At 42.5% G+C, this 57,671-nt stretch carries 50 protein-coding genes, 1 tRNA gene and 2 pseudogenes; 11 read left to right on the top strand and 42 right to left on the bottom strand.

What is annotated here, in order from left to right:
- Nucleotides 1-622 precede the first annotated feature (622 nt).
- From DXB54_RS03925 to tig, 9 genes and pseudogenes are all read right to left on the bottom strand, one after another.
- A pseudogene (locus DXB54_RS03925) lies at nucleotides 623-901 on the bottom strand (VirB4-like conjugal transfer ATPase, CD1110 family); the annotation flags it as partial.
- Nucleotides 902-1,463: 562 nt separating this feature from the next.
- Nucleotides 1,464-1,763 carry a DUF6462 family protein gene (locus tag DXB54_RS03920; protein WP_022377866.1) on the bottom strand — a complete coding sequence of 100 codons (300 nt, stop codon included), beginning with the start codon at nucleotides 1,761-1,763 and terminating at the stop codon, nucleotides 1,464-1,466.
- Nucleotides 1,756-2,229 (bottom strand): DUF6462 family protein, encoded by a 474-nt coding sequence (locus DXB54_RS03915; RefSeq protein ID WP_022377867.1) that lies wholly within the window; start codon nucleotides 2,227-2,229, stop codon nucleotides 1,756-1,758. The genes DXB54_RS03920 and DXB54_RS03915 overlap by 8 nt, the downstream gene beginning before the upstream one ends.
- Nucleotides 2,230-2,238: 9 nt before the next feature.
- Nucleotides 2,239-2,466 (bottom strand): DUF6462 family protein, encoded by a 228-nt coding sequence (locus DXB54_RS03910; protein WP_022377868.1) that lies wholly within the window; start codon nucleotides 2,464-2,466, stop codon nucleotides 2,239-2,241.
- 249 nt (nucleotides 2,467-2,715) lie between these two features.
- Nucleotides 2,716-4,209 (bottom strand): annotated as a pseudogene (lysS, locus tag DXB54_RS03905) (lysine--tRNA ligase); the annotation flags it as partial.
- Between the two features lie 97 nt (nucleotides 4,210-4,306).
- Entirely contained in the window at nucleotides 4,307-4,792 is a 486-nt protein-coding gene (gene greA / locus DXB54_RS03900) for a transcription elongation factor GreA (RefSeq protein ID WP_021938790.1), read from the bottom strand.
- Between the two features lie 70 nt (nucleotides 4,793-4,862).
- Nucleotides 4,863-4,946: transfer RNA gene (locus DXB54_RS03895), tRNA-Leu, on the bottom strand.
- A 163-nt stretch (nucleotides 4,947-5,109) separates the two neighbouring features.
- Nucleotides 5,110-6,279: a trigger factor gene (locus DXB54_RS03890; RefSeq protein WP_118694312.1), complete on the bottom strand. Its 1,170-nt coding sequence runs from the start codon at nucleotides 6,277-6,279 to the stop codon at nucleotides 5,110-5,112.
- Nucleotides 6,280-6,284: 5 nt separating this feature from the next.
- Nucleotides 6,285-7,550, bottom strand: coding sequence for a trigger factor (gene tig / locus DXB54_RS03885; RefSeq protein WP_118694311.1), 1,266 nt, complete (start codon nucleotides 7,548-7,550; stop codon nucleotides 6,285-6,287).
- Between the two features lie 449 nt (nucleotides 7,551-7,999).
- On the opposite strand from tig, the gene nrdD reads away from it, so the two are divergent.
- From nrdD to dut, 3 genes are all read left to right on the top strand, one after another.
- Nucleotides 8,000-10,126, top strand: coding sequence for an anaerobic ribonucleoside-triphosphate reductase (gene nrdD, locus DXB54_RS03880; RefSeq protein ID WP_021938793.1), 2,127 nt, complete (start codon nucleotides 8,000-8,002; stop codon nucleotides 10,124-10,126).
- A 232-nt stretch (nucleotides 10,127-10,358) separates the two neighbouring features.
- Entirely contained in the window at nucleotides 10,359-10,895 is a 537-nt protein-coding gene (gene nrdG, locus DXB54_RS03875) for an anaerobic ribonucleoside-triphosphate reductase activating protein (RefSeq protein WP_118694310.1), read from the top strand.
- A gap of 100 nt (nucleotides 10,896-10,995) precedes the next feature.
- The gene (dut, locus tag DXB54_RS03870; RefSeq protein WP_021938795.1) at nucleotides 10,996-11,439 is read left to right on the top strand and encodes a dUTP diphosphatase; all 444 of its coding nucleotides are present in this window, start codon (nucleotides 10,996-10,998) and stop codon (nucleotides 11,437-11,439) included.
- Nucleotides 11,440-11,487: 48 nt separating this feature from the next.
- Here dut and DXB54_RS03865 read toward each other — a convergent pair whose 3' ends face one another.
- From DXB54_RS03865 to DXB54_RS03835, 7 genes are all read right to left on the bottom strand, one after another.
- Nucleotides 11,488-12,522, bottom strand: a complete 1,035-nt coding sequence (locus DXB54_RS03865; protein WP_118694309.1) for a peptidylprolyl isomerase — start codon at nucleotides 12,520-12,522, stop codon at nucleotides 11,488-11,490.
- An 11-nt stretch (nucleotides 12,523-12,533) separates the two neighbouring features.
- The gene (mfd, locus tag DXB54_RS03860; protein WP_118694308.1) at nucleotides 12,534-16,055 is read right to left on the bottom strand and encodes a transcription-repair coupling factor; all 3,522 of its coding nucleotides are present in this window, start codon (nucleotides 16,053-16,055) and stop codon (nucleotides 12,534-12,536) included.
- A gap of 8 nt (nucleotides 16,056-16,063) precedes the next feature.
- Nucleotides 16,064-16,624: an aminoacyl-tRNA hydrolase gene (pth, locus tag DXB54_RS03855; RefSeq protein ID WP_118694307.1), complete on the bottom strand. Its 561-nt coding sequence runs from the start codon at nucleotides 16,622-16,624 to the stop codon at nucleotides 16,064-16,066.
- Between the two features lie 16 nt (nucleotides 16,625-16,640).
- Complete coding sequence (locus DXB54_RS03850) at nucleotides 16,641-17,360, bottom strand: sugar phosphate nucleotidyltransferase (RefSeq protein ID WP_021938799.1); 720 nt, start codon at nucleotides 17,358-17,360, stop codon at nucleotides 16,641-16,643.
- Between the two features lie 202 nt (nucleotides 17,361-17,562).
- Nucleotides 17,563-17,826 (bottom strand): septation regulator SpoVG, encoded by a 264-nt coding sequence (gene spoVG, locus DXB54_RS03845; protein ID WP_021938800.1) that lies wholly within the window; start codon nucleotides 17,824-17,826, stop codon nucleotides 17,563-17,565.
- Between the two features lie 118 nt (nucleotides 17,827-17,944).
- Nucleotides 17,945-19,069 carry a glucose-1-phosphate adenylyltransferase subunit GlgD gene (gene glgD / locus DXB54_RS03840; protein WP_021938801.1) on the bottom strand — a complete coding sequence of 375 codons (1,125 nt, stop codon included), beginning with the start codon at nucleotides 19,067-19,069 and terminating at the stop codon, nucleotides 17,945-17,947.
- Between the two features lie 2 nt (nucleotides 19,070-19,071).
- Nucleotides 19,072-20,340, bottom strand: a complete 1,269-nt coding sequence (locus DXB54_RS03835; protein ID WP_118694306.1) for a glucose-1-phosphate adenylyltransferase — start codon at nucleotides 20,338-20,340, stop codon at nucleotides 19,072-19,074.
- A 307-nt stretch (nucleotides 20,341-20,647) separates the two neighbouring features.
- Here DXB54_RS03835 and DXB54_RS03830 point away from each other — a divergent pair, with 307 nt between their 5' ends.
- Nucleotides 20,648-22,303, top strand: coding sequence for an asparaginase (locus DXB54_RS03830; RefSeq protein WP_118694305.1), 1,656 nt, complete (start codon nucleotides 20,648-20,650; stop codon nucleotides 22,301-22,303).
- Between the two features lie 146 nt (nucleotides 22,304-22,449).
- Here DXB54_RS03830 and DXB54_RS03825 read toward each other — a convergent pair whose 3' ends face one another.
- Together DXB54_RS03825 and DXB54_RS03820 are read right to left on the bottom strand one after the other, a co-directional pair.
- A complete protein-coding gene (locus DXB54_RS03825) occupies nucleotides 22,450-23,736 on the bottom strand; it encodes an aminotransferase class I/II-fold pyridoxal phosphate-dependent enzyme (protein ID WP_118694304.1) in 1,287 nt (428 codons plus the stop codon).
- A 216-nt stretch (nucleotides 23,737-23,952) separates the two neighbouring features.
- A complete protein-coding gene (locus DXB54_RS03820; protein ID WP_021938805.1) occupies nucleotides 23,953-24,348 on the bottom strand; it encodes a Fur family transcriptional regulator in 396 nt (131 codons plus the stop codon).
- Between the two features lie 274 nt (nucleotides 24,349-24,622).
- Between DXB54_RS03820 and DXB54_RS03815 the strand changes: the two genes are divergently transcribed.
- Both DXB54_RS03815 and DXB54_RS03810 read left to right on the top strand, forming a co-directional pair.
- Entirely contained in the window at nucleotides 24,623-25,309 is a 687-nt protein-coding gene (locus DXB54_RS03815) for an ABC transporter ATP-binding protein (protein ID WP_021938806.1), read from the top strand.
- Nucleotides 25,310-25,384: 75 nt separating this feature from the next.
- Nucleotides 25,385-26,161 (top strand): ABC transporter permease, encoded by a 777-nt coding sequence (locus DXB54_RS03810; protein WP_118694303.1) that lies wholly within the window; start codon nucleotides 25,385-25,387, stop codon nucleotides 26,159-26,161.
- A 105-nt stretch (nucleotides 26,162-26,266) separates the two neighbouring features.
- On the opposite strand, the gene DXB54_RS03805 is transcribed toward DXB54_RS03810, so the two are convergent.
- The 3 genes from DXB54_RS03805 to DXB54_RS03795 all read right to left on the bottom strand — a co-directional run bounded on the left by DXB54_RS03805 (nucleotide 26,267) and on the right by DXB54_RS03795 (nucleotide 32,097).
- Nucleotides 26,267-27,289: an alpha/beta fold hydrolase gene (locus tag DXB54_RS03805; protein WP_118694302.1), complete on the bottom strand. Its 1,023-nt coding sequence runs from the start codon at nucleotides 27,287-27,289 to the stop codon at nucleotides 26,267-26,269.
- Nucleotides 27,290-27,425: 136 nt separating this feature from the next.
- Nucleotides 27,426-29,552: a HelD family protein gene (locus DXB54_RS03800; protein ID WP_118694301.1), complete on the bottom strand. Its 2,127-nt coding sequence runs from the start codon at nucleotides 29,550-29,552 to the stop codon at nucleotides 27,426-27,428.
- Nucleotides 29,553-29,724: 172 nt separating this feature from the next.
- The gene (locus DXB54_RS03795; protein WP_118694300.1) at nucleotides 29,725-32,097 is read right to left on the bottom strand and encodes a S8 family serine peptidase; all 2,373 of its coding nucleotides are present in this window, start codon (nucleotides 32,095-32,097) and stop codon (nucleotides 29,725-29,727) included.
- Between the two features lie 453 nt (nucleotides 32,098-32,550).
- Between DXB54_RS03795 and DXB54_RS03790 the strand changes: the two genes are divergently transcribed.
- Entirely contained in the window at nucleotides 32,551-33,144 is a 594-nt protein-coding gene (locus DXB54_RS03790; RefSeq protein ID WP_021938811.1) for a rhomboid family intramembrane serine protease, read from the top strand.
- 80 nt (nucleotides 33,145-33,224) lie between these two features.
- Here the strand turns inward: DXB54_RS03790 and DXB54_RS03785 are convergent, their stop codons facing one another.
- Together DXB54_RS03785 and DXB54_RS03780 are read right to left on the bottom strand one after the other, a co-directional pair.
- Nucleotides 33,225-33,776, bottom strand: a complete 552-nt coding sequence (locus DXB54_RS03785; protein WP_118694299.1) for a histidine phosphatase family protein — start codon at nucleotides 33,774-33,776, stop codon at nucleotides 33,225-33,227.
- Between the two features lie 60 nt (nucleotides 33,777-33,836).
- Nucleotides 33,837-35,174 (bottom strand): serpin family protein, encoded by a 1,338-nt coding sequence (locus DXB54_RS03780; RefSeq protein WP_118694298.1) that lies wholly within the window; start codon nucleotides 35,172-35,174, stop codon nucleotides 33,837-33,839.
- 208 nt (nucleotides 35,175-35,382) lie between these two features.
- Here DXB54_RS03780 and DXB54_RS03775 point away from each other — a divergent pair, with 208 nt between their 5' ends.
- A complete protein-coding gene (locus tag DXB54_RS03775; protein WP_118694297.1) occupies nucleotides 35,383-36,234 on the top strand; it encodes a DUF11 domain-containing protein in 852 nt (283 codons plus the stop codon).
- Between the two features lie 170 nt (nucleotides 36,235-36,404).
- On the opposite strand, the gene DXB54_RS03770 is transcribed toward DXB54_RS03775, so the two are convergent.
- Genes DXB54_RS03770 through hisS form a run of 3 tightly spaced genes read right to left on the bottom strand, consistent with a single transcriptional unit; the run spans nucleotide 36,405 to nucleotide 40,416 of the window.
- Nucleotides 36,405-37,556: a GDSL-type esterase/lipase family protein gene (locus DXB54_RS03770; RefSeq protein WP_118694296.1), complete on the bottom strand. Its 1,152-nt coding sequence runs from the start codon at nucleotides 37,554-37,556 to the stop codon at nucleotides 36,405-36,407.
- A gap of 16 nt (nucleotides 37,557-37,572) precedes the next feature.
- Nucleotides 37,573-39,000, bottom strand: a complete 1,428-nt coding sequence (locus DXB54_RS03765) for an MBOAT family O-acyltransferase (RefSeq protein ID WP_021938816.1) — start codon at nucleotides 38,998-39,000, stop codon at nucleotides 37,573-37,575.
- 45 nt (nucleotides 39,001-39,045) lie between these two features.
- Nucleotides 39,046-40,416 carry a histidine--tRNA ligase gene (gene hisS, locus DXB54_RS03760; protein ID WP_021938817.1) on the bottom strand — a complete coding sequence of 457 codons (1,371 nt, stop codon included), beginning with the start codon at nucleotides 40,414-40,416 and terminating at the stop codon, nucleotides 39,046-39,048.
- Nucleotides 40,417-41,155: 739 nt separating this feature from the next.
- Here hisS and DXB54_RS03755 point away from each other — a divergent pair.
- Nucleotides 41,156-42,541 carry a uracil-xanthine permease family protein gene (locus DXB54_RS03755; protein ID WP_021938818.1) on the top strand — a complete coding sequence of 462 codons (1,386 nt, stop codon included), beginning with the start codon at nucleotides 41,156-41,158 and terminating at the stop codon, nucleotides 42,539-42,541.
- 95 nt (nucleotides 42,542-42,636) lie between these two features.
- Nucleotides 42,637-43,266, top strand: a complete 630-nt coding sequence (gene upp / locus DXB54_RS03750; RefSeq protein WP_021938819.1) for a uracil phosphoribosyltransferase — start codon at nucleotides 42,637-42,639, stop codon at nucleotides 43,264-43,266.
- 148 nt (nucleotides 43,267-43,414) lie between these two features.
- On the opposite strand, the gene DXB54_RS03745 is transcribed toward upp, so the two are convergent.
- From DXB54_RS03745 to trxA, 5 genes are all read right to left on the bottom strand, one after another.
- Nucleotides 43,415-44,257: a hypothetical protein gene (locus tag DXB54_RS03745; RefSeq protein ID WP_118694295.1), complete on the bottom strand. Its 843-nt coding sequence runs from the start codon at nucleotides 44,255-44,257 to the stop codon at nucleotides 43,415-43,417.
- Nucleotides 44,258-44,302: 45 nt separating this feature from the next.
- Nucleotides 44,303-45,577: a sensor histidine kinase gene (locus tag DXB54_RS03740; RefSeq protein WP_118694294.1), complete on the bottom strand. Its 1,275-nt coding sequence runs from the start codon at nucleotides 45,575-45,577 to the stop codon at nucleotides 44,303-44,305.
- Between the two features lie 3 nt (nucleotides 45,578-45,580).
- Nucleotides 45,581-46,258, bottom strand: a complete 678-nt coding sequence (locus DXB54_RS03735; RefSeq protein WP_118694293.1) for a response regulator transcription factor — start codon at nucleotides 46,256-46,258, stop codon at nucleotides 45,581-45,583.
- A 142-nt stretch (nucleotides 46,259-46,400) separates the two neighbouring features.
- Nucleotides 46,401-46,943, bottom strand: coding sequence for a DUF4342 domain-containing protein (locus DXB54_RS03730; protein ID WP_118694503.1), 543 nt, complete (start codon nucleotides 46,941-46,943; stop codon nucleotides 46,401-46,403).
- A 180-nt stretch (nucleotides 46,944-47,123) separates the two neighbouring features.
- Entirely contained in the window at nucleotides 47,124-47,444 is a 321-nt protein-coding gene (gene trxA / locus DXB54_RS03725) for a thioredoxin (protein ID WP_118694292.1), read from the bottom strand.
- A 507-nt stretch (nucleotides 47,445-47,951) separates the two neighbouring features.
- On the opposite strand from trxA, the gene DXB54_RS03720 reads away from it, so the two are divergent.
- A complete protein-coding gene (locus DXB54_RS03720; RefSeq protein ID WP_118694291.1) occupies nucleotides 47,952-48,947 on the top strand; it encodes an ion transporter in 996 nt (331 codons plus the stop codon).
- 278 nt (nucleotides 48,948-49,225) lie between these two features.
- Here DXB54_RS03720 and rlmH read toward each other — a convergent pair whose 3' ends face one another.
- The 11 genes from rlmH to DXB54_RS03665 form a co-directional block, all read right to left on the bottom strand.
- Nucleotides 49,226-49,705 (bottom strand): 23S rRNA (pseudouridine(1915)-N(3))-methyltransferase RlmH, encoded by a 480-nt coding sequence (rlmH, locus tag DXB54_RS03715; RefSeq protein ID WP_021938826.1) that lies wholly within the window; start codon nucleotides 49,703-49,705, stop codon nucleotides 49,226-49,228.
- A gap of 50 nt (nucleotides 49,706-49,755) precedes the next feature.
- The gene (locus DXB54_RS03710; protein WP_118694290.1) at nucleotides 49,756-50,742 is read right to left on the bottom strand and encodes an aldo/keto reductase; all 987 of its coding nucleotides are present in this window, start codon (nucleotides 50,740-50,742) and stop codon (nucleotides 49,756-49,758) included.
- Nucleotides 50,743-50,826: 84 nt separating this feature from the next.
- On the bottom strand, nucleotides 50,827-51,210 hold the full coding sequence (locus tag DXB54_RS03705; RefSeq protein WP_118694289.1) for a VOC family protein: 384 nt from the start codon (nucleotides 51,208-51,210) through the stop codon (nucleotides 50,827-50,829).
- Nucleotides 51,211-51,362: 152 nt separating this feature from the next.
- Nucleotides 51,363-52,142 (bottom strand): ZIP family metal transporter, encoded by a 780-nt coding sequence (locus tag DXB54_RS03700; protein WP_118694288.1) that lies wholly within the window; start codon nucleotides 52,140-52,142, stop codon nucleotides 51,363-51,365.
- The gene (locus DXB54_RS03695) at nucleotides 52,130-52,387 is read right to left on the bottom strand and encodes a heavy-metal-associated domain-containing protein (RefSeq protein ID WP_021938830.1); all 258 of its coding nucleotides are present in this window, start codon (nucleotides 52,385-52,387) and stop codon (nucleotides 52,130-52,132) included. The genes DXB54_RS03700 and DXB54_RS03695 overlap by 13 nt, the downstream gene beginning before the upstream one ends.
- A 183-nt stretch (nucleotides 52,388-52,570) precedes the next feature.
- Entirely contained in the window at nucleotides 52,571-53,083 is a 513-nt protein-coding gene (locus DXB54_RS03690; protein WP_021938831.1) for a GNAT family N-acetyltransferase, read from the bottom strand.
- A 221-nt stretch (nucleotides 53,084-53,304) separates the two neighbouring features.
- Nucleotides 53,305-55,404 carry a heavy metal translocating P-type ATPase gene (locus tag DXB54_RS03685; protein ID WP_118694286.1) on the bottom strand — a complete coding sequence of 700 codons (2,100 nt, stop codon included), beginning with the start codon at nucleotides 55,402-55,404 and terminating at the stop codon, nucleotides 53,305-53,307.
- A gap of 115 nt (nucleotides 55,405-55,519) precedes the next feature.
- Nucleotides 55,520-55,834, bottom strand: a complete 315-nt coding sequence (locus tag DXB54_RS03680; protein ID WP_118694285.1) for a DUF6110 family protein — start codon at nucleotides 55,832-55,834, stop codon at nucleotides 55,520-55,522.
- A gap of 212 nt (nucleotides 55,835-56,046) precedes the next feature.
- Nucleotides 56,047-56,436 (bottom strand): metal-dependent transcriptional regulator, encoded by a 390-nt coding sequence (locus DXB54_RS03675; RefSeq protein ID WP_118694284.1) that lies wholly within the window; start codon nucleotides 56,434-56,436, stop codon nucleotides 56,047-56,049.
- 142 nt (nucleotides 56,437-56,578) lie between these two features.
- Nucleotides 56,579-57,010 carry a flavodoxin gene (locus tag DXB54_RS03670; RefSeq protein WP_021938835.1) on the bottom strand — a complete coding sequence of 144 codons (432 nt, stop codon included), beginning with the start codon at nucleotides 57,008-57,010 and terminating at the stop codon, nucleotides 56,579-56,581.
- A gap of 37 nt (nucleotides 57,011-57,047) precedes the next feature.
- The gene (locus tag DXB54_RS03665) at nucleotides 57,048-57,635 is read right to left on the bottom strand and encodes a DUF3793 family protein (protein WP_118694283.1); all 588 of its coding nucleotides are present in this window, start codon (nucleotides 57,633-57,635) and stop codon (nucleotides 57,048-57,050) included.
- Nucleotides 57,636-57,671: the final 36 nt, after the last annotated feature.

The following is a 57,671-nucleotide window of genomic DNA, read 5'->3' as shown; positions in this document are numbered from 1 at the left end:
TATTTTGAACACACAAAAACGAGTCTTTTTTGCATACGCAAAAATAGACTCGCTAAATAGACCCTTATTTCTTTTCCAAAAGGAAAACAAAGGAAATGCCTCTTGCGATAATCCAACTTAAGCGTACACAAAACAAACCTATTCTCTACAGGCTCAATAACTATATGTGTCTTACTTAAATCAAATTATCTATTAATCATTTCCTCACCTTACACAAAATGTGCCTTTCTTTCTTCTAATGGCAATACTATCATACTGTATTTTTTGTGTCAATACATTTCACCTTATGGAAGTGCAAATTCAAATTTTCTTTTCCCTAATAATTACAAATATTCCTTGGAAATTACTTCCACACCATACATTTCCATAAATGCATCCAGGTCCGCTGCATCCCCAATCAACATATTCTCGTCAAAGTGTACGATATGCATATCTTAAAATCCAGCCACATGTTCTCCGGTACAAATGATACATTTTAGAACTGCTTCCTTATTTATTTTTCATATCGAATCTTATATGCTTTTTTCTTTAAAATAGGGAATATCTAATTTATTATCATCAAGGTCGGATATTCATCCGACCTCTTGATTATACTATAGATTCTATAAAAATTCATCTGTTATCACTGCAGCATTGCTTCTTTTTTCTTCTGTTCCGCAATCTTCTCATGAATGTTGGTATTATACAGCCTGTACAAATCTGTATCCTTACTGATCTGATTATCAAAAGGAATCACCACTGAACCGCACTTGATAAGTCCCATTCCCGATGCAGTATTGGTTACAAATCTAAGCTGTGCTTCTGATACTCCGATAACCTCTGCCATCTTGGAACTGTCTGTGTTTGCCTGCTTCAAAAGTGCCACAAACTCTGAGTTTGCAAGCATTGTGGTTCGCAAATAAACCGAATACTGCTCCTTCAAGTGCTTCCTTAGTCTCTGAATCAGTCTTGGTTGCCATATAGACAAAATTTGAATTTGGAAGTGATATAGTCTACATGGCTATGCTTAATGCTAAGCATGTAGGTACACGCCAGTCTTCTAGACTCCTATATCGCCCCGTGTACAAAGAGGTGTTCTCACCTCCGGGAGTTACAGACGAGCCACAAAATGTGTTTCACGACGCCCTTCTGAATTATCAGAAGCACTATCTCCTCTTTTAGCCTTTTGAGGATAAGGACAAACTTCTCGCCCTCTGTGGTTGATTATCCTTACGCAACATGCCGAATCCTTTTTCCAGATTTCCATCCAACTTCTCACCCTTCATCTTTCGATCCATCAGGCTACTAATATGATAGCTGTGACTTTCATCTTCCAGGTACATGCCCCGTAAATTTACTACCTACAGATACTCTGCAGTGCAAACTACTTTGCAAATCTGTAACTGATTATTAAATTGTTCATCCCAAGTTTTTCTTGGAATGTCCATATATTACATTAGTTTCTATAATGCCGAAAGTGACAATCACGGGTCTTTTTTATCAAAACAGGTACTATTGTGGTCTTTTTTATCTTCGCTTGACAATTTATTCCAAATATGTTTGGGCAATGGTCTTGTTGGTTCCTTAAATTTCTCCAAATACATTTCAAAAATATCTGTATTAATCAATGCTGAATTTCCAACCTTATATACTGCCCCTGCTTCTGAAGCCAAAACCATAATCCTTGATTTACTTATGCCATAAATAATGGCTCCCTCAGTAGCATTTACATATTTTTTCATAATGTCTTTTGTATCTGAATAGAACTTATATGAGTTACTCATTCAATTCACCTTCTTCCTGTCCGTATAACGGCTCTTTCAAAGGTCTTACAGGTTGTCTGAATTGCTCCATGTAATTATCAAATATTTCTAAATTAACCAGTACAGTCCCTCCTGTCCCCTCATTTATTTTATATGTAGCACCTGCTGCTCTAGCCAGCTCGATAAACCTATGCCTTCCAATACTGTATATAATTGAAGCTTCTCCAATTCTCGCAAACTTTTTGATTATCTGCTTATTTGTTCCCGGCACTTTATATATGTGTTTCATAAACTCATCAAACCTTTCCTTTTTTACCAAATGAATACGGGTAAGCTTGTATAAAGAACTTGCAGCCTTAGCTATATATTCAGTTTCCTCAACACTAAATCCATATTCATGAGCCACCTCTTCGACCCTTATGTATCTTTTTATTACCTCCCCACCATGAAGATAAGCCCTAACATCCGGCTGTAATTGTGTTACCATCCTTTTCACCTACTTATAAAATTCATCATCAACTATATGGAATGTCTCAATGTACTCATCAAATATTTTTAAATTCACAAGTACTAACTGTCCTAACTTATAGATTGCTTTGGCATCCTTAGCCATTTGCATAAACTTTGATACGCTCATATGATACATTTCTGCTCCTTCGCTATATCTTACAAACTTTGTATTACCATTCTTCTTAAATTCCTGATATGCCTTTGTGTGTTCCATGCTATTCTCCTTTCGGTATTTCAATTGTTCCTATAACGCAAAAAGAGGACATCTTCTAAATTTCTTTAGAAAATGTCCTCTAAGTAATACAATCTTTAATTTTTCAGACTAAGCAATCTGTACTAACCTGTACTAATCTTTTTTTGACTATGCCAAAAATTGGTCAAATCTTGGTCAAAACCCCTTGACCAACTATATATTTTAGTACATCCACGCTCTGAAACCCTTGATTTTCCTGCATTCCTACTTATCAATAGACTTCATCGTCGGGAAGAGCAGTACATCACGGATCGCTGCACTGTCTGTAAGGAGCATTACCAGTCTGTCAATACCGTATCCGATACCGCCTGTAGGTGGCATACCAACCTCAAGAGCATTTAAGAAATCCTCGTCTGTATGGTTTGCTTCCTCATCGCCTGCTGCAAATGCTGCGTCCTGGGCTGCGAAACGCTCTCTCTGATCAATAGGATCATTAAGCTCGGAGTATGCGTTACACATCTCCCATGTATTGATGAAAAGCTCGAAACGTTCAACCTTCTCAGGATCCTCAGGCTTCTTCTTGGTAAGTGGTGAGATAGCAAGCGGATGATCCATAACAAACGTAGGCTGTACCAGCTTCTCCTCACAGAATTCCTCGAAGAAAAGGTTGATGATATCGCCCTTTGTATGACGATCCTCATACTCTACATGGTGCTCGTCTGCCAGCTTCTTAGCTTCCTCATCGCTCTTAACTGTATCAAAATCAATGCCTGTATACTTCTTGATACAGTCATTCATTGTAATTCTCTCAAATGGCTTGCCGAAGTCAAGCTCGATACCGTTGTATGTGATCTTGCTGCTTCCGCATACTGTCTCTGCAAGATGACGTAAGAGATTCTCTGTAAGATCCATCATTCCGTAGTAGTCAGTATATGCCTGATAGAGCTCCATAAGTGTGAACTCAGGATTGTGTCTTGTATCTACGCCTTCGTTTCTGAATACACGACCGATCTCGTATACCTTCTCAAGTCCGCCTACGATAAGTCTCTTAAGGTATAACTCAAGGGAAATACGAAGCTTAACGTCCTCATCAAGAGCATTGTAGTGGGTCTCAAATGGTCTTGCAGCAGCACCGCCGGCATTTGACACAAGCATAGGTGTCTCAACCTCAAGGAAGCCCTGTCCGTCTAACCATCTTCTGATCTCGCTTATGATCCTTGAACGGGTAATGAATGTCTTCTTGGACTCCTCGTTCATAATAAGATCAACATATCTCTGTCTGTATCTCATATCTGTGTCTGTAAGACCATGGAACTTCTCCGGAAGGATCTGGAGACTCTTTGAGAGAAGTGTGATCTCCTTAACATGAATAGAGATCTCTCCCATCTTTGTGGTGAACACAAAGCCCTTTATTCCAACGATATCACCGATATCCATTTTCTTGAAGCCTGCATATGGCTCCTCACCGATCTCATCCCTTGCAACATAGCACTGGATGTTTCCTGATATATCCTGTACGTTACAGAAGGAAGCCTTACCCATTACACGCTTCGCCATGAGACGACCTGCAATGCTTACATTCTTTCCTTCGTACTCGTCATACTTTTCCTTACAGTCATTTGCATGTGTATCTACATCATACTTTGTAATAGCAAATGGATTCTTTCCCTCAGCCTGGAGGTTAGCGAGCTTCTCTCTACGAACCTTTCTGAGCTGATTTAAATCCTGTGCCTTTTCCTGATTGTTGTTATTCTGTCCTGCCATTTCTTCACCTTAAAATCTAATAATCAAAATTCAAAAATATCTTTATATATCTGATGACACGTCAATATCACACATATTCATTGCAAATGGATATGTACTACATCTCCTGTCTCTTAATCTCCAATACTCTGTACTTGAACTCTCCGTCAGGAGCTTCAACTGTCACTTCACTACCAACCTTGGCACCTTTTAATGCCATTCCTACAGGTGACTCGTCGGAAATCTTGTTCTTCATGATATCTGCCTGGGTTGAGCCAACAATATCATATACGATCTCCTCATCGAATTCATAATCAAATACCTTGACTGTACATCCGATACCAACTGTATCTGTGTCAACCTCGTCCTCGTCAACGACTTCAACATTCTTAAGAATTGCCTCTAACTGTTCAATCCTATTCTCTATATCTCTCTGCTCGTCCTTAGCTGCATCATACTCAGCATTCTCAGAAAGGTCACCCTGTTCTCTGGCTTCCTTGATCTTTGCAGCGATCTCTCTACGTTTGTTTACTTTTAAATCCTGTAATTCTCCCTCAATATCCTTGAGACCTTTATAAGTAACTATTGTCTTTTTCTCAGCCATAAAAAATAACCTCCTAAAAATTCTTTACCTTACTCAAAAGAAAAGAGGATGTAGTTATTTACATCCTCTATGCAGTTGATGGGACTTGAACCCACACCCACGTAAGTGGACATGAACCTGAATCATGCGCGTATGCCAATTCCGCCACAACTGCGTTTATGATACAAAAGCCATAGCGTGTGCTACAAGCCTTATGAATTATATCATATGCCTTTTCCCATTTCAACCTATATTTTGCGATTTTTTATACAATGGTTTTGTCTTTTTAGTCCCACTGCCGACTGCAATCATATATCAATCAATATCTCTGTCAAAATCTACTGAACAGTATCTGCCTCTGATGCAGCCTCAGTCTCTGATGCGGTCTCGGTCTCCGATGTTGCTTCATCTGTATCCCCGGTCTCGGTTGCAGCCTCTGAACTCTCCTCGGTACTCTCCACCTGCTTACCTTTGCTTACAAGATAGTCAAGGACCTTCTTTTCTGTTGTATAAAATCTGAGATCGCTGTCTGAATAATATGTTTCTATATCAGAAACCTCTACACTGTAATCATCTGCAAGGCTCTGCTTGTATGCTGCAAGATCATCATCTGTAGCATTAAGTCCTTCCTTTTCTGCAATAATGGTAACAACAATCTTCTCCTGCATTACATTCTCAACAGATGTATAGAGGTAATTAAGGAAATCAGCCTCGTTGTTGTATCCCATATATCCTGCGTATGTCTCAATACCTATTCCGTACTGGCTTGCAGTGCTCTCGAGGTTTGACACAATAGAGTTCATATATGACTTAACCTCGTCCTCAGGATACTTGGTAAATGTTGTATTGGCTATCAATTCTTTAAGCACCGAAGATCTGTCAGCATTGTCTGCCTCTCTGTTCTTCTCATCTGTAGCCTGCTCTGTAAGGTACTGTGTGTACGCTTCTGTAGTTGTATACTCACCGTCTGTTGCCTTATTTACCAGTTCATTTGTGTACTCAGGTATTGTTGTAACTGAAATATAATTAACATCCACTTTAAACTCTGCTGTCTTACCTGCAAGGGTTGTATCTGCATTGTCCTCGGCATATGTAACGGTTACTGTCTTACTCTCTCCCGGCTTAACACCCACAAGCTGATCGTCAAAACCATCTCCAAGTACATTATTTCCTATTGTGAGCTCGTATCCGTCATCAGATTTTTCACTGCTGACTTCTTCTCCGTCAACAGTCTTGACATAGTTGATATTCACCACGTCACCGCTCTTAATGGCACTTTCCTTATCCTCAGACTTCACTGAATTCTGGTTACAGAACTGGTCTATCTTATTCTGCACCGCATCATCAGCTAACTCTCTTGAAGCAGGAACATACTCAAGTCCCTCATAGCTTCCTATAGTGGCACATGCACTGTATCTGTCATAATCACTTACTGTCTTTCCGCAGCCTGCAAGCATTGAGAGACCAAGAACACATGTAAGTGTAACAGCTATAATCCTCTTCTTCATACTTTTTATTCCTCTGTTGTTGTCTCTGTTTCCTCTGTAGAAGCAGCGTCCTCGGCTGTGTCAGCCTCTGTAGTCTCATCTACAGCAGGGGCCTCTGTCTCATCATCAAGAGGATTGATATTGTTTGATGTATTCTTACCGTTCTCAATAAGGAAATTCATAACCTTCTCTGCAAGAGTATAGTATCTGAGGTCAGCTTCCTTATATGTGCTTTTTACTGTACTTGCATCTGTGCTGTAGTCTTCAGCCATCTTGTTTACATATGCGTCCACATCAGCGTCAGTAACTGTGATATTCTCAGCCTTTGCAACTGCACATACAACCATCTTCTCCTTAACAGTCTCCTGACATACGGTTGTTACATACTCATTGAACTTCTCCTCGTCATCATAGCCGTATGCATAATTGATGTAATCTGTAAATTCGATATTGTAGCTTGAAGCCGTCTGCTTAAGCTTTGCGATAATATCATTTGCAGTCTGGGCAACCTCATCCTCAGGAATATTCTCTATGGTTGAGTTATCAATGGCTGTTGTCATAACCTTGTTCTGTACTGCAGCAAGTGCGTTCTCCTTGTTGCTGTTGTACAGATTGTTCTTAAGATCCTGCTTGTAATCGGCTACATTGCTGAAATCAGTATTCTCCGCAACAAGCTCATCTGTAAGCTCAGGGGTGTGGGTAAGCTTTATATAGTTAAGAGTTGTTGTAAATACAGCATCCTTACCATTTAAGTCATCGTTTCCGTAGTCGTCAGGGAATGTAACCGCCACATCGAATGTATCTCCTGCCTTATGTCCCACTATCTGGTCCTCGAAATCGTCTATAAATGAACCGCTTCCAAGAACAAGATCATAATTTGTTCCTGATCCGCCGTCGAACTCAACACCATCGATCTTTCCTGTAAAGTCAATATTCACAGTGTCGCCTGTCTTCGCTTCACTTTCCTTGTCCTCGTCATATGTAGCGTTCTCGCTCAAGAACGAATCCACACTGCTCTGGATATCTGAATCACTTACTGCAGCAACCTCGTAGCTGTACTCGATATTCTTGTAATCTCCGAGAGTTACGTTCTCTGCATAGTATGAAATATACTTGTCAAGATCCATATTATCTGTTGCTAATGTTGTCTCCTCTGTAGAAGCTGACTGGGCGTCTGTTGCTGTTGCGTCAGAGATCGTACCGCCGTCCTTCTTATCTCCACAGCCTGAAAACATTGAAACTGACATTGCAAGAGCAATAGCTACTGCAAATGTTCTCTTAAATTTTCTCATTATCAATATACCTCTTCTTTCATTATATAAAGCTTATCAAACCTGTATCCGGCACAACATGGTATGCCTTCACCTATTTTAGGTTTATATCACATTTCAAATTAAAAGTATAGTGATTACACCATAAATTCATACTTTTTCCACATTTGCAGGGGCTCATTTGTGATTTTCTGCATATTTGCCAAGGAACTTTGTTTATTTTTTCATTCATCACATATTCTAAACTAATACCACATATTGTGTTTACATAATTTATCTTTTCAATATTTTGTGTGATTCTATATAGACAAATAATTTTTCAGGTGCTATAATCCAAACTTGTACGGCAGAGAGATACACTCTGACCGCTGGGACTTAATAACGATTTTTGAGACACAAAATTTTGAAAATCGCTATTTTTTTGCGCAAAACAGGCATTATTTGTTAAAACCAAGGGGAGAAAAACGACCATGCAGGTAATCAAGAGAGATGGCAGAGCGGTCACATACGACCGTAACAAGATTATGGTTGCTATCCGCAAGGCCAACGCAGAGGTTGAGCCGTGTGAGAAGATCAGCGACGAGAAAATTGAAGAAATAGTAGAAGGAATAGAGGCCAAGCACAGAAAGAGAATGTTGGTTGAGGATATCCAGGATATCATCGAGCAGAAGCTTATGGAGGACGGCAAATTTGTCCTTGCCAAGACCTACATAATCTACCGTTACAGCCGTGAGCTCATCAGAAAGGCAAACACCACTGATGACTCTATCTTAAGCCTCATCCAGAACAGAAATAAGGATGTAATGGAGGAGAATTCCAATAAGAACGCAACTGTTGCCTCAACACAGCGTGACCTTATTGCCGGCGAGGTTTCAAAGGATCTTACCAAGAGAATGCTTCTTCCTGAGAAGATATCAAAGGCTCATGAGGAAGGTGCTATCCACTTCCATGATGCGGATTATTTCCTCCAGCCTATATTTAACTGCTGCCTTATAAACATAGGCGACATGTTGGACAACGGAACAGTTATGAACGGCAAGCTTATCGAGAGCCCTAAGAGCTTCCAGGTTGCATGTACCATAGTTACACAGATCATTGCGTCTGTTGCTTCAAGCCAGTACGGCGGACAGAGCGTGGACATCAGACATCTGGGCAAATACCTCAGAAAGAGTCACGACAAGTACCAGAAGAAGATTTCCGCTGCCGTTGGCGACACTATCGATCAGGAAACCATAGACACTCTTGTACGTGAGCGTGTAAATGATGAGCTCCGTTCAGGCGTACAGACTATCCAGTATCAGATAAATACCCTTATGACCACAAACGGTCAGTCTCCTTTTGTCACTCTCTTCCTTAACCTCGATGAGAATGATGAGTACGTAGAAGAAAATGCCATGATAATAGAGGAGATCCTTCGTCAGCGTATCGAAGGAATAAAGAATGAGGTTGGTGTGTATGTAACACCTGCTTTCCCTAAGCTTATCTATGTTCTTGACGAGCATAACTGCTTAAAGGGCGGCAAATACGACTATCTTACCAAGCTTGCCATCAAGTGTTCAGCCAAGAGAATGTATCCTGACTATATCTCAGCAAAGAAAATGCGTGAGAACTACGAGGGAAATGTATTCTCATGTATGGGATGCCGTTCATTCTTATCTCCATGGAAGGATGAAAATGGTAATTACAAGTGGGAAGGACGTTTCAATCAGGGTGTTGTATCCCTTAACCTCCCTCAGATTGCCATCCTTTCAAAGGGCAATGAGGATAAGTTCTGGAGCCTGTTGGACGAGAGACTTCAGCTCTGCTACGATGCACTTATGTGCCGTCACAGAGCCCTTGAGGGTGTAACCTCAGATGTAAGCCCTGTCCACTGGCAGTATGGTGCTATCGCAAGACTTAAGAAGGGTGAGGTCATCGATCCACTCTTACACAACGGATATTCAACAATATCTCTTGGATATATAGGCGTATATGAGATGACTAAGCTCATGACAGGTGTAAGCCATACAGATCCTAAGGGTGAGGAATTTGCCCTTAAGGTCATGAAACATCTTCGTGCAGCCTGCGACAAATGGAAGGCAGATACCGGTCTTGGCTTCGGCTTATACGGAACACCGGCAGAGAGCCTCTGCTACAGATTCGCACGTATCGACAAGGAACGCTTCGGCACTATCAAGGATGTTACAGACAAGGGCTACTACACCAATTCATACCATGTTGATGTCCGTGAGAAGATCGACGCTTTCAGCAAGTTCAGATTTGAAAGCCAGTTCCAGAATATATCAAGCGGTGGTGCTATCTCATATGTAGAAATTCCAAATATGAGAAATAACCTTGACGCCCTTGCTGAAGTTGTAAGATATATCTACGATAATATCCAGTATGCAGAGTTCAACACAAAGTCTGACTACTGCCATGTATGCGGATACGACGGCGAGATAATCATAAACAATGAAGGCGAGTGGGAATGTCCACAGTGCGGCAACAAGGATCATGCCAAGATGAATGTAACCAGAAGAACCTGCGGATACCTTGGAGAGAACTTCTGGAATGTAGGAAAGACTAAGGAGCTTGGAGCCAGAGTACTCCACCTGTAAAATTAGTTTTTAATAAACATTTCAAAAAAACATCTTGCATATTTTACATATATAAGATATATTATTATTTGTGAACAGATTAAATTTCGTATTTTTAATTTTGTGCATTAATAATTTCAATTTTGTATGGTCTGCATGTCGTAGAGGGCAAGCGGGCCATACTTCATTTTACGGAACTTTTTTGATGTCAGCTCCCCCAACGGGAGTTACGAAAGTGAAAGGAATAATCCATATGAATTATGCAGATATCAAATCCTATGATGTGGCAAACGGCACAGGTGTAAGAGTATCACTCTTCGTGTCCGGCTGTACCCACCACTGCAAGAATTGTTTCAATCAGGAAACCTGGGATTTCTCCTACGGAAAGCCCTTTACGGAAAAGGAAATAGATTTTATTATAGAGGCTTGCAAGCCATCATACATATCCGGTCTCTCCCTTTTAGGTGGCGAGCCTATGGAATATGTGAACCAGATGGGACTGCTGCCGCTGGTACGCCGCTTCAAGGAAGCTTACCCAGACAAGACCATCTGGTGTTACACCGGATATGACTTCACTGAATACATTCTTCCTAAGATGTGCAAGGAATGGGAATTCACTCCGGAGCTGCTCTCCTACTTCGATATAATGGTAGATGGGAAGTTCATTGAAGAAGAAAAGGATCTCAACCTGAAATTCCGAGGTTCAAGAAACCAAAGGATCATAGATGTACAGAAATCTCTTGCCACAGGCCAGCTTGTGCTGTGGGATGAAAAGGGAGCTTTCTTTTAAAGCACAAATAAACCACAAACAAGGCACAGCTAATCAAAACAAGATACGACAAAACAAGATAAAACAAGATAAAAAAAATGAAACGAAAGAGGACACTACCATGACATTCAACATTAATGTAAAGAAGCTTAACGAAAATGCCATTCTTCCTACCTACGGCTCAGAGTATGCAGCAGGTGCAGACCTGTATGCCTGCCTTGAGGCACCTGTCACCATCGAACCGGGAGAAACGGTTATGATACACACAGGACTTGCAATGGAGATTCCTGTGGGATATGCAGGTCTCATATATGCCAGAAGCGGACTCGCTTCAAAGAAGGGTCTCGCCCCTGCAAATAAGGTAGGCGTTGTAGACTCTGACTACAGAGGTGAATTCATGGTGGCACTCCACAACCACTCCCTCTCTGCTGCCACAGTTGAACCTGGTGAGCGTATCGCTCAGATGGTCATCACCCCTTATGTCACAGGCGTGTTCCAGGTGGTTGATGAGCTTGAGGAAACCAAGCGTGGTGCAGGCGGCTTCGGTTCAACAGGAAGAAAATAAGATCATTCAAACCCGATCTTTAAACTCGATCTGGTTGTACACCCATGCTCACAGAGTATATAACCAGATCTTGTTGTATACGTCCATATTTACACGCTTACTATAGGTATAACCGGGATCAAGCTTCTCGATCCAGCCGCTTACTATGTTATCGAAATACTCTTGATTTGCTTTGCGGTTCATCTGATCCTTGTTCTGGGCGGTTGCGTCCTCGTCGGTTAATGCTGTCATCTGGAATATATGATATCCGTCATCAAGCTTTATAACCTTGCTCACATCACCGTTCTGCATATCATACAGAGTATTCTTCACATCCTCACCATAAGTATCCTCTATCTCCTGACTGCTCATGGTATGACTTCCGGCATATTTAAGATTATAGTTTGAAGCGAAGAATGCGATGTTCACTCCGTTACGGTTTGAATCCTCCGTAATAGTCTTATATGTGGAATCCGCATTTTCCTTCTGGGTGGCAACCTGGTCATCACTGTAAGGAACAATATTACCAAATTCATCCTCGTAATAGCACTCGAAGAACAGATCGTAGAATGTGGTCATCCTTGCCTGCTCATCCGAAACCTCAGAGGTATTATCCTTCATGATATGGGCATAGACCTTATCTGCCAGAGCATTTTCCTTTAACACCTTTTTAATTGTTTCTCTATCATTGAACCGCATTTCACTCAGCTGATCTTCTGTAAGATTCTGGTAGAATTCTTCAGCCTTGGAATCCGCTTCATTCTCTTCCTCCACGGAAAGACTTATTCCGTAATCAGCAGCGTGGGCTATAAGCACCTTATTTGTAACGATATTGGAGATTACCTCCTTTTTCGCCATTTCCTCAACGTCTGTCTCAATCCCATCATCTGTAACTATGGTCTTTCCCCAGATATTCTCCCCGTATTCCCGCTCGTACTCCTCCTTGGTGGTCATGGCATAGATGAAAACCTCGTCAAGATAGATGTTCTCATCGTTAAACTGGAACACTATCTCCTTTCCCCCTTCACCAACTGTTTCATTTCCGCAGGCGGTACAGAGTACAGCCATGCACAATATGCATATTAAACAAATGATCTTCTTCATTTTATCTCCTTTCAGGCCGTCACAAGCCCTTCTATGTCAGACACCACCTGATCCACCTGGTGCCATATCTCACTCTCCGTTAGAAGTCCTGCCTTAAGGACAAATGCCGGTGTCTTACCAAATACAAATCTCATCTTGCCAAAATATCCGTTTAACATATGGTCTATCTTGTCGGTATCTATCTTTGCATCTCTATACATTCCAAAGGACAGCTCTGCATTATTTAAAACAATACTGGTTATATACGCCTTATTTGCCCTGCTCTTAAGAAGGGACACATCCATAAGGTTCACAACCTCCTTAGGAAGATCTCCGAACCTGTCCGTCATCTCATCCACAAGATCATCGTAATCGCTGCCATCCATTATCTGGGATATACGCTTATAGAGATCCAGCTTGATAAATTCATTTCTAACATATGTAGATGGTATAAATGCGTCGAACGGAAGCTTGACTGTGGTGTCGAAGTGCTCCTCCACCTCTTCGCCACGCTCCTTTTTTATGGCGTCGTTCAACATCTTGCAGTAAAGGTCGTATCCTACAGCCTCCATATGTCCCGACTGGTCGGCACCCAGAAGGTTGCCTGCTCCACGGATCTCAAGATCCTTCATAGATACTTTAATACCTGAGCCCAGATCTGTAAACTCTCTTATTGCCTTAAGCCGTTTTTCTGCAGTTTCTTTTATGAGCTTATCCTTCTTATACATGAGAAAGGCATAGGCAGCCCTGTCGGAACGTCCAACTCTTCCTCTGAGCTGATACAACTGGGACAGTCCATAATTCTCCGCATCATGGATTATCATAGTATTTGCATTAGGAATGTCAAGACCCGTTTCAATAATTGTTGTGGATACCAGAACATCTATCTCACCCTTGATGAACCTGAGCATTATATCCTCAAGCTCACGCTCGCTCATCTGTCCGTGGGCATACTCCACCACTGCCTCAGGCACCAGCCCGCTCACCTGTCTGGTGATCTCATCAATGTTATTTACCCGGTTATACACATAGAATACCTGGCCTTTTCTTGCCAGCTCTCTTCTTATGGCTTCTCTTACAAGCTCCGGATCATATTCAAGCACATAGGTCTGTATGGCTCTTCTGTCCACCGGCGGCTCCTCCAGTATGCTCATATCCCTGACACCTATAAGGCTCATATGGAGAGTTCTCGGTATAGGAGTTGCAGTCAGTGTGAGTACATCCACATTAACCTTCATCTGCTTGATCTTTTCCTTGTGAGTAACGCCAAAACGCTGTTCCTCATCTATGATCAGCAGTCCAAGCTGCTTAAACTCCACGTCCTTGGACAGCAGCCTGTGGGTTCCGATAACAATATCCACTCTGCCTGCCTTAAGATCCTTTATGGTCTCCCTTACCTCCTTCGGAGTGCAGAATCTGCACAGAAGCCTTATCTCTATAGGGAAATCCTTCATCCTCTCCTTAAAAGTATTGTAATGCTGCTCCGCAAGTATGGTGGTAGGCACCAGATATGCCACCTGCCTACTGTCGGAAACCGCCTTAAATGCTGCTCTGATGGCAACCTCAGTCTTGCCGAAGCCCACGTCTCCGCACACAAGTCTGTCCATGATCTTGGTGCTCTCCATATCCTTCTTGGTGTCATTTATGGCATTCTTCTGATCCTCTGTCTCCTCGTAAGGAAACATCTCTTCAAATTCCTTCTGCCATACTGTATCAGCAGGATACACATGACCCTTTCCGTCACGACGCTTGGCATACAGTGTAACAAGCTCCTTGGCAACCTCAGCCACATGGCCCTTTACACGCTTCCTGGTCTTATCCCATTCTCCGCCACCAAGCTTATTTATCTTAGGTCTCCGTCCCTCTTTGTCGCTGTACTTCTGTATCTCGTCAACCTCGGACGCCAGTACATACAACTTACCTCCTGCAGCGTACTCAATGGTTATATAGTCCTTGTAGACATTGTCTACCTCAACCTGCTCTATACCCCGATATATTCCTATACCGTATTTTTCATGTATCACATAATCGCCAACACTTATGTCGGTGTAGCTCTTTATAACCTCACCGCTGTACTGGCTCTTCTTTTTGTTCTTGCTCTTACCTGCTGTGCGGGATGTGAATATATCTCCCTCACTTATGACCGCAAGCTTCATGTCCGGGAACTCAAAACCACTTCTTAATCGTCCTGTGGTTATCATCATTTCCCTGTCCTTAAGAACTCGCTTCTTATCCTCGGAGAAGAAGCATGAAACCTGCACGTTCATAAGATTATCCGCAAGCCTTCGTCCTCTGGTGGCTGATGGTGATATGAGTATGATCCTGTAGTCCTTGCTCTTCCATCTTTCTATGTCGGCAACCAGTGCCTCGAAGCTGTTCTTGTATGATATGACAGTCTTTGCCTCTATCTCAACATGGAACACCTCAGGTATTATCTCATCCTTGTAATAAAGCGCTGAAAATAATACCGTCCTCCTTGCAGCGAACTTCTCTGCAATGCTCTCATATGGATACAGAAGCTCCAGCTGTCCCGGAAGTATATAACCTCCCTCTAAACGGCTCTTCATGGCACTGTTGAAATTCCCCATATACATGTCTGCACATTCCTTTATACGCCTTGGCTCATCAAGGAGTATGCAGGCATCTGCCGGTATGCAGTCAAGCAGGGACATGGTCTTGCTGTAGAAATAATCTACAAATCCATCCACACCTATAGCCCCATTGAACTCTGTAAGCTGCTCCTTAAGGGCATCCACCTCTTTCTTTATACGATGGGCAGCCTCAGTCCTGAAACTCTTGCGAAGCTTCTCCTCATAGGGCTTAAGCTCCGCCTCAATGGCCTTTATACCCTTATTTATCCTGGTCTTGGATAATACCATCTCTGTGGCAGGATAGATATTCACCGACTCCACCCACTCTATAGAACGCTGGCTCTCCACGTCAAAGCTTCTGATGGTATCTATCTCGTCGTCCCACATATCTATTCTGTAGGGTGTCTCCTCTGTAAGAGGGAATATATCTATGATACCGCCTCTTATGGCAAATTCCCCCACACCCTCAACGGTCTCTGTCTTCTCGTAGCCCAGCTCCACAAGCCTGCTCTTGAACTTATCCACGTCAAGGCTATCTCCCTCCTTAAGGGAAATGATCTTGCTCTTGATGTAGGAAAGCTCAGGAATCTTGTCAAGAAGAGCGTCCACAGTAAGCACTATGGTACATCTCTCTCCTTCAATAAGGCTCTTGAAGATCTCCATACGTCTTCGTACTATGGCGTTTCCGTGTATATCTGCACTGAAGAACAGCACGTCCTTTGAAGGATATATGAGAACATTTTTCTCATAAAAGCGAAAGTCCTCATACAATCTGTTGGCACGCTCCTCATCATAGGTCACCACAAGTCTTACATCTGCAGATTCTGCACAGCCATTCATGACAAATACCCTGTCACTGCCCTCTGTGCCGGATATATGAACAGGTCCTTTCCCCTCCTGCAGATATTCCTTCACCTGTATAAAACTATTCAGTTGTTCCAAAGGCTCTGATAATGCTTTCATATATTTCCTTAACCGTTAAATCTGTTCATGGCAGCCGGTGTTCCCTCTGCAAGTGCCACCGCCACTGCCTCACACGCCCTGTCAAATCCTTCATTCATGACAGACTGCTCGTCACTTCCGAACCTTGACAGCACATAGTCTGCCAGATCCATGTTCTTAGGCTTCTGCCCAACTCCAACTCTTATCCTTGTAAATTCCTGGCTTCCAAGGTGCAGGATTATATTCTTCATTCCATTGTGTCCGCCGGCACTGCCCTTCTCTCTTATACGAAGCCTGCCCACTGCCAGGTCAATATCATCATATATTACAATGATGTCTGAGCAGTCACACTTATAGTAGTCCATAAGCTCACGGACACTCTCTCCACTTAAATTCATATATGTCTGAGGCATGGCAAGTATGACCTTCTCGCCTTCAATAATTCCCTTTCCGAATTCAGCCTTATGCTTCTTCTCCGTAAGGCTTATATTATATTTGTCTGCAAGCTTTAATATAACCGAAAATCCCACATTGTGCCTTGTACCTGCGTACTTTGCCCCCGGATTTCCAAGTCCAACTATTATCTTCATTACAGCATTTCCCCTTCTATCTTTCCTTCATGATATCCTCAGCAGCCTTTAACTGCTCAAGAGTATTTACCCCGAGGATCTCATTGGCATTGTCCATAGGAACGGCGTCAACTCTCATTCCCATATTCTTTATTATCTCTATTGTGTCAGGAAGATAATACTCTCCCTGAGCGTTGTCGTTTGATATCATGTCAAGGGCCTTAAGAAGTGCACTGCAGTTGAACACATACATTCCTGAATTGACCTCGCACACCTTCTGTTCCTCTTCATCTGCGTCCTTCTGCTCAACAATCCTTGCCAGTCCATTCTCGTCCCTTATTATCCTTCCGTAGCCAAATGGATCATCCAGGATAGCCGATATGACTGTAACTCCGTTGCCATTCCTTCTGTGACCCCAAAGAGCCTTTTTAAGTGTCTCTCCTGTAACTAACGGCGTGTCTCCGCAGAGGATGATCACATCCCCTTCGTTTCCTATGAAGTCTGCCGCGCACTTAACCGCATGACCGGTTCCAAGCTGTTCCTCCTGAAGGGCATAGCTTACCTCTTCGTCTATAACTGCCTTAACCTCATCTGCCTTGTATCCAACTATAACGCATACCTTGTCTGCTCCTGCGTCCTTTGCTGCCTTTATTGAATAATGAACCATTGGTCTGCCCATTACCCGGTGCACCACCTTAGGTTTGTCTGATTTCATTCTTGTTCCCTTGCCTGCTGCAAGTATAACTGCCTTTATCATTCTATATTCCTCCTAGAATTACTGACTGGTCCACGCCCTGCAAAATACCAGGGCGTCCACTTTCTTCATGTTCAATCTGCCGCATATCTGCAAATGGGCTGTGCACTTAAATATATCATATTTTTGTAGAAAAAAAAACCGGTGTGCATCATAAAAATAATGTACACCGGTTAATATACGCTTCGTGCTTCATGCCTTGAAGCTACTGTGCCGAAACTGTTTCATAATACTTGTCAAGTATCATCTTCTGCAGTTCTTCTCTTGTCTCTGTGTTTATCGGATGTGCTATATCACGATACTCACCATCTGCAGCCTTGCGGCTTGGCATGGCAATAAACATTCCCTTTTCGCCTTCAATGACTTTTATGTCGTGAATCACGAACACGCTGTCAATGGTGATAGAAACAACCGCACGCATCTTACCTTCGCTATCAACAGTTCTTACTCTGATATCTGTAATCTGCATTGTGAAACCCCCTTAATTCTTTATCTTCTGCCACAATACATCAATCCCCATAAGTTCTCACGCACGTCTACCTATCTTGTATTATATGAACAATTGACATTACTAAGAAATGGCTGTCTTATAATGCATATCTGAAATTCTTCTCAGATACTATCTTGATCTCATCCGGAGTGCCCTGATAAACTGTATTGGCACGAAGGGTATCCCTGCTCTCAACAATACAGTTTTCAATAACTGAATTATCTCCGATATGAACATCATTAAGTATGATTGAATTTCTGATTATACAGTTATCTCCCACATAGACCTTCTTAAACAATACTGAGTTCTCAACAGTACCATTTATAATACACCCACTGGCAATAAGACTATTATTGACAACTGCCCCATCGTTATACTTTGCAGGTGGAAGATCCTCTACCTTTGAATAAATATCAGGATGCTGCCTGAAGAAGTAATTTCTCACATCCTTCTTTAAGAAATCCATATTAGCCTTATAGTATGAATCAACTGTTCCGATATTTCTCCAGTATGTATCGATCTTGTAACCATATATCTTCTTAACACTCTTGTATCTTACAAGAATATCTTTTACGAAATCATTTCTGCCTTCATTTGCACAGGTTTCAAGAAGCTCGATAAGCTGTCTTCTTCTGATGACATACACACCTATTGAGGCTGTGCTTGTTCCTGCCACAAGCGGCTTCTCCTCGAAATCTATGATTCTTCCGTCTGCGTCCATCTTAAGAACACCGAAACGGTTAATATCATCTTCTTCCGGAGCAATGTCCTTACATGCGATAGTTATATCTGCCCCCTTACTGATGTGCTCCTCAAGAAGCTTATTGTAATCCATCTTGTATATACCATCACCTGACGCAATAACAACATATGGTTCATGGCTCTCTTTAAGAAAGTTAATGTTCTGATATAAAGCATCTGCTGTGCCCTTATACCAGTAGCTGTTAGCCGCTGTGATGGTTGGAGTGAAGATGTATAATCCTCCCTGCTTTCTACCGAAATCCCACCATTTGCTGGAATTAAGATGTTCATTTAACGATCTTGTATTATACTGTGTGAATACAGCAACCTTCTGGATATGTGAGTTTGTCATATTAGAAAGTGCAAAATCTATTGCTCTGTAGCCACCAGTAATAGGCATTGCAGCAACGGCTCTCTTTGCTGACAAATCACCTAACTTATTGCTGTTTCCGCCTGCTAAAATAATACCTAATGCTCTCATGTCTATTCACCTGCCTTTATTATACTGCCACCGCTCTTAAGTGCCCCATCAGGATAATCCGAAGGTTCTGTCTTACCGTATATTGCAGTATTCTTTCCTATCGAAACTCCGTCAGGAATAACGGAATTCTCACCAATAGTTACAAGGCCAAATGCATAAACCGCAGGCTTCATCTCATTGACTGCCTCTTCACCTACGCCAAGGTGTGCATTCTTGCCTACCTCAACATTCTCTGCGATAATCGCCTTATCTATAACAGCTCCATCACCTATGGTTACACCATTCATTATGATGGAGTTTCTTATAACTGCTCCCTCTCCAATGGTTACACAGGAACCGATAACTGAGTTCTCTACATCTCCGTAGATTTCTGTTCCCTCACCTATGATACATCTTGACACCTTGCCTGAAGCGTCAATGTACTGTGGTGGAATAGCGTCTGACTTGGTATATATCTTCCAGAATTCCTCGTAAAGATTGAACTCAGGGATGATATCAACAAGCTCCATGTTAGCCTCCCAGTATGAACCCAGGGTTCCAACATCCTTCCAGTAACCCTTAAAGTCATACGCACATACCTTCTTGCCATTTCCGTGGCAATATGGGATTACATGCTTACCAAAATCACACTCAGGCTGATCCTTAAGTGCTATAAGCGCCTCTCTAAGGACCTTCCAGCTAAATATGTATATACCCATTGAAGCCTTGTTGCTTCGTGGGTTAGCCGGCTTCTCTTCAAACTCTGATATAACTCCGTCGTCATCAGCGATAACTACACCGAATCTGCTTGCCTCTTCCCAAGGAACCTCGTATGTTGCAAGTGTGATATCTGCATTACAGGACTTGTGATATTCCAGCATATGCTCATAATCCATCTTGTAAATATGATCTCCTGAAAGGATCAGTACATAATCAGGATTATAGTAATCAATAAACTCAAGGTTCTGATAAATGGCATTAGCTGTACCTGTATACCACTCACTGTTATTGCTCTTCTCATATGGTGGAAGTACTGTTACACCACCAATATTTCTGTCAAGATCCCAAGGAATACCGATTCCAATATGCTGGTTAAGCCTCAGTGGTCTGTACTGTGTAAGAACACCGACTGTATCTACTCCTGAATTTATACAGTTACTTAACGGGAAATCGATAATCTTGTATTTTCCTCCAAATGCTACTGCAGGCTTTGCCAGATTTGATGTGAGAACACCAAGACGGCTTCCCTGTCCCCCTGCAAGGAGCATCGCTATCATTTCCTTTTTAATCATAAAGTCACCCCTTCGTGCGTAATTTAACTCCATTATATCATTTTTTTCTAAATAAGCAATTTTTTTTATACATTTTTACTATAAACCTTTGATTTTTGGTTATTTTTTCAACATTTTAACAATAAAGTCACAATTTCAACGGATAAAATGTAAATTATGCATGATATAATTTACACTTTTTCCTAATATACATAATTTATATTTAACAGTCCCATTCTAATCTTTACATTGTTTTTTCATTACAATATCTGTATAATATTTTTAGTCGAATTTCAGAGTATATTTTTGTTATGCAAAGGAGAATAAAATGCCGGAAGTATTAGTTAAAGAATATCGCGGAGATGTGGTTGAAAATGTACACTATGGTTCTGTTGCCATAATCTCCTCAACCGGTGAGACCATCGCCTATACCGGGGATATAGAGCAGCAGACCTACATGCGTTCTGCCAGCAAACCTGTCCAGGTTCTTCCTACACTTGTTAAGGGACTTCACAGGAGGTTTAATCTTACAGATGAGGATGTTGCAATGTTCAACTCTTCCCACTGGGGAAGCAGCCATCACATCTATGTATTAAATGAGATAATGAAGAAAACAGAATTATTTGAAGAGGATATGGTCATGAACCCTATTACTTCAACCTCTGCCGGGCCTCTGGCAGCCAAGCTGAAGGAGGGCGGCAAATTAAGCCCTGTGTCCGGAAGCAGTAAGCTTCAGCACTGCTGTTCAGGAAAGCACTTAAGCCTTATGCTGTTACAAAGAGAGCTTACAGGAAAGCCTTATGACTACGAGAAGCCTGACTCACCTGTACAGAAGAAGATACTGTCATATATATCAATGATCAGCCAGACACCTTTATATAAGATCTCTGTAGGTATTGACGGCTGCGGTGTTCCGGTATTTGCCCTTCCAATGAGGAATATCGCCCACTGCTATGCCAAGCTTGCAGACCCTGTGAACCTGCCTAAGGAGGTACAGGAGGCAATAGAATACAACTTCTCATGTATCAACAGTTATCCCGAGAAGATAAATGACTACTACACTCCATCCTACTACCTGAACAAAAATCCTGATATCATGATGAAGGATGGTTCAAGGGGTATTATCTGCATGTGCATAAAGAGCAGAAAACTGGGTATCGTAGTTAAGCTTGCAGATGGCTGGAGCGATGAATTCCAGGGTATCATAATTGCAAATATCCTTGAGCAGATCAAATATGATGATCCTGTACTCATAGAGCAGTTAAAGAATGCCTACAGCACAAAGATCATAAATGACTGCGGCATTGAGGTAGGTCATGTGGAATGTGATTTCAAACTTAATATAGATGAAATGTATCTTGAGAGAAGTCTCAGAGATCCTCTTCCTGCTGAGAATGATAAGGACAAGGATCGTCCTGCATATGACGCTGCAAGAATCGCAACAGATTACTCATCCGTTCTTGATGCGGATGACGAGGAATCAGGAATTGACGATCTATTAACGAAGCTCGACAGGGATAACATGCCTAACACCATGAAGGGGATAACCGGAGAAGATGTATCAGATCTTGATATATTTGACGAGGATGAGGACGCAGTCCCACCTTCAATGAGTGCCTTTGGTGAAGATGTTGACGATCCTGATGAAGCAGAAGCCGAGACCAATGATGCAACGACAAAGGTCTCAAGAAAGTCCTCAGGCAGTTCAACCGACAAAGAGGATGGCAAGTCCTCTGACAAGTCTTCTGAAGCTGTTGCCGAGTCTCCTGAAGAAGATATCGAGTACGCCGAGGATGACACACCTGAAGAACGCGCAAGAAAGCGTGCCCTCAGAAATAAAAATTCAATCCTTGGAAAGAATGTGGTCATTGCCAGTCCAAGCACCACATTCATTAAAAATCCAATGGCAAGCCAGATAAAGCAGGCAAAGATCCTCTCCACCGTGGAGAACGAAGATGCCGCTACGGAGGACAATCAGAAGTAATACGCATATAAAAAATCCAATCCACAAAAGGACTCCAATCAAAAAACATATGGAGTCCTTTTTATTATAATATTGAAAAAAATCAGGATAGGGCTATATATAGCCCTATCCGTCTCTATATTTACAAATTAAATTTTTATTGCGTCTTACTTCTCTTCCAGATACTTCTCAACGCTGGCAAGCTTTACACAGAGAACAAATATCTTAGATGCTGCTTCCATCTCCTCAACTGATGGGAAAGATGGTGCAATACGGATATTGCTGTCCTGTGGATCCTTACCATATGGGAAGGTTGCACCTGCACCTGTAAGAACAACACCTGCCTCCTTACACAGATCAACTATCCTCTTAGCACATCCCGGAAGTGCATCAAAAGAAATGAAATATCCGCCTACAGGCTTAATCCATGTACCGATCTCAAGTCCATCAAGTTCCTTATCGAACTCATTAAGAACTGCCTCAAACTTAGGTCTTAATATATCTGCATGCTTATCCATATGAGCTTTTAATCCATCTATGTTCTTGAAAAATCTTGTATGACGAAGCTGATTGATCTTATCATGTCCGATAGTCTGGACTGTAAGCTGCTTCTTTATAAATTCCACATTAGTAGTTGATGTTGCAAGAGCAGCCACACCTGAACCCGGGAATGTGATCTTTGATGTTGAAGCGAACATGTAAACCATGTCAGGATTTCCTGCCTTCTCGCACTCCTCAAGGATATTTAAGATCTCTGCATGCTTATCCTTATATAAATGATGGATACAGTATGCATTATCCCAGAAGATCCTGAAATCCTCTGCTGCCGGCTTAAGTGCTGCAAATCTCTTAACCACCTCATCCGAATAAACGATACCTGTTGGGTTTGAGTACTTAGGAACACACCAGATACCCTTTACTGCAGGGTCATTATTTACATATTCCTCAACCATATCCATGTCAGGTCCGTCACTGTTAAGTGGTATATTTATCATTTCAATTCCGAAGAATTCTGTGATCTTAAAATGTCTGTCATATCCCGGTACAGGACAAAGGAACTTAACCTTATCAAGCTTGCACCATGGTGTTGAACCATTTACACCATGTGTCATTGAACGTGATACCGTGTCATACATAACATTAAGGCTTGAGTTACCATATACTATGATATTCTCCTTCTTAACCTCCATCATGTCTGCCATAAGCTGACGACACTCACCAATACCATCCAGATCTCCGTAATTTCTTGTATCATTTCCAAGTAAGGTTCTCATATCTGAAGAACTATTTATCTCATCCAACATCCCCATCGAAAGAGCAAGCTGTGAAAATCCAGGCTTTCCCCTGGCCATATTCAAATTAAGACCTTTTGCCTGTTCTTCCTTATACTTCTCCTGAAGAGCTGCTTTCAATGTCAATAATTCATCTCTAGTCATTTCCTTGTACTTTCTCATTTTAACTACCTGTACCTTTCACATTTATTAGATTCAAACAATTATAATGTAAAAACCTCCTTACCTATTTTAGAGCATTTTCTAAAAAAGGCAACCCTCATATGAAAAGTTATTTCATATTTTTGTTGTTTTTGCTTTCGCATATCAATTTATAGGATATTTTTACTTAATATTCTCCACAATTTTCTTTTTTCTGCTTAAAAATGTATAAAATAACTATTTGACCATTGAGCAGTCCGGACATATACACAGAAATTCCACATGGTGCTCAAGTATGGTAAATCCCGGTTCCGCCAGTTCCCCAAGCTTTGAAAGCTCATGATTATACTGCAAATGGCTGTCGTATATCCTTCCGCACTTCACACACCTTAAGTGGTAATGTCTTCTGGTATCTCCGTCAAAATGCTCATTTCCATCCGTGGAATATACATTTATCATCTTTTTATCATCAACTGCATCTGCCAGTACTCTGTACACTGTGGACTTACCTATCTCATATCCACGCTTCACAAGCTCATCATAAAGCTCACTTGCGGTGGGGTGAGAGGTAAGCTCCTTCATAACGGAGTATATGACCTGCTTCTGCCAGGTATTTCTCTTAGCTGTTGCCATAGGCTCCTCCTTATCAAGAATTATTCTCTGTTATAGTCCCAGTATAGCATACAGATACAGATCAACTCAATACCAAATCTCTGAAATATAGTTCTTTCTTATACTTCTCTTAAACAGTTTTACCTTGACCTGATTCCAAACAGATAGTACTATGGAAGCAAAACATGACATGCGGTGATAAGCAGATATTCAACATACAGTGTCAAATGACACATGAAAATAATGGTGCGGCATCACTTTTTAAGCCGTACTAACAATAACAGGAGGAACAGAAATGATCAGATGCGAACACCTTGTGAAGCGTTATTCCAACGTAGTAGCTGTTAATGATTTAAACCTGGATATCATTCCGGGACAGATATATGCACTCATAGGTCCAAACGGCAGCGGCAAATCAACTTTTATGAAAATGCTCGGCGGTATCACCAAGCCGACCTCTGGTGCAATAACCTTAGACGGCAGACCCATAAGCTACAAGGACAAGGCTCACATTGCCTACATGCCTACAGAAAGTTACTTCTTCAATTACATGAACTGCATACAGTTTGGCAGATACTATCAGGATTTCTTCGAGGACTTCAACATGGATAAATACATGTATCTCCTTCAGCAGATGGAGCTTGATCCCAAGAGGAAATGCCGTGAAATGTCAACCGGTATGGCAGCAAAATTGAAGATTGCCATAACCCTTTCAAGAGACAGCTACCTTATAATGCTTGATGAGCCATTAAACGGTATAGACATAATCGCAAGGGACAAGATCATAAGCACCATAAGAGGCAACATCACAGGAAACACCTCTGTGATAATGTCAAGCCACCTGGTTGATGAGATGGAACAGATTGTCAATCAGGCAATCTTCATCAAGAACGGCTCCTGCGTTCTTACAGGTCCAACAGACCAGTTAAGAAACCAGTACCAGATGAATCTTACCGACATGTACAGACAGATTTATGCTTAAGAGCCAAAGGCAGATCTTAAATGTACCGAAGGCTAATTTCAAACGGGCTGAAGTTCAAAATCGGAGGGAAAATAAATGTTTAAAATGATCAAATACGAATTTAGAAAACACATAACTTCTATAATCATACTGCTTATAGTATACGGATTGCTGGAGGCAGTTTTCCTGTACGGAATGATCGCAGATAACCAAAATGCCGTGGTCATCTCCATGGCATTACTGATAATGCTCACCGTTGTATCATATGTATTTATACTTGTGCTTGGTATATCCACATACAATAACGAGTTAAAAAGCAAATCCGGATATCTTGTATATATGACACCTATATCCTACTACCATATCATAGGGGCCAAGCTCCTATACACATTATTTGCAGGGATCGGCTTCGCTGCCCTTATATTCCTGTTATTGACCGTCAACTACAACATGCTGGCAAATGAATACAGCCTCAATGATTTCACTACCGTATTTAATGTAATGCTCCGTACACTGGGTACTGATTATACTTTAGGCACACTGCTACTGCTGGTGCTGGTACAGATAATATCCATGCTGGTGAACTTTTTTATGATAGTTACCGTTGCATACCTTGCCATCTCCCTGTCAACCACGATACTGCAGAACAGCAAGGCAAAGGGATTCTTAAGTTTCTTTTTGTTTATAGTCATTATAACTGTCGTATTATACCTGGAGGGATTGATCCCTGAGATCTATGACACATCAAAATATGTGCTGACTGTTGGTCAGGCTGCTGTGAATCAGATACCGATCGTCATAGCTTCACTGGTTGTTGCTGTAGGAAGCTTCATCGGTTCCGGCACATTGCTTTCAAAGCATATAAGCTTATAGAACAAAAACCTCAGATGAGATAGGATCATTACTCACCTGAGGTTTTTATTATCAGCCATTAATTCGGTTCTTTATATTTAGGCAATATACCATTGTTCTTTGAGATTAATAATATCTTGTATGGGAAATAAGCCAGCATACAATGTCATCAAAGGTTTCTTTCTTAGATGTTTCAAGAAGTATCTCATGCCTTGCCCCCTCGTACAGGATCATCTCCACATCTGAACTTACATACTCAAGATATTCCTCATACACCTTCTTTATATCCCTGCCCATTCTTCCGTTAGGATCTCTGTCACCTGCTACCATAAGAATAGGAAGCTCCATAGGAATTCTTTCTATATTCTCCGGAGCCTGACAATATTCAATAGTGTCAAACAAAACCTGATATCCCTTGACTGTATAATCAAAGCCACAGCGAGGATTATCGTTGTATTTGTCCACCTCGCGGGTGTCCCTGTTCAGCCAGTCATTGGCAGTTCTGCGCCTCATATACCAGGTATCGCCCTCATGGTATATAATTTTCTTAGGGACGCCAAAATTATATCCCAGAAACGCCAGCTTCTTCAATAGTGGACTTCTGTACTTGTCTCCGTATCTCTTGGACTCAATGGTTGCTATAAGCTTGCCAACAGCCAGCTCTGCCCGGGATCTGCTGCCCGTACCCATACATATAAAGCCATCAATATTTCTCTCGGCTCCGCGTCTGCCCTTAACCTTCGTATATCCGTAATCTTCAATATATCTTCTGCCCAGGAATGAGCCCATGCTGTGCCCAAGCAGGAAGAACGGGACTCTGCCATATGCCTTCTTAAGACAGATGGTAACTCTGTGAAGATCTGCCACCATGGCTCTGCTTCCTGCAAATGCATTGATATATCCATACTCTTCAGGACTCCGCACTGACAACCCATGTCCCAAATGGTCATTTCCGGCAACCACATATCCGTAGCCTGCCACATATCTGGCGAATTCATCATACCTGTCGATCTCCTCCACCATTCCGTGGGATATCTGCAATATTCCCCTTATTTCACACTGTGGCTCCCACACCACAACGTGCAGCATGTTACAGCCATTTGAAGACTGTATATAGGTTTCCTTCTTCTTAATCTTAACCTTCTCCATAAGCATACTCCTTCTCACAACTTTATTTATATATTCGGTTCCACTACTGTTACTTTCACCATTTGCAGCTGATAGTCCCTATATTTTTCCTGCTATTTTACTGCCGGTACTTAGTTTTTTAATCCCCCGGACCGTTTTACAGTTCCCCTGTCATGTTGCATACATACAGCTCGTGCAGTGCTCTGGTACAGGAAATATAGTAGGAATGAGTATTTTCATGACCACAGTTCACAACAAATACTGCATCAAATTCCATTCCCTTCGCAAGGAACTTCGGAAGCACCACCAGGCCACCTGAATATACCGATGACTGATGTGTAAGCAGTGTAACATATAACCCCTCTGCCTCCAGCTCTCTTGACACCCGGAATGCCTGGGCTTCATCATCCACCAGCACTGCCACGTTGTCATAGGCATCAAGATCCTTATCTGTTATATACATGATAAGCTCGTCCATGTCCCCTATATCAGACACCTCCGGAACCTTTCCGCTTCGTGCCACCATCTTCCCCGACTCAGGTCTCACGCAGTCTTCCCCCGCCAGAATCTTATCGCAAAATTCAGTAATCTCCTTAGTTGAACGATACGCAGTATTAAGCTGGCATATCTCACAGCCTTCCCCTGCAAATACCTTCTTTAACACGTCCACCACAGTTTCCCCGGGATCATAGAACAGCACCTGGTATATGTCGCCAAGTATAGTCTTTCTGCACTTAAATACGTGACTTATGACAGCATACTGGAAGATGTTGTAGTCCTGCATTTCATCAATGACCAGGTGTTTTATCTCGTCATAGGAATGACAGCCGTAGAACAATACCTGCATATAGAATATTACCAGTACGTCCTCGTATCTTATCTCGCCATATTCATTTGTATATTGACATACATAGGGATATTTGTCCTTTATTGTATCAAGGAATCCACGGTATATCTCCACCAGATCATATCTTCCGTACTGATGGATCAGCTCACCGGTGATCTGCTTCTCCACCTTGGCTCTCTTGGAGGTGTTGAAGGCTCTGCCCTGCTCATCCTCAAGCTGCTCTGCCACGAAATAGGCAATCTTGCCAAATCTCTCATAGTAAGGATCCCTGGCAAATCTCTCCTTGAACATCTTTGAAAGCTTGGTCTCCGGGAAGGTGGTCTTCTCAAAATGAAAATCCCTAAACCTGAAATCATTAATATATTCCTCAATATATTTGTTAAGCTTGTCAAAGAACCATACAGAGGACTTAAGCTTTATATTAAGTATCCTGCTTACCGAATCTTCCCTGTCCCCGGTATCAGGGTCGTATATAAGCTCTCCTCCGTCATATTTACTGTCGATTATCACATCCGACTGGGCAAGCTTGTTCTCAAAAGGCTCATTTATAAACAGTATCTCTTCCATAAGAGAATCAAATTCCTTCTCGGGAACATTATCCTCGCCTATCTCCGGAAGCACCGAGGATATATAATCCCCAAATATTCCGTTTGGAGACATGATCATCACATTGTCAGCCTTAATGGTCTTTCTGTGGGTGTACATAAGCCATGCCAGTCTGTGCATGGCAACTACTGTCTTACCGCTTCCTGCCTTGCCATCCACTATAAGATTATAGGCACTGTTATTTCTTATTATACCGTTCTGTTCCTTCTGTATGGTGGCAACCACCGACCTCATCCTTGTACCACTGTTCTCAGCCAGCGCATGGATCAGGAGATTGTCCGATACATTGTAGTCCGTATCAGCCACGCTCTTTAATGTGCCGTTCTTAATATCAAACTGCTTCTTCTCGACGATCTCTCCATCTATATGTCCGTCAGGAGCATCGTATCCTGCTGCACCTTTTTCATAATCATAGTACATGGATGCCACAGGACTTCTCCAGTCATATATCAACTGATCGTCTATGTCCTTGGACCAGTAGCCGTTCATTCCCACATACACCGGAATCTGCTCTCCATCCCGAAACCGAAAAACCACCTTGCCAAAGTACGGATTCCTGACATGATGTTTAAGCTTATCCAGCTTCTTCTGGGCATTATCAATGAACATAACATCCGTATTAATGCTGTTCATATTCTGCAGGAACTCATGGTCATCCATATCTCCATGACTGTCCCTCACATATTTCTTCTGTGCCTTGATGGTCTGCTTCCGATACTCAATATTCTCCTCAGTATCGGCAATATCCCGGTTCATCTCACCAACTGCCCTGTCAAAAAACTCATATTCCTTCTTATTGTCTAAATCCTTTGTATTGCTTATATCTGACATGTAATACTTCCTATCTGTGTTTCAATTTATATTACTGAATTTATACTTATTATAGCCTGTTTCTGCTTATAAAACACTTTACACGTTTAAACCCATATATGCAAGAATAACCTGTCACTAATGACAGGTTATTCCTTCTTTATACATCTTTATCTGCAGATATCTTTGCTGATTATTTTGCTGCATAACAGGATACTACGTTACCCCATGCAGAGTAATATGTTACTCCATTTACCTTCTTGTAACATCTTACCTTGGCATACCAGGTCTTGCCCTGACCAACCGAAATGTTCAGACTACCATTTGTATTGCCCTTAAGTGTATTAGTATACGCTCCGGTGAAATTCTTGTTATCGGCATACATAACCTGATATCCGTCACAGGCTGCTGTTCTTGCCCACCCGATAGAAAGCAGGCCTCTCATGCTGTTCTTAAATGATCCCGCATATCTGTATCCAAGCCTGTATATAACACTGGTCTTATTGTTCTCACAGCCACTTGAGTAGCTGCCACTCATTGCCTTAACAAGGTATCTGTAGCTGGTTCCCTCTTTAACATTTGTATCTACAAATCTGCTTGAAGTACTCTTTACTGAACCTACAAGCTTCCATGATGTCTCACTGCCTGCTTTTCTGTAGATCTTGTAATCTGTTACGCCTGCAACCTTACCCCACTCAACGCTGATACCATTTGACCAGTTATATGTTTTTGTTGCAGGCTGCCCTATTCTCTTAATAGAAAGACCTGTCTTGTTGTAGGTTCCCTGTTTTCCATTTACATGGGCTCTTACTGTATATGAGTATACATGCTGTGTTGATGCTGTTGTATCACAAAAACTTGTTGCATTAGCACTTACTGTCTTGAATGTCTTCCATGATCCATTGTCAACCTTTCTGTATACGGTATAAGCGGTAGCTCCGTCTACAGGATACCAGTATGTGTATATACCCTTTGATGTCTGGGTAATATTCTTAAGCTTTGTATATGTAAACGTATCATAGAAGTAATTGGTCAGATCTACATATCCATATCCATAGTCTTCATCCCAACCCTTTGGTCCGAGATCCTTGGCATATGACTTAAGAGTATTGTAAACATAACCGAGATTACCGTTTTTATTTACCATCTTAATATATGCGCAGGCAGCAGAGATGTGTGGTGTTGCCATTGAAGTACCGTTTAAGGACTCCTCACGACCATTAAGAAATGCCGCACGTATATTCTCACCCGGTGCACTGAAGTTTACTGACTTACCATAGTTTGAGAAATATGATGTATTATGATATTCATCTATGGAAGCAACTGTGATAACCTTTCCGTTATTGGCAGGATATGCGTAGCGTACATCTATTGTGCTGTTTCCTGATGCTACACATATAATGGTATTCTGTTTGTATGCTGCATTGATTGCGGTATTAAGATATGTGAAGCTTTCTGCATCGGCGCTCTCCTTACCAAAGCTGCAGTTTATAACGTCAGCCTTCTGGGACACTGCATACTGCATTGCTGCCGCAAGAGATGTGTCTGTTGCATATCCATCAGAATCAAAGGCTCTGCATGCAAGAATATATACATTACTTGGTGTTGCATCACATATAGTACCTGCCACATGGGTTCCATGTCCATTTTCATCTGTATAATTCCAACTGCCATCGGCGAAGTTATAACTGTGGTCCACATCAACACGTCCGTTAAAGATATAGTGGCTGTCATCAAGGCCTGTATCAACAACGGCTACCCTAACGCTGTTTGTGAAATTGTGATTATTGAAGTCACTCTTAAGCACATCCATTCCCATATCCTTTACGCCCCAGGATATCGGAGTGTAGCTGCTGTATGAAACGCCATTCTGGTTAAGCACTGTGTCATTAAGACTGTATGCATTTGTGAACTTAACCTCAACCGACGCTGCGTATGTCTGATCTCCAAAAAGGGAATCAGCGTCAAGAACCTGGTCTATAAATACACTGTCCTTACCATACTTTGCCAAAAGGCTGTTGTATGCCGCCTCTGTATCCTCTTCTGTCTCAAACTGGAGCACGTACTCCTCATAGTCACCAATATGGATTATGTCAGTGGCGTTATATGACTCCTTAAGCTTGTCACTTGTGAACAGCATAAGTCTCTTAAGACTGTACTTTGAGGCTTTGCCCTCTACATATGAATCTATATCATCCTTATGCTCTCCGATAAGCTCGCCTACTGCTCTTGAATCCTTAGCCTCATATAATACGGATTCGATACTTGTGGTGCTCTGCTCCTCTTCGGTTGTAACTTCGGTATCTTCCTCGGTAACCACTTCTGTAGTTTCCTCCGGAGCCTCGGTTGTAACCTCTGTCTCCTCCTCAGTAGTCACCTCGGTGTTATCCTCTGATGTGGCTTCCTCTGTCACATCCTCCACAGGTTCTGCTGACGTTTCCTCTGTTGTCAGTGCATCTGTGCTGTCACCTGCAGGATTTGCCGATACCCTGACATCGGCAGTCATTCCCACAACCATGGCAGACGCTGCCACCAACGAAATTGCCTTTAAAAATTTCTTTCTCATATTATACCTCCCTTACGTTGAACATCAGTCCATTTAAATTTTGCCTGCGCCCCTCGTTTTCTCTCGGCGGCAAGTCGATTGTGCACTTGACACAGACATATTATTTTGCAAATGACAATATGTCCCCGCCTATAGCGAAGACATATATCGTCAATCTTTGATTGAGTCAATTTTATCATATATTCAAGTAACATATCAACCCATTTAGCGCTCTTAATACCAAAACATATAAGCCCACTTGATCACTCTATTTCCTGATGTACAGGTTCTGCCTCCTATAGTCTTGCAGGTCTTTACTCTCACATAGTACCTGGAAAGCTTGTTGCAGTTTGATGTTCCGGGCTCTCTGTATTTAACTTATGTACCGAGTATACGCCCAGGGTTACGTATTGAATTTGCACTTTTTTTAAGTTACAATGTATAAAGATTTTAAGGGGGAGGATTTTTCACTACATGGCTTCAGGAAATACAAAGAAACACTATACTTTAAAGATTTCGTTCAATTCACCTGTAATACTTACATTTACAGCAATATGTCTCGCGGCACTGATACTCGGGCAGCTCACAGGCGGACACACCACCAGAATGTTCTTCTCGGTGTACCGCTCATCACTTTTAAATCCACTTACATATGTGAGATTTATCGGACATGTATTCGGACATTCGGGGGTGTCCCACTTCATGGGAAATATTATGCTGATACTGGTTATCGGACCACTCCTTGAGGAAAAATACGGTTCTGCGGATATGATATTTCTTATCGTATCCACCGCAATAATAACCGGTGTAGTCCACTTTATATTCTTTCCTCATGTGATGCTTTTAGGTGCCAGCGGAGTAGCATTTGCCATGATACTTCTTGCCTCCTTCACCAGCATAAAGGACGGAAGCATACCACTGACCTTCATTCTGGTGTTCGTGTTGTACATCGGCGAGCAGGTATATGACTCAATATTTGTGTCAGACAATATCTCGCACCTGACCCACATAATAGGTGGTATCATAGGTGCATACTTCGGGCGTATCGGCAGCAAGCCGCAGAGGTAGATAAAGCAGGTTCAAGGGCAGACACCAAAAAACGGCGGACATCGATAAAAAAGCATGTGCAAATCGCACATGCTTTTTTCTTACCGGAATTTATATTCCTTCACTTCGCAGTTCTTTATGCCGAAGGCTGCATACTCCTCATTTGTCATATCGTTGAAGTATGAATGTACCACTCTTGATATACCATTGTGGGCAACCAGCATATAGGTCTTCTCCTTATCTGCCGTTACCTCATCAAGAAGGTTGTACACCCTTTGGCACAGGTGCATCATGGTCTCTCCGTCTCCATAGTGGTCAAGAAAATGTGCCTTAGCGTTCTTGAATTCCACACCGTTTCTCGGAGTCCCCTCATATCTGCCAAAACACTGCTCCACAATCCTCGGCTCAGGTCTCATAGGTATGCCTGTAGCTTCAGAAATATGTCTTGCAGTCTCCGCTGCCCTTATAAGCGGCGAGTACAGTATCCAATCAATATGGATCTCACCTGCATCGATTCTTTCCTTAAGCCATCTGCCGGTCTCCTCTGCCTGCTCATGTCCCATCTCTGTAAGGGCTATGTCTGTAGCTCCACAGATTTTATTCTCCACATTCCATATGGTCTGTCCGTGCCTTGTAAAATATAAAGTTCCCATTGCTGCTTCCTCTCACAAAATTTTCAAATAAGCAGATCTGTTTTTATCTGCCACACATTTCTAATCCACCACCAGACTCACATCTGTCATAGCTCCCATGAACAATATAGCTCCGGTACTGCTGTCACTTATAACATATACAAATGGCTGGTCTGCCACGAAATTGTATACTTCCTCAACCGGCATTGCAGTCTCCTTAGTCAGCCCTGCGGTAACCCCTGCCGCCTCGGTTCCTTCCTCATCAACCTTTATATAGGTCTTGTGAAGCACATCCGAAAGCATTGTATTATCACCTATCTTACCAAATTCTGCGTTCTCAGAAAACGCCTTATTAATTCCCATTTTCATAAGCACATCCTTTATGCTTATGGTCTCAGAGGCAAATTCAAACTTAGGCATTGAAAGGGCTGTAAGCTCCTTCACCTCACCGGTAGAAAGTGCATTATACATCTCCTGCTTCTGCTCATCAGTGAGGGAATTGTATATATCCACTGCATTTTCCCCTTCAACCTCCATGCCGTTCTTGTCGGTTATATAGAGATCCATCACCACATTGCTGTCCTCATAAGCAAGACGCACTGCCTTAAGTCCGTTGCCCTCATAGTAAGGGAAGCTGCCGTCGTAGATCGCCATCATATCTGTCTTGATATTGCTGCCGTCTCCTGTGAAAAATCTTCCTTCCATGGTGTTATTCTTTGGGAATGGCTCTGCAAACTTACCATTGAAATACACTGCATTTAATATCACAGCATTTGTACCGCTGTCAAGCCTGTCCACGAGTCTGTTTATCTTGTCATTGGTGGCGTTGCTTACCCACTGGTTTATCTCATCAACTGTTCTCTCATCCGAAAAGTCCACATCCTTAACTTCCGCAGAGTAATAATCCTTAAGATCCTCTGCAAATGTATCCTTCACAGAGCCGTTTCTCCAGAGGGAATTGGCAATATCAACTGTAGCTCCATCCCCCTGAAGTCCTGAGTTCACAGTCTTCATTGCCTGATTAAAGCTGTCAATATCTTCTATTCCAAGAGACTCCATAAGCTCCCTTAATGTATCATTTTCCGCACCGTTGGTTATCATCGCCATGGCTGACTCTATGCTGTATGGAGAGATACAGATATTTCCTCCGTCATACAGGTTCTTAAATATGGCATAACCTGTAGAATTAACGCCATCAGCCACAACCGCCCCGGCGGATTTCAGCTCCTCTGCGCTCACCTTCTCTTCACTCACATCTTTGTCATCCACATTATTGTCGTTTACATCCACATTGCTTCCATTTGCGTCGGTCTGTGTGGCGGTATTGCCCTCCTTATTACCGGTATCTGAACCGCAGCCTGCAAATAATCCCATCATCATTGCTGACACTATGCCAAGCATTACAAATTTCTTTCTCATATCAACACCTGTTCCTTTCTTTTTTTCATCCCTCACATACTATACGCATGAATGCCGGTATTTTTATGGTACTATCCGGTCTTATTCAAAAATTTTTTCTAAAATTTTATGAAGCCCCTTTTGGGCAGTTACCCATCCCCCGCTCCATGCATATATTAAATCAGAGACATATCGGTCTCTTAATTCAAAAGAAAGACGAGGTATTAATATGGCAACTTTTTACAATCAGGCCACGTTGAATTATAACAACACGACCACTACTTCCAATATAACCACAGGTGAGATCGTGGGCTCCCTTACAGCCACCAAGACCGCCCTGGTTCCAACTTATACTTCCGGTGATAATGTAACCTACGTCATAAGTATAGTCAACTCCGGCACAACCGATTATACCGGACTTACTGTAACTGATAACCTTGGTGCATACACATACAACACAAGTACTGTATATCCACTGACATACACTCCTGATTCAATCAGATATTATATAAACGGTGCACTCCAGGCAACATCTACAATAGGTGCCGCAAGACCGCTTACACTTACAGGCATCTCAGTGCCTGCCGGCGGCAACACAACTATTGTATACGAAACCACTGCGAATAATTTTGCACCTCCTGCCGCAGCTTCCACAATAACAAATACTGTGACCATAACAGGCACCGGTCTCACAGAGCCGGTAACAGCCACAGAGACAGTGACAGTACTTGCTGCTCCGATGTTGAACATCAGTAAGTCTCTTTCTCCTACAACCATCAACGGAAATGGTCAGATCACTTACACCTTTATTATCCAGAACATGGGAAATACTGCTGCCGCAGCCACAGACAATGCAACTATCATAGACACATTTACCCCGGCTCTGTCCAATATCACTGTAACCTATAACGGTGATACAATGCCGGTAACAACTTTCTACACCTACGATGAGACAACAGGTCTCTTCCAGACCGTTCCGGGTCAGATCACTGTTCCTGCTGCGACCTTCACTCAGAGCACAACAGGTGAGTACACTGTAACCCCGGGCATCGCAACAGTAACTGTAACAGGTACGATCTAACCGGTGGCGGGAACTCCCGCAGACTTAACTTCGGTCTGATCAATACCACGACATCAAACCCATGCATGTTGCACTACCCTGATGTCGGATTATAAAAAGGGCGTCGTCACGATCTGCCGGGGAGTTTTCCCTCCCTGCAGGTGCAGAGACGGCGCCTGTATTTCTTTTATTTATTCAAACATGTAGCTGTCAAGTCCGTGGGACTTCAGGAAATCAACCCACAGAGAGTAATACTGTGCCTGAAGGTGGACACCATCCCAGGTAAGATCCGGATCCAGATATCCACTGTCATCGGTTATGGCAAGATTCATGTCAAGGTAGAAGATATCCACGCCATTTGCCAGGGCAGCAATATGATTGTTCTTATCTATTATATTATCATTGTTTACTATATCATGAGCCTTAGAATAATCATCACTCACATACATGATACCCTGGATGAATATTACTGCTCCCGGCTGCAGCTCCCTTATTTCATCTATTGCTTCCTTGTAGGCGTCGGTGAAGGTATCTGTCCAGGTTCCAAGCTCGTTGACACCTACCATTATGTATATCTTCTTAAACTGCTTCCGGGACAAAGCTTCCCTGAGACTTACTGTGCTGTCGCCAACCTTGGCATACTCATGTCCCATAAGTCCGAATATGGTAAGTCCCTGGACTGCATAGAATGTGGTGTTCTTAAGTCCTGAATAAAGCTCCAATCCCTCAACTCTTGAATCCCCGATAAATACCGCGTCATCAAAATAAGACTCATCCACATCTATATAAGGATATGCAGTGGTCAGAGCAATCTTATTCACATCATTGTAGCTGTCAGGACTCCTGCTGGCTCTGGCTGCTATGGACTGATATTTTGTAGGTATAGGAGCCTTCACATTATCAGCCTTACCGGACTGCAGCACCTCATCAGTCTGGACTATCTTAACTCCGTTATTGTAATCCGGTCCTGTCTGTATGCCGCCACTGCCATCGGTGTTGTCGCCTGCCCCATTACCGTTGTTATCAGCATTGTCTCCGGTACTGCCGGTATTGCTGTCGGCATCCTTCGTGCCGTCCCCGGAAGCTGCTCCGTCATTACCGGTTGTACTGCCAGCTGCCGAGTCACCGTCTGTTGCCACCGGAGCGTCTGTTGCCGTTGCCCTGTCAGCGTCACCGTCTGTTGCCACATAATCAGCGGTCAGTACCGCCGCCAGTATAGGGTGATCCATGGTTACAGATATATTGTATTTTCCTGAGAAATATCCATAGGCGGTAAGTCCCAGGCCTGATATTATAATTGCCACAAACAAAGGAAACTTTGCTATCGCTTTTAAAAGTTTCATAGGCTATTGCCTTCCTTTAAAATCTGAAATACAAGAATGGATTATTTCCCCCAAGGGCGATCTGATATACGGAATACCAGAACAGCACAAGAAGGATTATCTTGCATATATAATTTCTGTAAAATCTGCAGATAAGCTTATATGGAAGAGGCGTACAGCACACAACACATATAAGAAGGAGCCACCAGTAGGTTCCAAGCAGATCCTTAAATCTCGCCATGCCGTCAATGACTACAGAGCCATCAATATGCATGCCGAACATCCTCTTAAGATATACCTTAAGCTGGTCAAGCTTACTTATGTTGAATATGGTCCATGACAAAGGTATCATGAACAGCATATACAGGTGTCCCAATATCTTAACCTTATCAAGCACCTTACCTAAGAACAGCTTCTCTACGAATAACACTGCAAATAAAAACAATCCCCATATAAGGAAGTTCCAATCTGCCCCGTGCCACAGACCTGTGAGCACCCAGACCACGAACATCGCCCATACCATACGGACAAAGCCCTTTCTGTTGCCGCCCATAGGGATATACACATATTCCCTGAACCATCTTCCCAGGGTAATGTGCCACCTACGCCAGAAGTCCGTCATAGATACTGCACAATACGGATCCTTAAAGTTTACCGGAAATCTGAAGCCCATTATGGCTCCAAGTCCCATGGCCATAAGGGAATAGCCCATGAAATCAAACAGGATCTGCATGGAATAGCCCCAGGATCCAAGCCATGCGGTGGCTGTATTTATGCCATAGGCCCCTGCCATCTGCACATCATTCCACAGAGATGCGATCTTATTTGCCAGAAGAACCTTGTAGGCAAGTCCCACTATAAATTCCGTGACACCCCACTCTATCTGCTTAAGGTTTGCCTTTCTTATGCCCTGCATCTCCGGCTTTATCTCCGGATAATTTATGATAGGTCCCGCTATAAGCTGTGGAAACATGCACACATAGGTTGCAAAGCATATAGAGCTCTTAAGTACCACTATTTTCTTTCTGTACACATCAATTATGTATGATGTTATCTGGAATGTATAAAAGCTGATACCAAGAGGTAACGTAAGAGCTACCTCCTTTATCAGCTGTCTTCCTGCTATGTTATTTGCCACTCCTATAAAGAAATTCACGTACTTGAACAGGAACAACAGTCCGAAGTCAAGCACAAGAGCTGTCACCAGCCATGCCTTTCTCTCAAAGGAGCAGTCTATACCGCTTGCTTTTTCTATGCTGTGAAATCTCTGTATACGTCTTGCGATGAAGTGGTTCACCAGTATGGAACCAATCATCAAAAGCACATACACAGGCTCACCGTAAGCATAGAAGATCAAGCTTCCAATAAGAAGAGTTATGTTCCTATACGCCTTCTTAGTCAGAAAATACGCAACTAAGAATATTGGAAGGAACCGGAACAAAAACTCCATACTTGAAAATACCATCAGTTTTCTCCCTGATATTTATTGCTGCTTATATACCCGGCTTTATTACTCGCCAAGCTTTATGCACTTCTCACTGTTGTTCTTCGCAAGTCCTGACTTGATGAACTCAACAGCCTCATTAACAGGCACAGTTACCTGCTTGTCTGTATCTCCCTCGGCAGCCTTCATATTCTTTATGGTGACTACATTACCGTTTATCTCGTCCTCACCAAGGAACATTGCATATGGGATACCAAGCTTGTCTGCATAACCTATCTTGTGCTTGAACTTCTTCTTCTCAAGATATATCTGAGTCCTGATACCTGCTTCTCTCATTACACCTGATATTTCAACGGCTGAAGCCATATCATCTGTCATAGGGATTATAAGAAGATCTGCAACGGTGTCCAGATCTCTGTTTAAGTAATCAAACTCATTAAGTATATAAAAGAGACGGGTAAGTCCAATGGACATGCCCACACCCGGAAGCTTCTTCTTGGTGTAGTACTCGGCAAGATTGTCATATCTTCCGCCGCTGCATATACTTCCTATCTCAGGATGTCTGTTGAAGGTTGTCTCATATACTGTTCCTGTATAGTAATCAAGCCCTCTTGCAATAGAAAGGTCAACTCTGTAATTACCTGCCGGAACACCAAACTTATCTATATAATATATAACCTCACACAGCTCTGACACACCTGAGTCTAACATCTCATTCTTACCTGCAAATGTCTTAAGCCTGTCAAGAACCTCTTCATTTGTACCCTTAAATGTAAGAAGCTCAAGAATTGTATCTGCTGCGTCCTTTGAAACACCCAGATCCACAAGCTCTGCCTCAACATTGTCTTTACCGATCTTGTCGATCTTATCAATTATCCTCATTACATCCGTTGCAATGTCCGAAAGTCCCAGCATGGCAAATAAACCATTTAAGATCTTACGGTTGTTGATCCTTATGGTGAAATCACTGAGTCCAAGACCTGTAAATACTCTATACATGATACTTGGAACCTCTGCATCGTTTGCAATGCTTAAATTCTCGTCTCCGATTATATCTATATCTGCCTGGTAGAATTCTCTGAATCGTCCCTGCTGTGCACGCTCGCCACGATAAACCTTACCGATCTGATATCTCTTAAACGGGAATGTAAGCTCTCCCGCATTCTTAGCCACATACTTTGCAAGAGGTACAGTAAGATCAAATCTCATGGTCATATCTGTATCGCCCTTGTTAAATCTGTATATCTGCTTCTCTGTCTCTCCGCCTGCCTTGGCAAGGAGGATGTTGCTGTGCTCAAGCACAGGAGTGTCTATTGGGAAGAAACCGAACATCTGGTAGGTTTCCTCAAGCTTCTGCTTAACCTTCTCGAAAAGTATCTGATCCTTTGGTGCCAGCTCCATGAAGCCTGACAGTGTTCTTGGTGTAATTATTGCCATATTTATATACCATCTCTTTCATATATTATCAGTCAGATTTAACAACCTACATTCTATCATTATGAAAGAATTTATTCAACCGCTATAAAAAATATCGTCGCATCCCCTGCCAGAAACCTGCTGCTAATTGCTGCTGTCTTTCCATATGTGAGCAACCGTACGCACTGTCAGGGCAATGCATGCCGCCAAGACACGCTGCGTTTCCTACAAGGTGCACCCGCCTGTTCGCTCAGGCTCCTGCACAACTCGCCCTTCGGGCTCAGACAGGTGCCCGCCTTCGCTGCTAGGCTGCACCTTGCTACGGAATACTCGCTACCGTCTTGTGCGTGCACACATATGCCTATGCAGTGCTATTTATCTGTATGCCCATTCAGCTACAGTCCAGCTGTTCTGACATATTATATATGTGCATGAACACTAGCGAGGCTTTCGTTATGAGGTTCGCACTAGCTGCCTGCACAAAGCTCATGTTTGAGCCCGCAGGGTGAGTTTGAGCGACTGCAGGCTAATAAGCGTGCGAACCGAGTAGAAAACGCAGCGAGTTCTGCATTATATAATATGGAAAGACAGCGGACAGAATCTGCCATACGGGCAACAGATAGCAGTCATTGGTGACGCCTTGCCGATTGCCTGCCGATAATTCCACCTTTTTTCTTGACCTGATTTTTATATGAATATATAATGAAATAGGGTCTGCCCAAAGACCTACTTTTACACAAAATCTTAAGGGGGACGTTTTATGAACGAAAGCAAGCAAATCATAAGAGACGCCAGGGAGCTTGGTATTCCAAAAACCCTGCTTCTCGGTCTGCAGCACATGTTTGCCATGTTTGGAGCAACAATCCTTGTTCCTATCCTGGTAAATAACTATTTTGAAGGCGAAGGTCTTTCAATCCAGGTAACTCTTATCTGTGCCGGTCTCGGCACATTGTTCTTCCACCTATGTACAAAGCTTAAGGTTCCGGCATTCCTTGGATCCTCATTTGCATTCCTAGGTGGTTTCCAGGCAGTAAGCCAGTTAAAAACAGGCATATTTGCTGACATGACTATGGGAGAAAAGCTTCCGTATGCCTGCGGCGGTATCGTAGTAGCCGGCCTGCTCTACCTCGTTCTTGCACTTATAGTTAAGTTAGTTGGTGTTAAGCGTGTTATGAAGTTCCTTCCACCGGTCGTTACAGGTCCTATCATCATCTGTATCGGTCTTGGACTTGCTCCGTCAGCAGTTTCAAACGCTTCAAAGAACTGGCTTATTGCTATCGTAGCTCTTGCAGTTGTTATTATTTTCAACATCTGGGGCAAGGGAATGTTCAAGATCATTCCTATACTCATGGGTGTAGTTATTTCATATGCGGTTGCCTTTATATTATATAAATGTGGTGTTACAAACCCTGACGGCTCAGCAATCCTGGTATTTGACGGTGTTAAGGACGCTGCCGTTGTAGGTCTTCCACCATTTCAGATTGCCAAGTTCAACGTAACAGCAATCCTTGCAATGGCACCTATCGCCATTGCCTCAATGATGGAGCATATCGGTGATATCAGTGCTATCTCAGCAACAACAGGAAACAACTTCATTGAAGATCCGGGTCTTCACCGTACACTTATAGGTGATGGTCTTGCAACATCCCTTTCAGCTATGTTCGGTGGCCCTGCCAATACAACCTACGGCGAGAACACAGGTGTTCTTGAGCTTTCAGGCGTATATGATCCGCTTGTTATCAGACTTGCTGCATTATTCGCAATTATCTTAAGCTTCTTCCCTAAGGTATCCGAGATAATCGGTTCAATGCCTTCTTCTATCGTTGGTGGTATCAGCTTCATCCTCTATGGTATGATCTCAGCCATCGGTGTAAGAAATGTCGTTGAGAACAAGGTTGACTTCACCAAGTCAAGAAACCTTATCATTGCCGGAGTTATCCTGGTATGTGGTCTTGGTTTCTCCGGCGGTATCACATTCTCAGTAGGTGGTGCGGATATTACACTTACAGGCCTTGCCATCGCAGCCATAGCAGGTATCATATTAAACGCTATACTTCCCGGTAACGACTATGTATTCGGCGAGAACCCAACCGGTGATGTAAGCCGCGGTCTTGGCATAAACCCACAGAATTCAGAGATCAAGTAACTAGAAAATCCAATTGGTTTTGGTGCAATCCCAAGATCATTTCGTGTAACATAAAGATCATTTCATATGGTAATGTTGAACAAAGGAGGTATAAGATGAACAACGTAATAGAAATGACTCATCCACTTATTAAGCACAAAATATCAAGACTTCGTGACAAGAACACAGGTACTGCAGAATTCCGTGCTCTTGTAGAAGAAATAGCAATGCTTATGGGCTATGAAGCCCTTAAAGATCTCCCAACAGAGAATGTAGAAATCGAGACACCTATCGAAAAGTGTCAGTCTCCCGTTATTGCCGGAAAGAACCTTGCAATAGTTCCTATCCTTCGTGCCGGTCTCGGCATGGTAAATGGTTTGTCAGCCCTGGTGCCTACAGCCAAGATCGGTCACATCGGTCTCTACCGTGACGAGGAAACTCACGAACCACACGAGTACTACTGCAAGCTTCCCGATCACATTGACGAACGTCTTGTGGTAGTCACAGATCCAATGCTTGCAACAGGCGGTTCAGCTATTGCAGCCGTTGATTTCATCAAGCAGCGTGGCGGAAGGAACATCAAGTTCATGGCTATCATCGGTGCTCCTGTGGGTATTGAGAAGCTTATGGCTGCTCATCCTGATATTACCCTTTACATCGGTAACATCGACAGAGAGCTTAACGAAAACGCATATATCTGTCCGGGTCTCGGCGATGCCGGAGACAGAATATTCGGCACAAAATAGTACCATTCTATGTCACGGACATCATTACAATAACAAAAAGGAGCTATTATATTGAATTCCAATATAATGGCTCCTTTTTATTCTAAATGTCTTTTCTAAATATCTTATTCTAAATTATCCAAATGTCTCATTCTGCATTTTCCCATGCTTATTGTTCTACATACCACTTAGGGTTCTTCTCTACTCCATTCTGCGATTCATCATCCAGAATAACGAATTCCACATCTCCCGGACGATACCACAGATTATCCAACTTCTCATCGCCGCTCTCCCTTATGATTCCGGCATACACCACGCCATCAACCTCCTGCTCAATAAAGAGCATGGAAAGATACTTTAATCTTTCATCCGAGGACACATAATTGCCATCCTCATCGCATTGCTTGTCTGCGATTATATACTCATCTGCCATTCCACTTTCCTCATCCTCCATAAGTATAAGCTCATAAGGCGAATTCTCGTATATAACATCAACATTCTCCGCCATAACATCCATAAGCACGGCAGTTCTTATATCTGCGTCCTTCATAGTGGCAAGCTTGCCATAAGGGATTGAATTGGCCGTGTATCTGTAACAGGAAACTGTTTCCTCATAGAATATATATATGTATTCGGGATAGTTTCCAGCTGTAGGCACATCCTTCTCCATGTAGAAGATCCTTGGTGTATCCGAATTAAGGTAGTCGCTTAAGGTGGCTATACCCTCATTTACATCCTCTGTACCCTCAGTAGTGACCTCAGTTGTATCATCCGTATCCTGATCTGTTGCCGTTGTATCGGCAGAAGGAACCTCTGTAACTGAAACCGTAGTATCATGCTCCGTATAGTCATCCGCATTTACATAGTCGTCCGCTTCATCCTCTGATGGTGCCTCAGTTGTAGTTTCACTGCCTGTACCGGCATTATTGTCGTTACATCCCGAAAGGACTGCTGCTCCAAATGACAATGCAAGGCAGCCAATAACATTCACAATTAATAATCGCTTTCTCATAGTTAAATTCTCCAACTATAATTGTTATTATCTATTCAGACTATACTATTTTTTCTCGTACCTGTCAAAGCTTACAGTAAATCTTGTACCGATCTCCGGACGGCTTATAACCTCAATATGCCCACAGTGGGCATCCACTATCCATTTTGCAATTGAAAGTCCAAGTCCCGAACCCCCGGTACTGCTGTTTCTCGCCTGATCGGACCTGTAGAAACGTTCAAATATATGAACAACATCCGAAGCCTCCATTCCCTGTCCTTCGTCCTGTATAACATAGGAAACAGTCCTCTCATCAGAGGTTACCTTGAAGCTGATCTCCGAATTCTCCTCCGAATATTTGGCGGCATTCTGCACCAATATCCTTAGTGACTGCTTTACCATGGCAGTATCTCCCATAATATAAACTTCCCCCTCCGGATCAGGGACGAAACTGTACCTGTGTTTATTATCTATCATCATGGACTCGTCGCAGACCTCTTCCACCACTTCATTCATATTAAGTTCATTAAGATTAAGGTGATTACGTCCATTGTCACCTCTGGCAAGAAACAGCAGCTGCTCCACCAGATCCTTCATATGCTGTGACTCGTTTTTTAAAGCTTCTATGGATTCATCAAGGATCCCAGGATCATCCTTTCCCCACCTGTCCAGCATATTTACATATCCCTGTATAACCGCAATAGGGGTTCTAAGCTCATGGGAAGCGTCATCTACGAATCTCGCCTGTCTTCTCTCACTCTCCTTCATTCCCCTTAACAGGTTATTAAGGGCTATCTCTATGCTCCTAAGCTCTCTGTCTCCGGTGTGTATGCTCACATCATCATTATCCGGAGAGGTATTATTGATAGCTGCCTCAAGATTTCTAATCTTTGAAGGATCATAAGTCATCTGGCTTACCTGCTCAGCCTTCACCGCCAGGTCGTTTAATGGCTTAAGCTTTCTTCTTATAGCCCCTGTCTCGAATATAGTACACATAAGGGTCACCAACTGCACTATCACCAATATTGCAAATGGCACCACTGCAAATCTGTACACCTGCCCCATGTCGTACCGGTACACTGCCCCAGAGTAATCCTTTACTATATAAATAAGGCTTGGGAATCCATCTCCAACTCCAAGCTCCCTGCTCATGGCGTCAAGAGTATCCGGAATCGTACTCTCAAACCATAATATTATTCCCAGACTTACTGCGAAAAATATAAAAATGTCCGTCATGAGATAGTCCCACATACGCTTGAAGAAGAATCTGCTGTTTATCTTTCTTGCAATAGAGGACATCCCTTTTGCCTGGGTATTTTTTGTTCTACTTTTATCTGACATAGCTTATCCCTTTATAACATATCCCACACCACGAACAGTGCTTATGAGCTTAATGCCATACCTGTCATCTATCTTGGCACGGAGATATCTTATGTACACATCTATAGTATTTGTCTCACCTACGAAATCATATCCGCAGACCTGATTAATGAGCTTCTCTCTGTCCATGACAATACCCTTATTCTCCATCAGCACATGGAGGAGTTCAAACTCTCTGTTGGTAAGTTCTACCTGCTCCCCCTTCACACTGACCTCATGGCGATCCACATCTAATGTTACATCTCCTATTGTCATCTTCCTGGTCTCAAATTCTACAATGTTCTTTCGCTTCAATGCCACTCTTATCCTTGCAAGAAGCTCTTCAATAGCAAATGGCTTGGTGAGGTAATCATCTGCTCCTGCGTCAAGACCCGCCACCTTATCCATAACCGCATCTCTGGCAGTAAGCATGATAACCGGAGTCTGGTATTCCTTTCTCACACGTCTTAAAACCTCAAGACCATTTAGCTTTGGGAGCATGATATCCAGAATAATAAGGCTGTAGTTTCCTATAAGAGCCTTATCAAGACCGGTTCTTCCGTCAAATGCCTTATCCACCTCGTATCCTTCATGCATAAGCTCAAGTTCAACAAATCTGGCTATCTTCTCCTCATCCTCAACTATCAATATCTTATCTGCCATTTCTTCCTCCCTGATTATCTTGTGCAAACATGTTGCACTTGACTCGTTGTCTGTACGCCAGCGGCAAAGCACAAAATCCACAGGAAATATCCCATGGATTTTGCTTGCCTTATTTCTGTCTTTTAATTGCCAGTGTACCTGATTACTTACTCTTCATGTCGTTCTTTATGTCTGTGCACGCGTCTGCTGCCTTGTCACACATTTCATTTATATTTACATTGACACTGTTTATTCCCGCAAAGTGATATTTGAAGTCAAAGAACATTCCCACAATAAGTAGTGGTAATACAACCCAGAAGGCAAATATAAGAGCGATCACAAGAACAAGCACCGGAACATTTATAACAGTCTCCTCATATCTTACGACCTCAAACTTTGTGTCTATGGACTTCTTAAGAAGTTTCTTCAGAACTCCCATAAATCCGTCCACTGCATTTCCCAGGGTCTTCTTGCTGCAATCCTTCTTATAATCCTCCTGAGCCTTATCAAACTCAGAGGTTGTGTAGGTTTCGCTGCTTTCTGTGGTGTACTTGTCTACGTCAGGTTTCTTGATCTTATCTAGTTTCTCAAGATAAATGATCGCGTCAAGCATATCATAGTCACATGCCTCAAGTGCTGCCTTAGCGTCCTCGTAGGTCACGCCTGTCTTCTCTCTTAATTTCTCAACTTTTTCTAACTTATCCATAACATTCACCATTAACCTTTCTCATGGAGCTTTGTGAAGCCGCCTTATTGATTATCTTTTATCTCCTCAGCTGATGATGTTATAGTACACCTGCATTTTTAAAGGAAAATATAAGAAAGATTAAAACAAGATTAAAATACAACTTCTTGATCTAATGTATCTAAACGACGTATTTATCCGTTACAGTACTGCCTTTATCATGTCCTCCATATCACTTTTAGAGCGGTATCCAACCGCCCTGTCCACCAGCTTGCCATCCTTGAACAAAGCTACCATAGGAATACTGTTCACATTATATTTAAGAGCCAGTGCCATCTCATCATCTACATTTACCTTGCCTACTATAACCTGTCCGTCATACTTCTCTGCTATATCTGAAATGACCGGGCCCAACATCCGGCATGGTCCACACCATGCTGCCCAGAAATCCACCAGCACCGGCTTGTCTGCTTTAAGAACTTTCTCTTCGAAATCTGCCTGTGTAATCTTTAATTCTGCCATATTAAGGTCCTCCTCTTGATTTTTTATTGTAGGGTTTTATTATACCATTATTTTGGGAATATTTGCATTGTTTTATTCAAGGGATGTTTGTGGATAATTCTCACTAAAGAGTCATTCACACAGGCTCCCAAATTATTACTATTGAGGACAGATTATGGCTATGGCGGACGCCCCTTAAGCCTCGTGCGTTCCATGAACAATGTTCAGGTAAGCGTCATTTGCATGGTGGATGGCGGACGCCCCTTAAGCCTCGTGTGTTCCATGAGCGGACCGCTCTCGCTCTTATGGGACAGTAACAGTACTAAATTCGTGCTTTGCACTCATTAAGTGCTGACTGTCCCATATGTCCTTTCATGGAACCACTTCTGCTTCCGGGGCTGTGGGGCAAAAAACAAATGAACACTTGAAGTATATGATGTGAAATGATATTCTAAATTTGTGTCTACAGTTTTTTCTCCGCTGAAACAAACTTGACACATCAACTTTATTTTAGTGAGAATTTTATCTATGAAATCGAAAAATAAGCAAGCGAAAATTGCCCAATCAAATAACAATAGTGGGGAGAGTTCCTGGCGGCAGAAGCTTTTTGACATACTTCAGATAGGAGACAAGTCCAACTTTGTCAGCAGAGCTTTTGATTTTTTTATTGTAATAGTTATTGTTACGAATATTACTGTGATGTTTCTACAGACATTTTCACAGCTGTCTGATTATTTTGAAATATTCAGGTACATTGAGCTGGTAACCACGGGAATATTCTGTGTGGAATATATCTTGAGAATCATCACAGCAGACTACCTGTACCCTACAGCCGGGAAAGTGAAATCCAGACTGCTCTTTTTAAAGAGCTTTGATGGTATTGTGGATCTCCTGACTATCCTCCCGGCATTCTTCCTTACGGGCTTCATTGCTTTCAGAATGTTAAGGGTCGTGAGAATATTCCACCTGTTCAGGCTGAACGCCCAGTATGACTCTTTCAACATAATAACCGGAGTCTTAAAAGAAAAGAAAAACCAGATACTTTCATCAGTATTTATCATACTTGTACTAATGATGGCAAGTTCCCTGTGTATGTACAGTGCAGAGCACGCAGCACAGCCGGAGGTATTTTCAAATGCCTTCAGCGGAATATGGTGGTCAGTAAGTACAGTACTTACAGTCGGTTACGGAGATATCTATCCCATAACCATCCTTGGAAAGACAATGGCTATAATTATTTCCTTCCTGGGAGTAGGAGCTGTAGCTATACCAACAGGTATCATCAGTGCAGGATTTGTTGAGAGCTATACAAGAAATCAGAACCTGACTAACGCCAGGGCTCTTGATCTGAACGAGATCGTGGAGTTTCGTATAGACAAAAAGAATGCACACAAATCCATATCTGAGGTGGAGGCAGACAATCATCTCCACATTTATCTGATATTGAGAAATGACATCTCCGTACTGCCGGATGATGATATCAGGCTGCTGATGAATGATATAATAATAGCGAGAGTTCTTTGAAGGTATCCTTACAATTAACGGGAGCAGCAACCATTTTGATTTTGCCTGCGGCAAAGGGTTGCTGCAGTGTAACGATACCTTCGGTATCCTTACAATTACTGGAGCAGCAACCATTTTGATTTTGCCTGCGGCAAAGGGTTGCTGCAGCGTAACGATACCTTCGGTATCCTTACAATTAATAATAGCACGGGTCTTATAGGCGTAAGACTCGTGCTTTTATTAATTTTTTGTGAGAAATTGTTTTTTAATTCGATATATTTTAATTTATGGTATTTATCTTATTTATGGTAAGGTTCGTTGTTAATTATCCTGTAGCTTCTGTATATCTGCTCAAGCAGGATTACCCTCATAAGCTGATGAGGAAATGTCATATCCGAGAAGCTCAGCTTAAAATCTGCTCTCTTAAGTACAGACTCATGAAGTCCCAGGGAGCCTCCTATAACAAACTGGATATGGCTTACACCATTTATCCCAAGTCCGGCGATCTTATCTGACAGTTCTACGGAATCCAGCTTCTTGCCATCAATGGCAAGTGCTATCACATATGCATCATCTTTTATCTTTGACAGAAGCCTGTCACCCTCCGTCTGTTTTATAGCATCCTCTTCGGCAGCACCGGCACCGTCCGGTGTCTTGCAGTCTGCAACCTCAAGGATCTCTAATCTGCAGTACCTCCCAAGTCTCTTTGAATATTCTTCAATGGCTCCACGGAAATACGACTCTTTTACCTTACCTACACAGCATATGCTTATTTTCATGTTATTTTCTCCCGCTACTGAACATCAACTTATTTAAAAGTTGCCACTCTCTATATGGACTGCTCGATCTCCTTAAACAGTGGCAGCTTGTTGTAGGCTTCAATATTGGCAATGATCTGTTCAGGTCTTGAAGCACCTATGAGCACTGTTGTAACCTCTGGTTTATTAAGAAGCCAGCATATAGCCATCTCTGAAAGCTTAAGTCCTGCTTCTGTTGCTATAGCATTTAACTGGAGAAGGTGTTCCCTGTTGTTAAGAATATTGTCTACCTTAAGAAATCTTCCGTCACGGACTACTCTGCTGTCAGCAGGTATATCCTTGAGATATTTGTCCGTAAGCATTCCCTGTGCCAGTGGTGAGAAGCAGATAACGCCCTTACCCAGCTCGTAGCTGGTGGTAAGTAATCCGTTCTTCTCAACTGTCCTGTCGAGGATCGAGTATTTGTTCTGATTTATTATAAATGGGCAATGAAGGTCTCTTAAGATCTTCTCTGCCTTTATAAGCGTTGCTCCATCGTAATTTGACAAGCCCACATAGAGAGCTTTTCCGCTCTTTACTATCTGAGAAAGAGCCTCCATGGTCTCTTCAAGGGGTGTGTCCTTATCCATTCTATGATGATAGAAAATGTCCACATAGTCAAGTCCCATTCTCTTTAAGCTCTGGTCAAGACTGGCAATGAGGTACTTTCTGCTGCCCCAGTTTCCGTAAGGGCCATCCCACATTTCATAACCTGCCTTTGTACTGATCACAAGCTCGTCTCTGTGTGCACCAAACTCTTCTCTTATTATCTTTCCTGTATTGATCTCGGCACTGCCAGGTTCAGGACCGTAGTTATTTGCCAGGTCAAAATGTGTGATACCATTGTCAAATGCTGTGAAGCACATGTTCTTCATATTCTCATAATCATCATGTGTTCCGAAATTGTGCCACATTCCAAGAGCGAGAGGCGGAAGCATTAAGCCACTGTCTCCGCACTTTCTGAAAAATCCATTTTCAAGCTTATCCTTATATCTGTCTTCTGCAGGTGTGTATCCCATTTTTCTATTCCTCCATATAACAACATATCATACTTTCTTTTTCTATGTGTTTTCTGATGCGTTCATATTAAACGTCAGTCGGTTTTATACTGTTATCTCTATCTGATTGCCTTCAATAGCCACTATGCAGCTTTCGTAATATCCGTCTCCGGTGATTCTCGGACCGCTTGCAACTTCATAGCCAGCTGCTTTAAGTTCTGCCGTAAGACTGTCAACCTTCTCCTTGCTCCCCACTGAGAATGCAATGTGGGCGTATCCTGTCTGTGCAGGATTTCTAAGGCTGTCACACACCTCCGGCTTGTTCATGATCTCAAGTCTTGCCCCTCCATCAAATGAAAGGAAATAAGATCTGAAACCTGTCTTTTTATTGTGATACATATCATTTGAGGTTGCACCAAGGTACTTTATAAAAAAATCCCTGGCACTCTCCAGATCATTCACAAACAATGCAACATGCTCTATTATCATAGGCCGCCTCCATTCATGACTGCTGATCTGCTATCGGCTGGTATCAATACCAACTCTTTACATATACCATTTTATCATTATTTGTTTTTGGGAATATAGATAATTCTACTTTTTTCATTGAGATTTTTACTTTTTCGTCGGAATACTCCTACCTACCCCAGTGCCACATCAAGTGTCATCATCAGGCAGAAGCCTATCATAAAAGCGATAGTTCCCTTGTTGGAGTGATCCCCCTCTGACATCTCAGGCACCAGCTCATCCACAACAACATACATCATGGCTCCGGCTGCGAAGCTTAAGAGGTACGGCATTATCGGGATTATAAATGATGCCAGTACTATTGTTATGGCACCGGCAACCGGCTCTACGACACCTGACAGGACACCATATGCGAATGCTTTCTTCCTTGACCATCCGTTTCCATGAAGAGGCACTGAAACGATAGCTCCTTCCGGGAAGTTCTGTATTGCTATACCTATAGCAAGGGAAAATGCCGCTGCCAGAGAAATAGATTTATTACCTGTCATCCATCCGGCATACAATATTCCCACCGACATTCCCTCCGGAATGTTATGCAAGGTTATGGCAAGCACCATCATGGTCTGCTTACTGAACCTGCTTGGTGGTCCCTCAACTGACTGATCCGGGTGCATATGAGGTGTTACCGTATCAAGAAATAACAGAAACATCATACCCACTCCAAAGCCCACAACAGCTGGTATAAAGCTCAATCTGCCCATTCCCGCAGACTGCTCTATTGATGGTATCAGCAGACTCCATATGGAAGCCGCCACCATGACGCCTGCTGCAAAGCCACTTAATATCTTCGTTGTTGAACCTCCCAGTTCTTTTTTCATAAATAGCACAAGAGCCGCTCCAAGAGCGGTTCCTGCAAATGGAATCATAAGCCCGGAAAAGATTATTTGAACCATCCAAACATCCCTTTCTTCTTCTCGTATGGCTTCTCTGTAATATCTCCCACAGTATATCCGGTATCTCCGATAACCATCCTAAGCTGTTCTTCATCCAGAGAAGCATCGGAAATGATAACAGCCTCCCCCTTCTTGTGGGAGGAGCTTACCTTTGAAACCTTAAATTTATTTCTTATGCAATCATTAATATGGCTCTCACACATTCCGCACATCATGCCATCTATCCTAACAGTTGTCTCTACCATAATATTCATCGCCTTTCAAAATTATTAAAATATCTTTAGTAACACCACAATATTATGTTAGTCCGAACTAACTGTCAAGTTCTTTAATATAGATTTTTTCTATATTAAAAGTTCCGACATGAAAATCATAATATGAATAACGACCTCATCAAAAATCATAATAAACCACACGACAACCAGCGCCTAAAGTCTCAGCACCATCTCATGCCATTCTTCTCCGCCCCAGGAGGAATTGGCAATGCCCTTATCTTCAAAGCCCAGCTTCTTATACATCTCAACCTTCCCTTCAAGGCAGGTAAGTATAAGCTTTCTTCTCTCGTTATTTCTCTCTCTCTCGGCATACTGAGCCACGATCTCTGTGGCAAGTCCCTGACCTCTGTGCTCCGGAAGCACATCCAGTCCCAGAAGCATAACATTACAGCCGTAATGATTGTTAAGGTTCACATCTGTGAAGAACTCATCCCTGAACCTTGACTCGTCTGTGGCAATGCCGTTTAAGAAACCTGCAATCTTGCCTGTAGCCTTGTCAATGGCCACCAGGAACAGATCCGGCACAGCCTTTATTCTCTCTGTCATTGCTTTCTCTGAACACGCCTCATTTGGAGGAAAGCATATCTGCTCTATGGCAACCGCCTGTTCTATTTCATCTGCTCTTATATTTCTAAATTCATATTTATAATGTAATATATTTTCCATGCTGAATACTCCTTTCATCGAACATCAATCCATTAAATATTTGCCTGTAAAACATGGCACAATCAATTCAAACTCCACTGATTATACTATAAAACTAAAAAAGAAGCCAGCAATTACTACCGGCTTCTCCCTGTTTTACTCATTATTTGCCTGTATGCAGATATACATTTTACAACTTTCGGCAAATATCTATATCCACAGTGATTCTTTGATCATAAATCTTATATTTGTTCATCTTCCTTGATATCGGTCATACTCTTAAGTCCCGCGATCAATGTTGATCCGTTATGGAGAACCGCTGATGCCGCCGGTGGAAGTATACCCGCCACACCAAGTCCGATAAGTGCTGTGTTAAATGTCAGGATGAACTTATAGTTGTTATGTATCCTGTTCATGAGTCCCGCACTCAGCTTACGGAAAGTAACAAGCTCCTTAAGGTCATCTGAAGCTATGGTGATATCTGCGATCTCCCTGGCAATGGCCGCACCATCTGCAATGGCTATTCCCACATCTGCCTCTGAAAGGGCAGGTGTGTCATTTACCCCGTCACCTATCATGATAACCTTTCTGCCGGCTTCTCTCTGCTCTCTTACAAATCTCGCCTTGTCCTCCGGAAGAACCTCCGCATAGAACTCATCAAGATTAAGCTTGGCTGCCACCGCCCGGGCAGTCTTTTTGTTATCACCTGTCATCATGCATATCTTGCTGATACCAAGCTTGTGAAGCTGATCTATTATATATGCCGCGTCATCTCTTACAGGATCCGATATACACAGAACTGCTGTAAGTCTGCCGCCCATTCCCATGAATATCCTTGAATATTCCGGATTGATCTCATCAAGCTTCCATGCCTCATCCTCAGGGATAACACAGCCCTCATCCTCGATAACGAAATGATAGCTTCCTATAACTATCTTCTCGTCATCTATTGTACTGCTTACTCCATGGGCAACTATATATTTAACCTTTGAATGTAATTCCTCGTGGGACAAGTTCTTGTCCATAGCTCCCTTCACAATGGCATTTGCCACTGAATGAGGATAATGCTCCTCAAGACAGGCAGCTATCCTTAACATCTCGTCCTTGTCCCTTCCCTCAAATGTAACAACATCTATAAGCTTTGGTGTTGCATGGGTAAGGGTTCCGGTCTTGTCAAATACTATGGTATCCGCCTCGGCAACTGCCTCCATGAACTTGCCGCCCTTGACGGATATCTTGTTCTCTCTTGCCTGTCTCATGGCTGAAAGCACTGCCAGCGGCATGGATAACTTCATGGCACAGGAATAATCCACCATCATAAATGACATTGCCTTGTTGACATTCCTTGTTAAAAGGTATGTGATGAGTGAACCTGCGAAGCTGTACGGAACGAGCCTGTCGGCAAGACTGTACGCCTTGGTCTCTGCTCCCGACTTCAACCTCTCAGACTCCTCTATCATCCTGACTATCTGGTCGTATTTGCCATGACCTGAAGTCTTCCTTACCTCAACAACGCACTCGCCCTCTTCAACCACTGTCCCTGCATATACATATCCGCCGGCACTCTTTACTACAGGCTCTGACTCACCGGTCATGGCAGACTGGTTCACCGTCATCTCACCCTCAACAACCACGCCGTCAAGAGGTATTATATCTGAGTTACGTACAACCACATGGTCTCCAAGCTCGACCTTACCTATATCCATCTGAACGTCTCCGCCCGGTGTCCTGATCCATACCTGATCCACATCAAGACACATGGACTTTGCAAGGTCGCATAATGACTTTTTTCTTGTCCAGTCCTCAAGCATTTCTCCAATGGTAAGCAGGAACATTACTGATGACGCTGTATCGTAATCACATCTGATTATCGACGCGGTTATGGCTGTGGCGTCCAACACCTCAACCTGCAGTCCCGACTTAACAAGACACTTTACACCCTTTAAGATATATGGAATACTCTTAACTATACATACTGCTTCCCTGATCACCGGCGGAAGGAATATCTTGGTGAACAATCTTCCGCAGAGCTTGCCCACAAACTTCTCCTCGAACTCCCTGTTCATCTTTCGTCCGGTCTCCTCTGGAACCAGCGCCTTTATGTCTTCGTCATTATAGTCAAATGTCCTAAGTGCCTCTATTACAGCCCCTTTGCCCTTCTTGACCGACTCTGCAAATGTAATTATGACATCCATGGTCCTGTCGTACACATGAACATCCCTTACCACATCAAGGTTCCTCAGATAATACTCAACGATATCCGCCTGATCCAGTGACATACGAAGCTGAGGCATTCTTATACGCATTTTTCTGCTTGACTCATGTAATACTATACATTTCATAAATCTTTTGCTCCTTCGTTATCTTAGATATCTTTCATATCCTTACAGTAGAAGAAGGACAGCATAAAATGTTGTCCCTCCTCCACAATCCTTCTGTAAAAACACCGGATATTGATTATTCCTCGACAGCTTCTGCCTCCTCAGTAACAGCCTGGCTTTCATGAGCCTCAACGATCGCTCTTGCCTTCTCTAACTCAAGCTCCTCGTCCTTCTTATATCTTGCCTCGTTGATATCAACTGCATCCTCGTAGATATCTTCACAGTTCTCTTTAACCTTCGTAACAGTCTTCATAACACTGTCTTTTCCTCTTAAAACGGCCGCTGTGCAACCTGTATATACCTTCTTGGCATCCTTACTTGACAGTATTGATACGCCTGCTGTTCCAAATAAAAGTCCACCTGCAAATAATCCTATTTTTGACCACTTCATAATAAAGTCCTCCTTAGCTTTAATTATTTATTATGTGTTATTTCTAATATGTGTTATGCCGCCAGGCATAACCTGACGGCACGTTTGATATTTGCTTATGTAGTCATATTACCACTATGAAAACAGAATTAAGAAGTTAATTTTTATTAGCATCAACTAATACCCTTCCAACAGAACTTAAATCCCATGATGGAAACCAACAAACCTTCATGCTATTGTAATAACTCTGGTGCTGATTCTGTAAGATAAGCCACGATCCTTGCAAAGCTGTCATCACTTATAATATGCTCCACCTGACAGGCCTCGTGCTCAGCTACCACGTCATCTATTCCCATATGTACAAACAGCTTGTAGAAGGTATGGTGCTTATCAAGCATCCTCCTGGCTATTGCTTCTCCCTTTTCAGTAAGAACAACCCGCCAGTCACACTTCTCGATGTATCCATCATCTTCAAGCTTCTTAAGTGCAACACTGACACTGGGCTTACTGAAGCCAAGCTGATTGGCAACGTCCGTAACCCTGCATGCACCGTTCTTGTCTATCTGCATAAGTATTGCTTCAAGATAGTCCTCTTTTGATTTTCCTATATTCTGACTCTGCATATACTGCAACCCCTATCGATATTCTTTGCTTGTTATAATATACTTACAAACATTAGTTTTAACTAACCATTAGTATAATCAGTTTATAATCACATGTCAATACCAATTGTCCTGCTGACAGGGTGTTCATACAGCCCGTACCTTACAGACCTGCCAGAGTACGCCCAAGATCCTTTAACTGCTCTGCCACACTGTCATCCGGTGCTGCGTTACAGATAATGCCCTCGTCATTTACAAGTGTTGCTCCGTCGCCTGTTACTCTTCCTTCCCAGTCTCTCATCCACTGGCCATCACCCCAGCCGTATGAACCGAAAAGTGCTACGTTCTTGCCTGAGATCACTCCGTCAAGCTCGCACATAAGAGGCTCCATAGTAGTCTCCTCAAGAACCTCAACACCCATTGAAGGACATCCAAGTGCAACTGCTGTCACATCTGCAATATCTGCTGCCGACGCACTGTCTGCAGTAACCATATTAACCTCTGCTCCCGCTTCCTTTGCACCCTCTGCAATATAAAAAGCCATGGCCTCTGTGTTACCTGTTCCACTCCAGTAAATAATACTTACTTTTGACATTTATTCTTCCGCCTTTCTTATCAATTGCTTATTTTAGCTATACCATGACCTCACGGATACTTGCTCCATCAAGGATCTGTCTCACTACCTGCTCCCGCTCCTCATCAAATCTCTCAAAAAGCCTTCTTGTAGCAGCCCGGTTCATGTACACCTTCCAGTATCCGGCATACAGGGAGTTCTTACCCTTGTTCTCTATAAAGCCCTTCACATCTCCGAGAGGATATTCCAGAAATACACCTATTTCATGAGGAAATTCATTTGCATTGTTGCAGAATTCCTTACTTCTCTCAGACAGTCTCACCAACATCTGCGGAAAGTTTCCGGTTTCGTAGCCGTAGATCTTAAGAAAATCCTTTACGTCTTCTCCTGCCAGATACGTCTCGATCATATCTCTTCTATATAAATAAAGATTGAAGGAGTCGTACCTTCCTCTCAGCAGATAACAGGATATCCCTGTACCCTTTAAGAGCTCCTTTATTATATTAAACTCCTGGAGGGACACCGTTATTATGTGAGCAGCCTTACTTCCCTTTAAAATAGGGGCACAATTAATAGCCAACTTCAACTTTGTGTTATTGACTATATCCTGCTTGGACTTCACTGCAAGTATTTCGTTTATTGGCATAATTACTATCTCCACTTAATTGAATATCATGATATA

The sequence above is a fragment of the Coprococcus sp. OM04-5BH genome (assembly GCF_003482105.1).
Taxonomy (GTDB): Bacteria; Bacillota; Clostridia; order Lachnospirales; family Lachnospiraceae; genus Coprococcus.
Note: the sequence above shows the minus strand (reverse complement) of the source record. Positions and strands in the feature narration are given on the sequence as shown.

What these genes read in the sequence shown, in the direction of transcription:
- DXB54_RS03920 (WP_022377866.1), bottom strand. Translation starts at nt 1,763, where the DNA reads ATGAGTAACTCATATAAGTTCTATTCAGATACAAAAGACATTATGAAA.
- DXB54_RS03915 (WP_022377867.1), bottom strand. Translation starts at nt 2,229, where the DNA reads ATGGTAACACAATTACAGCCGGATGTTAGGGCTTATCTTCATGGTGGG.
- DXB54_RS03910 (WP_022377868.1), bottom strand. Translation starts at nt 2,466, where the DNA reads ATGGAACACACAAAGGCATATCAGGAATTTAAGAAGAATGGTAATACA.
- greA (WP_021938790.1), bottom strand. Translation starts at nt 4,792, where the DNA reads ATGGCTGAGAAAAAGACAATAGTTACTTATAAAGGTCTCAAGGATATT.
- DXB54_RS03890 (WP_118694312.1), bottom strand. Translation starts at nt 6,279, where the DNA reads ATGAAGAAGAGGATTATAGCTGTTACACTTACATGTGTTCTTGGTCTC.
- tig (WP_118694311.1), bottom strand. Translation starts at nt 7,550, where the DNA reads ATGAGAAAATTTAAGAGAACATTTGCAGTAGCTATTGCTCTTGCAATG.
- nrdD (WP_021938793.1), top strand. Translation starts at nt 8,000, where the DNA reads ATGCAGGTAATCAAGAGAGATGGCAGAGCGGTCACATACGACCGTAAC.
- nrdG (WP_118694310.1), top strand. Translation starts at nt 10,359, where the DNA reads ATGAATTATGCAGATATCAAATCCTATGATGTGGCAAACGGCACAGGT.
- dut (WP_021938795.1), top strand. Translation starts at nt 10,996, where the DNA reads ATGACATTCAACATTAATGTAAAGAAGCTTAACGAAAATGCCATTCTT.
- DXB54_RS03865 (WP_118694309.1), bottom strand. Translation starts at nt 12,522, where the DNA reads ATGAAGAAGATCATTTGTTTAATATGCATATTGTGCATGGCTGTACTC.
- mfd (WP_118694308.1), bottom strand. Translation starts at nt 16,055, where the DNA reads ATGAAAGCATTATCAGAGCCTTTGGAACAACTGAATAGTTTTATACAG.
- pth (WP_118694307.1), bottom strand. Translation starts at nt 16,624, where the DNA reads ATGAAGATAATAGTTGGACTTGGAAATCCGGGGGCAAAGTACGCAGGT.
- DXB54_RS03850 (WP_021938799.1), bottom strand. Translation starts at nt 17,360, where the DNA reads ATGATAAAGGCAGTTATACTTGCAGCAGGCAAGGGAACAAGAATGAAA.
- spoVG (WP_021938800.1), bottom strand. Translation starts at nt 17,826, where the DNA reads ATGCAGATTACAGATATCAGAGTAAGAACTGTTGATAGCGAAGGTAAG.
- glgD (WP_021938801.1), bottom strand. Translation starts at nt 19,069, where the DNA reads ATGAGAGCATTAGGTATTATTTTAGCAGGCGGAAACAGCAATAAGTTA.
- DXB54_RS03835 (WP_118694306.1), bottom strand. Translation starts at nt 20,340, where the DNA reads ATGATTAAAAAGGAAATGATAGCGATGCTCCTTGCAGGGGGACAGGGA.
- DXB54_RS03830 (WP_118694305.1), top strand. Translation starts at nt 20,648, where the DNA reads ATGCCGGAAGTATTAGTTAAAGAATATCGCGGAGATGTGGTTGAAAAT.
- DXB54_RS03825 (WP_118694304.1), bottom strand. Translation starts at nt 23,736, where the DNA reads ATGAGAAAGTACAAGGAAATGACTAGAGATGAATTATTGACATTGAAA.
- DXB54_RS03820 (WP_021938805.1), bottom strand. Translation starts at nt 24,348, where the DNA reads ATGGCAACAGCTAAGAGAAATACCTGGCAGAAGCAGGTCATATACTCC.
- DXB54_RS03815 (WP_021938806.1), top strand. Translation starts at nt 24,623, where the DNA reads ATGATCAGATGCGAACACCTTGTGAAGCGTTATTCCAACGTAGTAGCT.
- DXB54_RS03810 (WP_118694303.1), top strand. Translation starts at nt 25,385, where the DNA reads ATGTTTAAAATGATCAAATACGAATTTAGAAAACACATAACTTCTATA.
- DXB54_RS03805 (WP_118694302.1), bottom strand. Translation starts at nt 27,289, where the DNA reads ATGGAGAAGGTTAAGATTAAGAAGAAGGAAACCTATATACAGTCTTCA.
- DXB54_RS03800 (WP_118694301.1), bottom strand. Translation starts at nt 29,552, where the DNA reads ATGTCAGATATAAGCAATACAAAGGATTTAGACAATAAGAAGGAATAT.
- DXB54_RS03795 (WP_118694300.1), bottom strand. Translation starts at nt 32,097, where the DNA reads ATGAGAAAGAAATTTTTAAAGGCAATTTCGTTGGTGGCAGCGTCTGCC.
- DXB54_RS03790 (WP_021938811.1), top strand. Translation starts at nt 32,551, where the DNA reads ATGGCTTCAGGAAATACAAAGAAACACTATACTTTAAAGATTTCGTTC.
- DXB54_RS03785 (WP_118694299.1), bottom strand. Translation starts at nt 33,776, where the DNA reads ATGGGAACTTTATATTTTACAAGGCACGGACAGACCATATGGAATGTG.
- DXB54_RS03780 (WP_118694298.1), bottom strand. Translation starts at nt 35,174, where the DNA reads ATGAGAAAGAAATTTGTAATGCTTGGCATAGTGTCAGCAATGATGATG.
- DXB54_RS03775 (WP_118694297.1), top strand. Translation starts at nt 35,383, where the DNA reads ATGGCAACTTTTTACAATCAGGCCACGTTGAATTATAACAACACGACC.
- DXB54_RS03770 (WP_118694296.1), bottom strand. Translation starts at nt 37,556, where the DNA reads ATGAAACTTTTAAAAGCGATAGCAAAGTTTCCTTTGTTTGTGGCAATT.
- DXB54_RS03765 (WP_021938816.1), bottom strand. Translation starts at nt 39,000, where the DNA reads ATGGTATTTTCAAGTATGGAGTTTTTGTTCCGGTTCCTTCCAATATTC.
- hisS (WP_021938817.1), bottom strand. Translation starts at nt 40,416, where the DNA reads ATGGCAATAATTACACCAAGAACACTGTCAGGCTTCATGGAGCTGGCA.
- DXB54_RS03755 (WP_021938818.1), top strand. Translation starts at nt 41,156, where the DNA reads ATGAACGAAAGCAAGCAAATCATAAGAGACGCCAGGGAGCTTGGTATT.
- upp (WP_021938819.1), top strand. Translation starts at nt 42,637, where the DNA reads ATGAACAACGTAATAGAAATGACTCATCCACTTATTAAGCACAAAATA.
- DXB54_RS03745 (WP_118694295.1), bottom strand. Translation starts at nt 44,257, where the DNA reads ATGAGAAAGCGATTATTAATTGTGAATGTTATTGGCTGCCTTGCATTG.
- DXB54_RS03740 (WP_118694294.1), bottom strand. Translation starts at nt 45,577, where the DNA reads ATGTCAGATAAAAGTAGAACAAAAAATACCCAGGCAAAAGGGATGTCC.
- DXB54_RS03735 (WP_118694293.1), bottom strand. Translation starts at nt 46,258, where the DNA reads ATGGCAGATAAGATATTGATAGTTGAGGATGAGGAGAAGATAGCCAGA.
- DXB54_RS03730 (WP_118694503.1), bottom strand. Translation starts at nt 46,943, where the DNA reads ATGGATAAGTTAGAAAAAGTTGAGAAATTAAGAGAGAAGACAGGCGTG.
- trxA (WP_118694292.1), bottom strand. Translation starts at nt 47,444, where the DNA reads ATGGCAGAATTAAAGATTACACAGGCAGATTTCGAAGAGAAAGTTCTT.
- DXB54_RS03720 (WP_118694291.1), top strand. Translation starts at nt 47,952, where the DNA reads ATGAAATCGAAAAATAAGCAAGCGAAAATTGCCCAATCAAATAACAAT.
- rlmH (WP_021938826.1), bottom strand. Translation starts at nt 49,705, where the DNA reads ATGAAAATAAGCATATGCTGTGTAGGTAAGGTAAAAGAGTCGTATTTC.
- DXB54_RS03710 (WP_118694290.1), bottom strand. Translation starts at nt 50,742, where the DNA reads ATGGGATACACACCTGCAGAAGACAGATATAAGGATAAGCTTGAAAAT.
- DXB54_RS03705 (WP_118694289.1), bottom strand. Translation starts at nt 51,210, where the DNA reads ATGATAATAGAGCATGTTGCATTGTTTGTGAATGATCTGGAGAGTGCC.
- DXB54_RS03700 (WP_118694288.1), bottom strand. Translation starts at nt 52,142, where the DNA reads ATGGTTCAAATAATCTTTTCCGGGCTTATGATTCCATTTGCAGGAACC.
- DXB54_RS03695 (WP_021938830.1), bottom strand. Translation starts at nt 52,387, where the DNA reads ATGGTAGAGACAACTGTTAGGATAGATGGCATGATGTGCGGAATGTGT.
- DXB54_RS03690 (WP_021938831.1), bottom strand. Translation starts at nt 53,083, where the DNA reads ATGGAAAATATATTACATTATAAATATGAATTTAGAAATATAAGAGCA.
- DXB54_RS03685 (WP_118694286.1), bottom strand. Translation starts at nt 55,404, where the DNA reads ATGAAATGTATAGTATTACATGAGTCAAGCAGAAAAATGCGTATAAGA.
- DXB54_RS03680 (WP_118694285.1), bottom strand. Translation starts at nt 55,834, where the DNA reads ATGAAGTGGTCAAAAATAGGATTATTTGCAGGTGGACTTTTATTTGGA.
- DXB54_RS03675 (WP_118694284.1), bottom strand. Translation starts at nt 56,436, where the DNA reads ATGCAGAGTCAGAATATAGGAAAATCAAAAGAGGACTATCTTGAAGCA.
- DXB54_RS03670 (WP_021938835.1), bottom strand. Translation starts at nt 57,010, where the DNA reads ATGTCAAAAGTAAGTATTATTTACTGGAGTGGAACAGGTAACACAGAG.
- DXB54_RS03665 (WP_118694283.1), bottom strand. Translation starts at nt 57,635, where the DNA reads ATGCCAATAAACGAAATACTTGCAGTGAAGTCCAAGCAGGATATAGTC.